Here is a 56,480-nt window from a genome sequence, read left to right on the forward strand (position 1 = left end):
AACGGGCCTGGCGTTGCGCCGGAAATCCTGACGCACATCGGTGAACGCTTTTATCGTCCGCCGGGACAAAGTGTTACCGGTAGTGGTCTGGGCCTGTCGATCGTTCGTCGTATAGCGACCTTACACGGGATGTCTGCCTCGTTTGGTAATGCTCCGCAAGGCGGGTTTGAGGCCAAAATCAGCTGGTAAAGACCGCATTATTGCTAGTAATGCAAAAGACTTTGCACATTTTGCTAATTTCACCGCACCACCCGTGGGGGTAAAATCGTCCTCAAACGTATTTCCTTGAGGACACAAAATGAGCAACATTCTGATTATCAATGGTGCGAAAAAATTCGGCCACTCTAACGGTCAGTTAAACGACACCCTGACCGAGGTCGCGGACGGTATCCTGCGCGACCTCGGGCATGATGTTAAAGTCGTACGCGCGGACAGCGATTATGACGTAAAAACAGAAGTGCAGAATTTTGTCTGGGCCGATGCGGTTATCTGGCAAATGCCGGGCTGGTGGATGGGTGCACCGTGGACCGTGAAAAAATACATCGATGATGTGTTTACCGAAGGTCACGGTACGCTGTATGCCAGCGATGGTCGTACACGTTCAGATGCCTCTAAAAAATACGGCTCAGGCGGGCTGATTCAGGGCAAAAAATACATGCTGTCCCTGACCTGGAACGCGCCAATGGAAGCCTTCACTGAAAAAGACCAGTTCTTCCATGGCGTTGGTGTTGATGGCGTCTATCTCCCGTTCCATAAAGCAAACCAGTTCCTGGGAATGGAAGCGCTGCCGACCTTTATCACCAATGACGTGATTAAAATGCCAGATGTTCCACGTTATATCGCAGAATATCGCAAGCATCTGACCGAAATTTTTGGTTAACTAGTCACCTGGAATTAGAAGGAGTTAACCATGCTTACCGTTATTGCAGAAATCCGTACACGTCCAGGTCAACATCACCGCCAGGCGGTACTGGATCAGTTTGCTAAAATCGTTCCGACTGTACTGAAAGAAGAAGGCTGCCACGGCTATGCGCCAATGGTCGATCATGCAGCAGGTGTGAGTTTTCAGACCACAGCACCAGACTCAATCGTGATGGTTGAACAGTGGGAAAGCATCGCGCACCTTGAAGCGCATTTGCAGACCCCGCATATGAAAGCCTACAGCGAAGCCGTGAAAGGCGACGTGCTGGACATGAATATCCGTATTCTGGAATCGGGTATTTAAGGTTGTCGATTTGCCGGATGAGGCTTTGCTATCCGGCATATAATCGCTTCGTCAGATGAGAGCCGGATAAGGCATTTTACGCCCCTCTCCGGCTTTTCTACATGCAATTAGCCTTCGAGATCCGCAAGGTCACCTTTCTCTTGCAACCAGTTACGACGGTCTTCAGAACGCTTCTTGGCCAGCAGCATATCCATCATTGCGTTGGTACGCTGATCGTCTTCATCATCGATAATGAGCTGCACCAGGCGACGAGTGTTCGGATCCAGCGTGGTTTCGCGCAACTGCATCGGGTTCATTTCACCCAGTCCTTTAAAGCGCTGCACGTTCGGCTTACCTTTCTTGCGCTTTAATTGCTCCAGTACGCCCGCTTTTTCTTCTTCCGTCAGCGCGTAATACACCTCTTTACCGAGGTCGATACGGTATAACGGCGGCAGCGCCACGTACACGTGACCGTGTTTCACCAGCGTGCGGAAGTGTTTCACAAACAGTGCGCATAGCAGCGTGGCGATGTGCAGACCATCGGAGTCCGCATCCGCCAGGATACAGATCTTACCGTAACGCAACTGGCTCAGATCGTCGCTGTCCGGATCGATACCGATCGCCACCGAAATATCGTGCACTTCCTGCGAAGCCAGCACTTCATCGGAAGAGACTTCCCAGGTATTGAGGATCTTACCTTTGAGCGGCATGATCGCCTGATATTCACGATCGCGCGCCTGTTTGGCCGATCCACCCGCCGAGTCACCTTCGACGAGGAACAGTTCGGTGCGATTAAGATCCTGCGCGGTACAGTCCGCCAGTTTCCCCGGCAGAGCCGGACCACTGGTCAGCTTTTTACGCACCACTTTTTTCGCCGCACGCAGACGACGCTGGGCGCTGGAAATCGCCATCTCAGCCAGCAGTTCGGCTGACTGTACGTTCTGGTTCAGCCACAGGCTGAAGGCATCTTTCACCACGCCTGAAACAAACGCCGCGCACTGACGCGAAGAGAGGCGTTCTTTGGTTTGTCCGGCAAACTGCGGATCCTGCATTTTTACCGACAGCACGTAGGCGCAGCGATCCCAGATATCTTCCGCCGACAACTTCACGCCGCGCGGCAAAATATTGCGGTATTCGCAGAACTCGCGCATCGCATCCAGCAGACCCTGACGCAGACCGTTGACGTGCGTCCCGCCCTGCATAGTTGGGATCAGGTTCACATAGCTTTCGGTCAGCAGCTCACCGCCTTCCGGCAGCCAGAGCAGCGCCCAGTCCACGGTTTCTGTTTCACCGCTGAAATTACCGATAAACGGTTTTTCCGGCAGCGTCGGTAGGCCATTTACCGCTTCGCTCAGATAGTCATTCAGACCATCCTGGTAGCACCAGCGCTGTTCGCTGTTGTTGACCTCATCCTTGAAGGTGATCTCAACGCCCGGGCACAGTACCGCTTTGGCTTTCAGTACGTGCGTTAAGCGCGAAACAGAAAAACGCGGGCTGTCAAAGAAGCTTTCATCCGGCCAGAAGTGCACGCTGGTCCCGGTATTGCGTTTGCCGCAGGTACCGACAACCTGTAAATCCTGCACTTTATCGCCATTCTCAAACGCGATGTTGTATACCTGTCCGTCGCGGCGTACGTTCACTTCCACACGTTTGGACAGGGCGTTAACAACGGAGATACCCACACCGTGCAGACCCCCGGAGAATTGGTAGTTCTTGTTGGAGAACTTGCCGCCCGCGTGCAGACGACAGAGGATCAGCTCAACCGCCGGAACACCCTCTTCAGGGTGAATGTCTACTGGCATGCCGCGTCCGTCATCAATGACTTCCAGAGACTGGTCGGCATGTAAGATCACGTCCACGCGTTTCGCGTGGCCCGCCAGTGCTTCATCCACACTGTTATCAATCACTTCCTGTCCAAGATGGTTCGGACGGGTCGTATCGGTGTACATCCCAGGGCGACGGCGTACCGGCTCAAGCCCAGTGAGTACCTCAATGGCATCAGCGTTATAAGTTTGCGTCATGGTTTAAATAAGCAATTCGAATTGATCGTCAGAAACTGTGCAGTCCAAGGAAATCGACAATCGGGTTGAAATAATCTTCGAAGCCCGTGAATGCGTGGTTTCCGCCCTCAATAACTGTCTGACGGCAGGAGGCGTAATACGCCACCGCCTGGCGGTAGTCCAACACTTCATCGCCCGTTTGTTGAAGCAGCCAGATCAAATCCGGCGCTTCCAGCGGGTCAATCTGCATGACTTTAAGATCGTAAATATGGCGTGACTCTAGCACATATTGCTGCCCCGTGTAGGGGTTCTCGTTTTGACCGAGATAGTCGACCAGCAGTTCATAAGGCCGTACAGCAGGGTTCACCACCACTGCCGGCAGCATAAAACATTGCGACAGCCAGGTGGCGTAATAGCCTCCTAATGAGGAGCCGACAATCCCCAGCGACTCTCCGCCATGTTCAAGAATGATCGATTCCAGCATCTCTGCGGCCTGGGCCGGATACGGCGGCAACTGCGGCACGATCATCTCTACATGCGGATGATGCTCCGCCAGCCAGTTTTTCAGCAAGCACGCCTTCGCCGAGCGAGGAGAACTGTTAAATCCGTGAAGATAGAGAAGCGTAGACATCAGTAGCCTTCTGAAGCGGTATCAGGGTGGAACCGATTACCCTGCAGACGACGTACCTGAGTCTGCAACGTCCCGTCAGCAAAAAGCTCCAGCGTCCGCCAGCCGGGGCTGATGGTATCCAATGTGAAGTTGGAACAGTGCGGCTTAAACTGCACGCAGGTCGACGGCGTCGCCAGCAGGCGGCGTCCGTTCCAGTCCAGATCCAGTTCCTGATGAATATGCCCGCACAGCAGATATTTCACGCGCGGATAGTTCACCAGCACGTTATCCAGCTCAGCGGCATTGCGCAGGCTATGCTGATCGAGCCAGCTACAGCCCGCAGGCAGAGGATGATGATGCAGAAGCAACAAGGTATTACGCTCTGGTGCATCAGCAAGTTTACGCTCCAGCCATTCGAGCTGGAATTCACTTAATTCACCGTGGGGAACGCCGAACACCTGGCTGTCGAGCAGCAAAATTTGCCACTGTTCGCCGATGAAAACACGCTTGGCAGGGGAAATTCCCGCATCCTGCAGCGCACTGTACATTGCCGGCTGAAAATCGTGATTGCCCGGTAGCCAAACGCAGGGCGCACGAAAGCTTGCGATGCCCTCAGCAAAATGCTGATAGGCCGCAGCGGATTGATCCTGCGCCAAATCCCCAGTCGCAACGATCAGATCGTACTCAGGCGACTCTGCATGTATGGCATCCAGTACGCACTGGTAGCTATCCCAGGTGTTCACACCCAGTAAGGTTTCATGCTTTTCGGCAAACAGGTGAGTGTCTGTAATTTGTAAGATCCTGACTCTGGCCTCACCAGCCAAAGGAAGGGTTAACAGGCTTTCCAAATGGTGTCCTTAGGTTTCACGACGCTAATAAACCGGAATCGCCATCGCTCCATGTGCTAAACAGTACCGTAACCAGTCGGCCAAAAACTGATTAATTTGATGCTTTTCGTCGCGTTGATGCAACTTTTTATTTGGATAATCATACCGCGCTTTGAAGCGAAAGATCTGCTGACTTGAACACACTTCAGCCACCCTTGCGTCATGATACAGACGCACGGTCAATGACGGCAGGCTCCAGTAAGTGACAGCCGGCACCGTTTGTTCGATCGCGACAAGCGTAGTGTATCGGGTCGATTCAACGATCGTTAACCGATATTGTGCGTTTGCTACCTGATAGCTCACTGTTTCACCGGCTGCATCATTGCGTGGCAACAGGCGGCGCAACTGCGAAAAATTGGTTTCGCACAGGCGCATCATTTCAGGGAAGTCAGGTGTGTAACGCTTCATTTTTTCCACTCAGTTTTTAACTCTTGATAGTGCAGCTGTAACCATTGCAAGGCGATGACAGAAGCCGCGTTGTCGATTATCCCCTCTTCTACCCATTGATAAGCCTGTTCCCGACTCACCACATGAACACGAATATCTTCGTTTTCATCCGCCAGACCGTGGATACCATTTGCGGTCGAAGCGTCCACTTCACCTACCAAAATAGACAGGCGCTCACTGGTGCCGCCAGGGCTTGCCAGATAACTCAGCACGGGTTTCGTACGTTTAACGTCCAGTCCGGCTTCTTCCATTGCTTCACGGCGAGCCACATCTTCAACGGTTTCGCCTTCTTCAATCATTCCGGCTACCATTTCCAGTAGATACGGCGTTTCGCTGGTGTCATAGGCCGCGATGCGGATTTGTTCGACCAACACAACTTCATCCCGCTCAGGGTCAAAGGGTAGCAAGACTGCCGCGTGTCCGCGCTCAAAAATTTCACGCTTCACTTCACCGCTCATACCACCGTTAAACAGGCGATGACGGAAGCGATAAAGATCCAGTGAAAAAAAACCGCGGTATAGTGTTTCTCGTGCAATAATTTCTACATCATTTTTAGTGAATGTCATTGGCAAGTTGTCTGGTTTACGCATTGTGCTGTCCTGGTACCAATAGTGATTAAAATGTGAATTTCAAGGTCGTTTGACTGCTGTTTGAGCGCCCTTGTGTTAAATTGATGCAAATTAACGCCGTATGGCACGTAACGCCAACTTTTTGAAGTGGCGGATTCTGCTAGAATCAGCAATTATTTTTACAATTTGATCAGCGCTAAATACTGCTTCACAACAAGGAATGCAAATGAAGAAATTGCTCCCCATCCTTATCGGCCTGAGCCTGTCGGGGTTCAGTACTCTGAGCCAGGCAGAAAACCTGATGCAGGTTTATCAGCAAGCACGCCTGAGCAACCCGGAATTGCGTAAATCCGCCGCCGATCGCGATGCTGCATTCGAAAAAATTAACGAAGCGCGTAGTCCTTTACTGCCGCAACTGGGCTTAGGTGCCGATTACACCTACAGCAATGGCTACCGTGATTCAAATGGTATCAACTCCAACGCCACCAGCGCGTCATTACAATTGACTCAGACGCTGTTCGATATGTCAAAATGGCGTGCCCTGACGCTGCAAGAAAAATCAGCGGGCATCCAGGACGTGACCTATCAGACCGATCAGCAAACGCTGATCCTGAATACCGCCACGGCCTATTTTAACGTATTGAACGCGATTGACGTGCTCTCTTATACCCAGGCACAAAAAGACGCCGTTTATCGTCAGTTAGATCAGACGACCCAGCGTTTTAACGTTGGCCTGGTTGCTATCACTGACGTACAGAACGCCCGTTCACAGTACGATACCGTGTTGGCGAATGAAGTTACCGCGCGTAACAACCTGGACAACGCCGTTGAACAGCTGCGTCAGGTCACCGGCAACTACTACCCGGAACTGGCTTCGCTGAATGTTGATGGCTTTAAAACCAACAAACCGCAGGCGGTGAATTCACTGCTGAAAGAAGCAGAAAACCGCAACCTGACGTTATTGCAGGCACGTTTAAGCCAGGATCTGGCGCGTGAGCAAATTCGTCTGGCACAGGACGGTCATCTGCCGACGCTGGGTTTAACCGCCTCTACTGGTGTTTCTGATACCTCTTACAGCGGATCTAAAACTCGTGCCAGTGATGCAGGTACACGCTATGACGATAGCAATGAAGGTCAAAATAAAATTGGTCTGAACTTCTCGCTGCCGCTGTACCAGGGCGGGATGGTTAACTCGCAGGTGAAACAAGCGCAGTACAACTTTGTTGGCGCCAGTGAGCAACTGGAAAGCGCGCACCGCAGCGTAGTACAGACCGTTCGTTCATCATTCAACAACATTAATGCGTCTATCAGTAGCATTAATGCGTACAAACAAGCGGTTGTCTCTGCCCAAAGCTCCCTGGATGCGATGGAAGCCGGCTATTCTGTAGGTACACGTACCATTGTGGACGTGTTGGATGCTACTACCACGCTGTACAACGCTAAGCAGCAGTTGGCAAATGCGCGTTATACCTATCTGATCAACCAGTTAAACATCAAGTCTGCGCTCGGTACGCTTAACGAGCAGGATCTGGTGGCGTTGAACAATACGCTGGGTAAACCTATTTCCACCGCGCCTGACGCCGTTGCGCCGGAAAACACCCAGCAAGACGCCGCAGCAGATGGTTATACTGCCAACAGTGCGGCACCAGCGGTCAAACCGGCAACAGCACGTACAACCAGCAGCAGTAACGGCAACAACCCGTTCCGTAATTGATGCTGTAGACGGGGCTTCGGCCCCGTCTGAACGTAAGGCAACGTAAAGATCTGCCCCTTCCTGCGCATTCTCGCCTCTTCCCGCTTCAATTTCGACCAGTCATCCTCTATCCTGAGCATTATTTACTGTGTTTACCACTGGGTCCTGGAAGACAAAAATGAAACGGACAAAATCGATACATCATGCCTCGTTCCGCAAAAGCTGGAGCGCGCGCCACCTGACTCCTGTCGCCCTGGCAGTTACCGCAGTGTTTATGCTCGCGGGCTGTGAAAAGAGTGACGAAACGGTTTCGCTTTATCAGAACGCGGACGACTGCTCTGCGGCGAATCCGGGTAAAAGCGCCGAATGCACCACCGCGTTTAACAACGCGCTGAAAGAAGCTGAACGCACCGCGCCAAAATACGCCACGCGTGAAGACTGTATTGCTGAATTCGGCGAAGGCCAGTGCCAGCAGGCACCTGCGCAGGCGGGCATGGCACCGACCGGCGAAGGCCAGGCTCAGGCGCAGAATCAAAGCAGCGGCAGCTTCTGGATGCCGCTGATGGCAGGCTACATGATGGGCCGACTGATGGGCGGCGGAATGGGCGCTCAGCAACCGCTGTTCAGCTCGAAAAACCCGGCCAGCCCTGCATACGGCAAATATACTGACGCCAGCGGCAAAAACTACGGCGCAGCAACGCCGGGCCGCACCATGACCGTACCAAAAACCGCCATGGCACCGAAACCTGCCACCACCTCTACCGTAACCCGCGGCGGATTTGGTGAGTCAGTCGCCAAACAGAGCACCATGCAGCGTAGCGCAAGCGGCACCACCACACGTTCGATGGGTGGCTGATCGTCATGGAAAGAGTCAGTATTGTTGAGCGCCCGGACTGGCGCGATAAGGCCACCGAATACGGTTTCAACTTTCACACCATGTACGGCGAGCCGTACTGGTGTGAAGACGCGTACTATAAGCTGACGCTTGCTCAGGTCGAAAAGCTGGAAGAGGTCACCGCAGAGCTGCATCAGATGTGCCTCAAAGTGGTGGAAAAGGTCATTGCCAGCGATGAGCTGATGACCAAGTTTCGCATTCCAAAGCATACCTGGGGCTTTGTCCGCCAGTCCTGGCTGACACAGCAACCGTCGCTCTATTCCCGTCTCGATCTGGCGTGGGACGGTACCGGTGAACCTAAGCTTTTAGAAAACAACGCCGATACGCCAACCTCATTGTACGAAGCCGCCTTTTTCCAGTGGATCTGGCTGGAAGATCAGCTTAATGCGGGCAACCTGCCGGAAGGCAGCGATCAGTTCAACAGCCTGCAGGAAAAGCTGATCGAACGTTTCACTGCGCTGCGCGAGCAGTACGGTTTTCAGTTGCTGCATCTGACCTGCTGTCGCGATACGGTCGAAGATCGTGGAACGATCCAGTATTTGCAGGATTGCGCGGCTGAGGCTGAAATTGCCACTGAATTTCTCTATGTCGAGGATATCGGGCTCGGTGAAAAAGGTCAGTTCACGGACATGCAGGACCAGGTGATCGCCAATCTGTTCAAGCTCTATCCGTGGGAGTTTATGCTGCGTGAAATGTTCTCCACCAAGCTGGAAGACGCTGGCGTCCGCTGGCTGGAACCGGCCTGGAAAAGCATTATCTCCAACAAAGCGTTGTTACCGCTGCTGTGGGAAATGTTCCCGAACCATCCGAATCTTCTGCCGGCGTACTTCGCCGAAGACGACTATCCGCAGATGGATAAGTTTGTCGTGAAACCGATCTTCTCGCGTGAAGGCGCTAACGTTTCCATCATTGAGAACGGTAAAACGATCGAAGCCGTGGAAGGGCCATACGGTGAAGAAGGCATGATCGTGCAGCAGTTCCATCAGCTACCGAAGTTTGGCGACAGCTATATGCTGATCGGCAGCTGGCTGATTAACGATCAACCTGCCGGGATCGGCATTCGCGAAGACAGAGCGTTGATCACCCAGGATCTCTCGCGCTTCTATCCGCATATTTTTGTCGAGTAATTCGTTGTGCCCGGTATCGCTAATGCTTACCGGGCCTACGTTTTTATCCCACCTGTACTGACAACATACTCAGGCTACCCATCTCAATCCCATCAACAGGAATCGTCACCGGCTCTTTGCCATCCCACGCGCCGAGGACATACAGCAGCGGCAGATAGTGATCCGCCGTTGGGTTCGACAGCGATCCGCCTTCATGATCCATATAGTTAACCAGCGGGTGCTGTTCAACCGGTCCCTGCCATGTCAGGTTGGCTTTAACATAATCGTTAAATGAGGTCGCCCACGGGTATGGTGTATTCTCACCATGCCAGCGTGCTGTACGCAGGTTATGCACTACGTTGCCACTGGCCACCAGCATAATGCCTTCATCGCGCAACGCTGCCAGCTTACGGCCCATTTCAAAATGCCACGCCGCAGGTTTGGTGCTATCGACACTCAACTGCACCATCGGGATATCTGCGTTCGGGTACATCTTGATTAGCACACCCCATGAACCGTGGTCAAAACCCCACGCTTCTTTGTCTAAGGCGACGGGCACAGGAGCAAGCAAGTCAACCAGATGCTGTGCCAGTTCTGGCGAGCCCGGGGCCGGATAATGCGTGTCATACAGTGCCTGCGGGAAACCACCAAAATCGTGGATAGTTTTAGGTGCTTCCATCGCGGTTACGCCAGTACCGCGTGTAAACCAGTGTGCCGATACCACAACAATCGCTTTCGGGCGCGGCAACGTTTCCCCCAGTTGCTGCCAGGCACGGGTATAAACGTTATCTTCCAGAACATTCATTGGGCTGCCGTGTCCCAAAAACAATGCTGGCATACGAGTTGAAGACATGATGATATCCTTACTGAGGGAGTCATTTTGATATCACCACAATACGCTTTTTCGGTTGATGAAGAACTCAGATAACCATGATGAAGATCATCAGTTATTTTGACGATCCGCCCCGAACAGCAGATTGATAAGGAGTTTTATTTGTCGATGTCAGTACCTTTACTTCTGACCTTACTGGCAGGCGCCGCCACATTTATCGGTGCATTTCTCGGCGTGCTGGGACAAAAACCCTCTAACCGCGTTCTCGCGTTTTCTCTGGGTTTTGCCGCAGGTATCATGTTGCTGATCTCCCTGATGGAAATGTTGCCAGCCGCACTGGCAGCAGAGGGAATGTCGCCGGTGCTGGGTTACGGGATGTTTATCGTTGGTTTGCTGGGCTACTTTGGCCTGGATCGTTTGCTGCCGCACGCTCACCCTCAGGATTTAGTCCAAAAAACCACACAACCGTTACCCGGTTCCATTAAGCGTACTGCGATTTTATTAACTCTGGGTATCAGCCTGCACAACTTCCCGGAAGGGATTGCAACTTTTGTTACCGCCAGCAGCAACCTCGAACTGGGCTTTGGTATCGCGCTTGCCGTCGCATTACACAATATTCCTGAAGGATTAGCCGTTGCAGGTCCGGTCTATGCAGCCACGGGCTCCAAACGTACCGCTATATTCTGGGCCGGGATCTCGGGAATGGCGGAAATATTAGGTGGGGTACTGGCATGGTTAATTCTGGGCAGTTTGATTTCGCCCGTGGTGATGGCAGCAATTATGGCCGCGGTCGCCGGAATTATGGTGGCGCTGTCAGTCGATGAATTGATGCCACTGGCAAAAGAGATCGACCCAAATAATAATCCCAGCTATGGGGTCCTGTGCGGAATGTCGGTGATGGGGTTAAGCCTCGTCATCCTCCAGTCCATGGGAATCGGATAATCCAGAGGGCGGATGCCACCCTGCTCATTTACAGCATCCGCTCATCCATAGCAGAACGTGAAGGACTATTCCTGTTCCTTAATCACGCTGTTATCTTCACCAGAGCGACGAAAGAGTTTGTTTCGCGCCTCGAGCAATGCGTCTCTGTCTTGCCGGAATGCCCGGCAATAACGCTTCATATGGCAATAATAACCCAATGCAACGAATGCAATTAATACGATCCAATACCAGGCAATAAACATTCTTTTACCCTTAACATTTAACATCATTAAACATTTAACGTTAAAATTTTACACAAGCTTATTCTGACATACTCCTATAGTGGCATATTCCAGAAACAAATATATGATTTCGATCATATAAACCAGCGGCTAAGCCAATAGTCAAACTCGCTATAGAAAATAAAACAATGTCGACAAGATCACACTACGCAATAATAAATATTGTTCTCAGAATATCTCACTCATACTATCGGAAATAATAAAAAATAATTTCCACAAATAATACATTTTATCAATATTAATATATTCACCATAATAGTTGAATCAGTAACACCATTTTATATTTTATCGACACTATGAAAACATAATATATTCAGCATAATTATATTTATAGGTAATATAAGGAGATATATCCATGTTTATACAATATCGAAAAACGCTTCTCGCAGGCACTCTGGCACTGACGTTTGGATTAACAGTCGGAAACTCTTTTGCCGCGGGTTTTCAACCCGCCCAACCCGCAGGAAAACTGGGCGCAATAGTCGTTGATCCTTATGGAAACGCCCCGCTTACCGCGTTAGTGGAATTAGACAGTCACGTTATCTCAGATGTTAAAGTCACCGTTCATGGCAAAGGCGAGAAAGGAGTTCCTGTTACTTATACTGTTGGCAAAGAATCGTTAGCAACCTATGACGGCGTGCCTATTTTTGGTCTTTATCAAAAGTTTGCTAATAAGGTCACCGTTGAATATAAAGAAAATGGCAAAGCCATGAAGGATGATTATGTGGTGCAAACGTCCACCATCGTTAATCACTACATGGATAACCGTTCAATTTCCGATTTACAGCAAACGAAAGTGATTAAGGTAGCGCCTGGTTTTGAAGACCGTCTCTATCTGGTGAATACCCATACCTTCACGGCACAAGGGGCGGAATTCCACTGGCATGGCGAAAAAGATAAAAATGCCGGCATCCTGGATGCGGGTCCTGCGGGCGGGGCATTACCCTTTGACATTGCCCCCTTCACCTTTATCGTCGATACGGAAGGTGAATATCGTTGGTGGCTGGATCAAGATACCTTCTACGATGGCCATGACATGGATATCAATAAGCGCGGTTACTTGATGGGTATCCGGGAAACGCCGCGCGGCACCTTCACAGCCGTTCAGGGTCAGCATTGGTACGAATTCGATATGATGGGGCAGATTCTGGCCGATCATAAGCTACCGCGCGGATTCCTTGACGCATCGCATGAATCGATCGAAACAATCAACGACACCGTGCTGCTTCGCGTGGGCAAACGCGATTATCGCAAAGAAGATGGCATCCATGTGCAAACCATCCGTGATCAGATAATTGAAGTAGACAAGTCCGGCCGTGTGGTTGACGTGTGGGATCTGACAAAAATACTCGATCCGATGCGTGATGCGCTTCTGGGTGCACTGGACGCAGGCGCGGTATGCGTCAACGTTGACCTCGCTCATGCCGGTCAACAGGCGAAACTGGAGCCAGATACACCTTACGGTGACGCCCTCGGGGTGGGTGCAGGTCGTAACTGGGCGCACGTTAACTCCATTGCCTATGATGCCAAAGATGACTCCATTATTATCTCTTCCCGCCATCAGGGCGTCGTTAAAATCGGTCGCGATAAACAGGTGAAATGGATCCTCGCTCCGTCGAAAGGCTGGAATAAGGCGCTGGCAAGCAAGCTGTTAAAACCGGTTGATGGTAAAGGCAACGCGCTAAAATGTGACGAAAACGGCAAGTGCGAAAACACCGATTTCGATTTTACTTATACACAGCACACCGCATGGCTCTCGAGCAAAGGGACATTAACCATCTTTGACAACGGCGATGGTCGTGGGCTCGAACAACCAGCATTGCCGACGATGAAATATTCCCGTTTCGTCGAATATAAAATTGACGAGAAAAAAGGTACCGTTCAGCAAATCTGGGAATACGGCAAAGAACGCGGTTACGACTTCTATAGTCCCATCACCTCGGTTATCGAATATCAGAAAGACCGTGACACCATGTTTGGCTTTGGTGGTTCAATTAATTTATTTGACGTTGGGCAACCAACCATTGGCAAAATTAATGAAATTGACTACAAGACCAAAGAAGTCAAAGTTGAGATTGATGTCCTTTCAGATAAGCCAAACCAAACTCACTACCGTGCATTACTGGTCCGCCCACAACACATATTTAAATAATCGCGTTAGATTAAGGATTAATTATGTCATCTAAATGGATTACTTCATTATTTAAAAGCGTGATATTAACTGCAGCGCTTGCCACGTCGTTTGCCGCCTCCGCTTTTACAGAAGGCACTGATTATATGGTTTTAGAGAAACCGATTCCGAATGCTGATAAAACGTTAATCAAAGTATTTAGCTACGCCTGTCCGTTCTGTTACAAATATGATAAAGCCGTGACTGGCCCGGTTTCTGAAAAAGTGGCCGATCTCGTCACCTTCACACCATTTCATCTGGAAACCAAAGGGGAATATGGTAAACAGGCCAGTGAAGTTTTTGCAGTAATGATTGCTAAAGATCAGGCCGCAGGGATTTCATTATTTGATGCCAAATCGCAGTTCAAAAAAGCGAAATTCGCTTATTACGCTGCTTACCACGACAAGAAAGAGCGCTGGTCAGATGGTAAAGATCCGGCCGCATTCATTAAAACAGGTCTGGATGCTGCAGGCATGAGCCAGACAGATTTTGACGCCGCGCTGCAAGATCCCACCGTTCAGCAAACGCTGGAGAAATGGAAAGCGGCATACGACGTCGCCAAAATTCAGGGGGTTCCGGCTTACGTCGTTAATGGTAAATACCTGATCTACACCAAAAGTATCAAATCCATTGACTCCATGGCTGAGCTTGTCAGAGAGCTGGCGACAAAATAAACAGGGACCAGGCTATGGCTTTCATAAAAGGATTTTGGCGGGACTTACGTACCACGCCGGTTGATACGCTGGTGAGATGGCAGGAACGGCGCTTTCTGTGGCTACTGATGGCGTGCGCGATGGGCGGGTTAATAATACTGGCGCACTCATTCTTTCAAATCTATCTCTATATGGCTCCCTGCGAGCAGTGTGTCTACATTCGCTTCGCCATGTTTGTGATGGTTTTCAGTGGATTGATCGCGGCAATAAATCCCAAAAATGTTGCTCTGAAGCTTATTGGCTGCATCGCGGCATTTTATGGCAGCATCATGGGCATTAAGTTCTCCATCAAACTTAACGGCATTCATTATGCTGTACATAACCCGGATCCGGACTCGCTGTTTGGCGTCCAGGGATGTTCCACCGATCCGATATTCCCTTTCAATTTGCCGCTGGCAAACTGGGCTCCGGAGTGGTTTAAGCCCACAGGAGATTGCGGCTATGACGCCCCCGTGGTTCCCGATGGCGTAGCGCTCAGCAGTACGCAAAAGTGGTTTATCGATCTATACCAACAGTCTGAAGGCTGGTATCTGCTCCCGCCGTGGCATTTTATGAACATGGCACAGGCCTGTTTGCTGGCCTTTGGTTTATGTTTACTACTGCTGGTGATAATGAGTGGAGCCTGGGCTTTAAAACTGACCAGAACCAAATAATTGGAGCAAGAAACAAAAAAACCGAAGCCAGGAAGACGGCTTCGGTTTTTTATGCTTACCACAACTAACGTGGTAATAGTCTATTAGCTGGCTTTGCGCTCGTGCGCCTGACGATAAGCCACTAAATCTTCGATAGTGACTACAGCCATATTGTGCTTGCCGGCAAACTCAATGCACTGTGGCGCACGCGCCATGGTGCCATCATCATTAGTCAATTCGCACAGCACACCAGCCGGTTTAAAACCAGCCAGCGTCACCAGATCGATGGTGGCTTCGGTGTGGCCACCGCGAGTTAACACACCGCCAGCCTGAGCACGCAGCGGGAAAACGTGACCCGGGCGATTCAGATCGGAAGGTTTAGCGCCATCTTTAATCGCCGCGCGAACTGTAGTGACACGGTCTGCTGCGGAAACACCGGTAGTCACACCTTCTGCAGCTTCAATGGTCACGGTAAAACCCGTACCATAAGCGCTGGTGTTATTTTCCACCATCATCGGCAGATCGAGCTGTTTGCGTCGGTCTTCAGTGATGCACAGGCAAACAATACCGCTACCGTGACGGATGGTCAGCGCCATCTGTTCAACGGTCATGGTTTCTGCCGGGAAAATCATATCACCTTCGTTTTCACGGTCTTCATCGTCAAGCACCATCACACCGCGTCCTTCACGCAGTGCAGCAAGCGCATGTTCAACACGTTCGAAAGGCGTACCAAAAGAGGAAAGTAGCGTCTGATTCATGGTAAAAAAACCTCACTAAATTTATGGTTACCAGAATCAGGGCAGTCTTAGGAGTGCCGTCAAAGCGGCAAAAAAATAACGTGAGCGGGTCCATGCCCGACTGGATCGTTACTCTCTCCCATCCGGACTCTAACCGTCGGCCCCGGAATTACACCGGATCTGCTGACCTTTTCGCATTCACGAAAAGCGCTCGCGGGCTTTCAACATCAGTTGATTTACCGCCGGTGGGGAATTTCGCCCCGCCCTGAGAATAAGCGAGTTAACTATAACGCTATTGATTACCTTCATCAACGCCTTTGCTCGTCTTAGCTTCACACAATTCTGGTTTATGCCTGTGCCAGTTCGCACTACAATATGCAGCAACACGTACCAGTTCAGGGAAACCACAATGATTGACCCGAAAAAAATTGAGCAGATTGCTCGTCAGGTTCACGAGTCGATGCCGAAAGGGATCCGCGAGTTTGGCGAAGACGTCGAGAAGAAAATTCGTCAAACGCTTCAGTCACAGCTGACCCGTCTGGATCTGGTAAGCCGTGAAGAGTTTGATGTACAGACTCAGGTTTTGCTGCGTACTCGTGAGAAGCTGGCGCTGCTTGAGCAACGCCTGACTGAGCTGGAATCGCGTGAAACAACGGCAGAAGTTAAGCCTGCCCCGGCGATCCCATCAGTCGATCCGCAAGAGTAAAAACGACAACGGGCCGCAAGGCCCGTTTCTCTGTTAGTGTTCCAGTTCCAGCTTCCTGGCCTCCGTCGCCTGCTGGCAGTAAAGTGCATAGCGTTTGCAAAACCAGCTACGGTGTTCTTCATCCATATTCCCAGTTATCGCCTGGATATCAACGGGATGGCCCTCAGCCTGCATCCTGGCAAAACTTCGGGCCAGGAAATCGAAATTATTCATTGAATACATACTGCTGTTCATGAGCATACCCTCCAGTTATTGAATATCTGCTAAGGCCATATGCTTTTTCTGATTTCAGTATTTCCCTGGATGCGAAGATATTCTGCACATATTGTGCGCAAAAAAACCTTCAGCTTCACAGTTTCCTACGAAATCTAAGAGGGGGATGAGCCTCTTTTCGGATTCAAGACCAGGAGGACGCATGTTATTGTAACGTCATGTAAAAGTAAGAGGTGAAACCATTACTTTTGACACTATCAGGGAACGCGGTCGCAGGAGGAAGAAAGTTGGTTTTATTCACGGATTATAACGGACCCTACCTGTTTGCTATTTCATTTGTCCTGCTGATTGGCTTACTGGAAGTCATCTCTCTTGTTTTCGGGCACTTCCTTTCGGGCGCACTGGATGCGCATCTCGATCACTACGATGCCCTGACTTCAGGCAATATTGGACAAGCGCTGCACTATTTGAATATCGGACGTATTCCCGCACTGATCGTGCTGTGCTTACTCGCTGGCTTCTTTGGACTCTTCGGCATCCTTCTTCAACATGGTTCGGTCACACTGTGGCAAGCTCCGCTCAGCAACCTGCTGCTTGCTCCGCTGAGTTTTATTCTTGCCGTCTTCGCCGTGCATTACAGCGGAAAAATCATTGCTCCCTGGCTGCCACGGGATGAAACCACCGCTCTCGCAGAAGATGAGTTTATCGGCAGCATGGCGATTATTACCGGACATTCCGCAAGTGCCGGAACCCCATGCGAAGGGAAATTTACCGATAAGTTCGGGCAGACCCACTATGTGCTACTAGAGCCTGAAGCAGGCAAAGAATTCAAAAAAGGAGACAAGGTGCTGATTATCTGCCGACTCTCCGCAACGCGTTACCTGGCCGAGCTAAACCCCTGGCCAAATGTTTTGTAATTTTTACTTTAAGGGAATAACACAATGGATGATGTTTTTGGCATGTTACCTTCATGGATGTTTACCGCTATTGTGGCGGTGGTCGTCTTATTAATTATCGGGATTATCTTTGCCCGCCTGTATCGCCGCGCGTCAGCTGAACAGGCGTTTGTACGTACCGGACTTGGCGGGCAAAAGGTGGTGATGAGCGGTGGCGCAATTGTCATGCCCATCTTCCACGAAATTATTCCTATCAACATGAACACCCTCAAACTTGAGGTGAGCCGTTCGACTGTCGACAGCCTCATCACTAAAGACCGTATGCGTGTGGATGTCGTCGTCGCCTTTTTCGTGCGTGTAAAACCGTCTATTGAAGGGATTGCTACCGCCGCACAGACCCTGGGGCAGCGGACGCTGTCACCAGAGGATTTACGTGTGCTAATAGAAGATAAGTTTGTCGATGCCCTGCGTGCCACTGCGTCGCAGATGACCATGCATGAACTGCAGGATACGCGTGAAAACTTCGTTCAGGGCGTACAAAATACCGTCGCGGAAGACCTGTCCAAAAACGGCCTGGAACTGGAGAGCGTTTCACTCACCAACTTTAACCAGACCGAAAAAGTCCATTTCAACCCGAATAACGCCTTTGATGCCGAGGGTCTGACCAAGCTGACCCAGGAAACAGAACGCCGTCGCCGCGAACGTAACGAAGTCGAACAGGACGTTGAAGTTGCGGTACGTGAGAAAAACCGTGATGCGCTGTCGCGCAAGCTGGAGATCGAACAGCAGGAAGCCTTCATGACGCTCGAGCAGGAGCAGCAGGTGAAAACCCGCACGGCCGAGCAAAACGCCAAAATCGCCGCCTTCGAAGCCGAACGTCATCGTGAAGCTGAACAGACGCGTATCCTTGCCGAACGCCAGATTCAGGAAACAGAAATCGAGCGCGAGCAGGCGGTGCGATCCAGAAAAGTCGAGGCCGAGCGTGAAGTTCGTATCAAAGAGATCGAACAGCAGCAGGCAACGGAGATAGCCAACCAAACCAAGTCCATCGCCATTGCTGCCAAGTCCGAGCAACAGTCTCAGGCTGAAGCGCGAGCTAACGATGCCCTGGCCGAAGCGGTTCGCGCCCAGCAGAACGTAGAAACCACCCGCCAGACCGCAGAAGCGGATCGTGCCAAACAGGTCGCGCTGATCGCCGCGGCGCAGGATGCAGAAACCCAGGCCGTTGAATTGACCGTGCGGGCAAAAGCCGAAAAAGAAGCCGCAGAATTGCAGGCGGCGGCAATTGTTGAACTGGCCGAAGCGACGCGCAAAAAAGGTCTCGCAGAAGCCGAAGCCCAGCGTGCGCTCAACGATGCCATCAACGTGCTTTCCGACGAACAGACCAGCCTGAAATTTAAGCTGGCTCTGTTGCAGTCTCTGCCAGCGGTTATTGAGAAATCCGTTGAGCCAATGAAGTCTATCGACGGAATCAAGATTATCCAGGTTGATGGCCTGAATCGTGGTGGCGCCGTCGGTGAAGTGAACGCAGGTAACGTAAGCGGTGGAAATTTGGCTGAGCAGGCATTATCAGCCGCCCTTGCCTATCGTACACAAGCGCCGCTGATTGACTCGCTGTTAAATGAAATTGGTTTGTCCGGCGGTTCGCTAAATGCGCTTACCACTCCGTTAAACGCCACGACAACAGTCGACGTTAACCATCAGACAACGATAAAAGAAGAATAACGACTTCTGCCTTATGTCCCCCGTCCCTGGCCCATAAAGCCGGGGATTTTTTATTCTGGCGCGCCGTTTTGCGTGGATGCTCCAGCAATAAAAAACCTGCGGGAGAAAGCCCTTGCGCCTGTCAGGTCGCTCACTAACAATCGCTTGGTCAGCAAGGGGCTGCAACGAGAAAGCCCCTCTCGAAGAAGGGGCTTTAATAAGGAAAGGGTTATGATGAAGCGAGTCATCATACTGGTTGTGCTGTTACTGTTAAGTTTCCACGCTTACTAACAGTCAATCAGAGGGGGGAGAAATCCCCTCTCACCCTTATTCCTGTACTTTAGGTCGAAAAAACAGCAGCGTCAACAGCGGGAAACGCACAGAAACGAAAAGTTTGCCCCGTTTCCAGCATTTGTTATTTATCGCTGTCTTTCTGGATCTTCTTGATGATATTGGTCGTCGAACAACCATCTTCGAAGTTCAGCACCAGCACTTCTCCGCCGTTGGCCCATACCTCTTTGCTGCCCGCAATATCTTCTGGCTTATAGTCGCCGCCTTTGACCAGCAGATCCGGCAGGATGCCAGCGATCAGACGCTGCGGCGTATCCTCTTCAAAAGAGACCACCCAGTCGACGGATTCCAGCGCGCCCAACACGATCATGCGCTGTTCCAGCGGGTTGACCGGACGCGTTTCGCCTTTCAGACGTTTGGTCGACGCATCGCTGTTTACCGCCACGATCAGGCGATCGCCCAGCTTGCGCGCATTTGCCAGATAGGAGACATGGCCCGCATGCAGGATGTCGAACACGCCGTTAGTCATCACCACTTTCTCACCGCGCTTGCGGGCGCTGGCGACGGCCTGTTTCAGCTCAGATTCGCTCATCACGCCAAAACCAGTATCAGCCCGACCACGCACGGCGTTTTCCAGTTCAATCGGAGAAACGGTGGAGGTTCCCAGTTTACCGACCACGACACCGGCTGCAGCGTTAGCAAAATAGCACGCCTCTTCCAGCGAATTACCCGCCGCCAGCGTCGCCGCCAGCACACCGATTACCGTATCGCCCGCACCGGTCACGTCATACACTTCCTGCGCCTGCGTCGGCATATGCAGTGGCGATTTGCCCGGTTGCAGCAACGTCATCCCCTGTTCTGAACGGGTAATCAGCAGTGCGGAAAGGTCGAAATCAGCAATCACTTTCATGCCGCGCTCAACCAGTTCATCTTCGCTTTTGCATTTACCGGCGACCGCTTCAAACTCAGACAGGTTCGGCGTTAGCAGCGTTGCGCCGCGGTAACGTTCAAAATCGGTCCCTTTCGGATCGATAAGCACCGGCACGCCAGCCTTACGCGCCAGAGCAATCATTTGCTGCACGCTTGCCAACGCGCCTTTGGCGTAGTCAGAGAGCACCAGAGCGCCGATAGAACCCAGCGCCTGATTAATACGCTCGTGCAGCGGTTGCGGATCTACGCCTTCAAAACCTTCTTCGAAATCCAGGCGAATCAACTGCTGGTTACGGGAAAGTACGCGTAGTTTGGTGATTGTCGGATGCGTCGGCACGGAAACGAAGTCGCATTTTACGTTCACATCCGCCAGCGTTTTGCTCAGCGCACGCGCCGCGTCGTCGATACCAGTCAAACCCACCAGACGAGAATTTGCGCCCAGAGAGGCAATGTTCATCGCCACGTTTGCTGCGCCACCGGGACGTTCTTCGATGGTATCGACCTTCACCACCGGAACCGGCGCTTCAGGTGAAATACGGCTGGTAGGGCCGTACCAGTAGCGATCCAGCATCACATCACCGACAACCATGACTCCTGCACGTTCAAACTCTGGCAGCGTTACTTTCATTCCTGTCTCCTGAGAGATTCTCTGAGGGTCTTAAAATTTGCGCGCGATAATAGCACACTTCACTCGGCAACCAGCCACTTCTGCCAGCTGTCACGCACCAGCGTACGTTCAGCGCTGAAGTGTTCCGCCGCTACATGGCCCGGAAGTTCCTGCAGGGCAAGATGGTGAAGTTCGTCGCGCAGCGTTGTATAAGCGCGGGTAAGCGCCAGCGCTTCCTGCTCATCCATAATGTCGTTTTGCGCCAGCAATTCCAGAATGCGCACGTTATCCGACCAGCGCGTCAGCTTCGGTTTTTCATGCGCATAGCGCAGCACCAGATATTGCGTAATAAATTCAATATCTGTAATGCCACCCTCATCCGCTTTAATATCAAAACGATCCCGATGCTTATTGCCCAAATGGGCGCGCATTTTCTCACGCATTTCACGCACGTCAGTCTGCAAGGTTTTCCCATCACGGACGAGGGTCATGATATCGCGACGAATCGCATCAAACTGAGAGGTCAACTGCGGGTCGCCATATACCACACGAGCACGCACCAGCGCCTGATGCTCCCATGTCCAGGCTTCGTTGCGCTGGTAATCGTCGAAAGCGTCGGTTGATGTCACCAGCATTCCCGCCGCGCCGGATGGACGCAGCCGCGCATCCACTTCGTACAAAATACCGGACGAGGTGCGGGTGCTGAAAAGGTGCATAATGCGCTGCGACAGACGCAGATAGAACTGTCGCCCATCAATCTCACGCTCACCGTCCGTCATCACGTCCATCGGACAATCATGCAGGAAGATCAAATCAAGATCCGAACTGTAGCCCAGTTCCCAGCCGCCCAGTTTGCCATAGCCGACGACGGCAAAACCGCGCCCCTCACGTTCGCCAAGATGAGTCGGTTGCCCGTAGCGAGCAACCATCTGCGTCCACGCCTGCTGGACTACCGCATCAATAATCGCTTCCGCCAGCCAGGTTAAATGGTCGCTCACCTTCATCACCGGCAGCGTACCGGCGATATCAGCCGCGGCAATACGCAGTAGCTGCGTTTGCTTAAACTGGCGCAGTGCCTCCAGTTGCTGCTCTTCGTCATCTTCCGGCACACGCAGCAAATACTGGCGCAGCTCATCACGGTAGGCGTCCGTCGCGGTAGGTTGATACAGGGTATTCGGATCCAACAGTTCATCGAGCAACAACGGATACCGCGCCAGCTGGCTGGCGACCATCGGCGAGGCCGCACAGAGCGAAATCAAATGCTTCAGCGCCCCGGGGAATTCGCTCAGCAGTTCCAGATAGGTCGTGCGAGTCACAATACCCACCAGCAGCGGTGTGATGCGTGACAGCGGGACTGAGGCGTCGTCACGCGTACAGACATCGCTCAGCAGATGCGGCATTAAATGATCCAGCACCTGTCGTCCGCGTGGGCCAATGGTGCGTTTATCCAGCTCTTTGCGGAAATCAGCAATCAGAGACAGCACGCGCCGCCGATCTTCATCCGCCAGATGCGTCAGCACTGGCGTGGTGTCATCTTCCTGTAAGGCGTCCTGCCACAATTCACGCCACTGTTCTGAGAGCGACTCTTCCTGGGTTTCGGCCTCGTCATCGCCAATCAGCTCGTTAAATACCCGGCGTACGTTGTCCATATGATTGGCCAGCACATCGGTTAATTGCTGCCAGTCATCAACGTTCATCCCCCACGCCAGTCGCGCGCGATTCAGTTCATCGCCTGGCAGCGTTTGGGTCTGTTCATCATTGATGCTTTGCAGCAGGTTTTCCAGGCGGCGTAAATAGAGATAGGCTGCGCGCAGTTGTTCCGCGTCGGTATCAGACAGCAAGTGCAGCGCATTGATGGCGCTAAGCGTCGGTAACAGCGAGCGGGATTGCAGCGATGGCTCGCGCCCACCGCGAATCAGCTGGAATACCTGCACGATAAATTCGATTTCACGAATGCCGCCCGCCCCCAGCTTAATGTTGTCTTTCAGGCCACGACGGCGCACTTCACGCGCAATCATCCCTTTCATGTTACGCAGCGACTGGATCACGCTGAAATCAATATAGCGACGGAAGACAAAAGGCCGCAGCATGGCACGAAGCTCGCTGACGTATGTGCCGTCGGCATCGCCCATAATGCGGGCTTTAACCATCGCATAGCGTTCCCAGTCGCGCCCTTGTTCCTGGTAATAATCCTCCAGCGCGGAGAAGCTCAGCACCAGCGGGCCGCTGTCGCCAAACGGGCGTAAACGCATATCCACCCGATAGACAAACCCATCCATTGTGGGCTGATCCAGCACTTTGATAAGCCGCTGGCCCATACGGGTAAAGAACTGGGCGTTATCCAGCTCGCGGCGCCCACCCTGTGTGCTGCCGTGTTCCGGCCAGGCAAAAATCAGGTCGATATCGGAGGAAAAATTCAGCTCGCCACCGCCCAGTTTCCCCATGCCTAAAATCAGCAGCGGCTGCGCAACACCTTCAGAACTACAGGGCGTTCCCCACTCACGACAGCAGGCGTCATACAACCAGTCTCGAGCGGCAATAATCAGCGTTTCAGCCAGATGGCTTAACTGCTGCAAAATACTCTCTTCGGTCACCAGCGACAGCGTCTGTGCCCAGGCGATACGCACCATAATGCGACGGCGAAACAGGCGTAACTCACGCATCAGTGTGTTTTCGTCACTAACGTCAGCCAATGCTTGCTGTAACCAGTTGGCATAGTGTTGCCATTCATCCGCCAGGGGTGGAGCGCTTTCCAGCTCAGCCAGCCATTCGGGATGGGCAATAATGCTGTCACGGACAAAATCACTGAATGTGAGTACTGACTTAGCCTGAACGCTAAGCGAGGACTCAGATATTGCTGCTGGCAGCCGCTCAACAACGGTCGGCCAGTACTGCTGTAACGGTGAAGAGAGCTGCTTCATTTACGGGTTATCCTTTGAATGGTGCCGGATGCGTCTTTTCGCCTTATCCGACCTACATGACAGTTACACACATCGCGTAGGCCTGATAAGCGCAGCGCCATCAGGCATCCCGGCCTCGGCCCTGATTATCGTTTTCCGCTGTGCAGCCAGAACGGTTCCAGTGCAATCGCCTCGTTACGGAAGTGTTCAATTTCAATATATTGGTTGGCCGCAATGGCACGACGTAAGCCCTGCCAAGTAGCGATCCATTCCGATGCGACATTTTCGTCGTAGTATCCCGCCAGCATCAGCATGCTATCAATGTTGCGCGTCAAACGTGGAAGCTGATCGGCGTACTGATCGCCCAACGGCTGCGCAAAAGCGGTTTTCAGCTCAGCGGCATGGCGTGAAAGATGGGTATCAGAGAAGCGCTTAAAGGAGTCGGCAATTTTGCCCTGCGCCTTCGCCTCCAGGAACGGCTGCCATCCTTTGGTCACCAGCCATTCGGTCAGCGCCAGCTTGGCCATTGCCGTTTGCGTACTGTAAACCGCCGAAATAGCAGAAACGTCCGACGCAATGATCGCTTCCGATTGGGTCAGCAAATCACGTAAGTGAGCGCTCGCTTTTCGTGGCACATTACCGCCAAACAGCATCAGTATGTGACGCACCAGACCCATTGCCGCCAGCACCTCGGCTTTCGCCCCTTTCACGCCGCGTACCCACAGCTCTTCGTGATACTGCCACTGTGATAATGCCAGCTCCAGCGCCGCTTCCAGCCCCTGCTCAATGCTCGCCTTCGCCGGAACCTTCAAAATCCGCGTCGGTTTGAGTTCGCGCAGCGCATTCCCCTGGGCCAAATGATAACCGCGCGCTGCTTTGCTCAAACTGCCCTGGCGTAAACCGGTTTGCGAAACCAGCTGGTTTGCCAGCTTCAGTACCGCACGGGTATCGCCGCTTAGCAGTTCAAGTTCAAGCTCACAGATAGGTTCTGCAAACTCGCCCGCTTTCACTTCCCCCAGATCGAGGGCCATTTCAATCCGGCTGCCATCAACATCAACCAACCATTTCTCACGGTAAAAATCGGTGCTGAACAACGGCTGCACTTGAGAAGCAAGTTCAGCGGGCAGCTCGCCATCAGGCCAGACTTCCGTTGGGAACAAGGTGAGATCCAGCTCAGGCGCGTTTAGTGCAACGTTATATTCCGGCCGCTGGTGCAGTCCGCCCGTCACGCGTCCGGCAATTTTCATGGTCATTTCGTAATGACCGTTTTCACCGCGAATACGCAGCCCCATATCGTGACCACGCAACCACGCATCCGGCGTTTCGTAGTAAATATTCAGCAACTGGCTGGGCGCATGATGCTCTCCCCCCAGCGTATTCAAACGTTCACGCAGCGCATCTACAGCGTCACTATTAACGATAAATTTTAATTCGATTTCCTGGGCCATGGTCTTGTACTTATGGGTTATGTCACAGTTGAGAAAACTGACTGCGAACTAAGTTCGTTCTTTATGGTCAGTAGATAGTATTTTGCGCCAAATTGCCATGCAACGAGCAATTTGACGGGCGTAAAAGTTTCGGGTGGTGGCAAAAAGGACACAGATGATTCCGATTGATGTCGAATGCTTTGCGTAGAGACACTGATGCCACTACTATCGTTCCACTTTCTATGACAATAACGACAGCCTGATGCCAAAATTACGCCTGATTGGATTAACTTTACTCGCACTTAGCGCCACTGCAGTCTCTCATGCCGAAGAGAAGCGCTATGTCTCTGACGAACTGAACACCTGGGTCCGCAGCGGTCCGGGAGATAATTATCGCCTCGTGGGTACGGTTAACGCCGGCGAGGAAGTCACGCTATTACAGACCGATGCCAACACCAACTACGCCCAGGTGAAAGACAGCACCGGACGTACCGCCTGGATCCCACTGAAAGAGCTGAACAGTACGCCAAGCCTGCGTACCCGTGTACCCGATCTGGAAAACCAGGTTAAAACACTGACCGATAAGCTCAATAATATCGATACCACATGGAATCAGCGTACCGCCGATATGCAGCAAAAAGTATCGCAAAGCGACAGCGTGATCGACGGGTTGAAGGAAGAAAACCAGAAGCTGAAGAACGAGCTTATCGTGGCGCAAAAGAAGGTAAGCGCAGCCAACCTTCAGCTTGATGACAAACAGCGTACTATCATCATGCAATGGTTTATGTATGGCGGCGGCGTGCTGGGTCTTGGTCTGCTGCTCGGTCTGGTTCTGCCGCACATGATCCCAAGCCGTAAACGCAAAGATCGCTGGATGAACTGAATCGCCTTCTCCGCCACACTGACATATGATTAAGGGATGTTTTTTTCAAAAGGAAAGTGGCGTGAAGATTTATCTGGTCGGTGGTGCTGTTCGGGATGCGTTATTAGGGCTACCGATTAAAGATAAAGATTGGGTCGTTGTCGGTGCCACGCCGCAGGAGATGCTTGACGCGGGCTATCAGCAGGTAGGCCGCGATTTCCCCGTGTTTCTCCACCCACACTCCCGGGAAGAGTATGCGCTGGCGCGCACCGAACGAAAATCGGGCTCAGGTTACACCGGATTCACCTGTTATGCCGCGCCAGATGTGACGCTGGAAGCCGATCTTCAGCGGCGCGACCTGACCATCAACGCAATGGCCCGCGATGACAACGGGGAGATTATCGACCCGTATAACGGACGCGACGATCTGGAAAACCGCCTGCTGCGTCATGTTTCCCCGGCTTTTAGCGAGGATCCACTGCGCGTTCTGCGCGTGGCGCGCTTTGCTGCTCGCTATGCGCACCTTGGCTTTCGTGTTGCTGATGAAACCATGACGCTGATGCGCAACATGGCCGCCGCTGGAGAGCTGGAACACCTGACGCCAGAACGCGTGTGGAAAGAGACAGAAAGCGCCTTAACCACCCGCAACCCACAGGTATTTTTTCAGGTCCTGCGCGATTGCGATGCCCTGCGCGTGCTGTTCCCGGAAGTAGATGCTCTGTTCGGCGTTCCCGCGCCCGCGCAGTGGCATCCGGAAATTGATACCGGTATTCACACGCTGATGACGCTGTCGATGGCAGCCATGTTAAGTCCGGAGGTCGACGTACGTTTCGCCACGCTGTGTCACGATCTCGGTAAAGCATTAACGCCTAAAGCGCTATGGCCGCGCCACCACGGCCACGGTCCGGCGGGCGTTAAGCTGGTCGAGCAACTGTGTCAGCGCCTGCGCGTGCCGAATGACATCCGCGACTTAGCCAAACTGGTAGCCGAGTTCCACGACCTGATTCATACCTTCCCGATCCTGCAACCGAAAACCATCGTTAAGCTGTTTGATTCCATCGATGCGTGGCGCAAACCGCAGCGCGTGGAGCAAATCGCCCTGACCAGTGAGGCCGACGTGCGTGGGCGAACCGGTTTTGAAGCGGCGGATTACCCGCAAGGCAGGCTGTTGCGCGAAGCCTGGCAGGTTGCGCAGGCGGTACCCACGAAAGATGTCGTGGAAGCGGGATTCAAAGGTCAGGCAATTCGTGAAGAACTGACCCGACGTCGCATCGCGGCGGTGGCCAACTGGAAGGAGAAGCGGTGTCCTAAACCCACCGCCTGAACGGATATCACCCGTAGGCCGGATAAGGCGAAACGCCGCCATCCGGCACCACGGTAAGTCATCAGAAGAACACGACGTAAACGGCAGCCGCCACAACAAAGCGGTAAATCGCAAACGGAATGAACGAGATACGCTTAATCAGCTGCAGAAAGGTTTTGATCGCCACCAGCGCCACAATAAACGCGGTCACAAAGCCGACGGCAAACATTGGGATATCTGATGCGCTAAGGAACGACCAGCTCTTGTAGAGATCCAGCGCCGTCGCGCCCATCATCATCGGCACCGCCAGCAGGAAAGAGAATTCAGAGGCCGCGTAACGGCTCACCCCCATCAGCATACCGCCAGAAATCGTCGCACCGGAACGAGAAAAACCCGGCCACAGCGCGAGACACTGAAAACAGCCAATCATAAACGCCTGGCGATATGTCATATCATCCAGACCCGGCGCGCGCGGCTCTTTCGGTTTCAGGCACTCTGCGACAATCAGCAGCACGCCCCCCACCACCAGCGCATACATCACGTTGATCGGATTAAACAGTGACTTGATGGTGTCGTGGAAGACCAGCCCAAGGACAACGGCTGGAATCATCCCCAACAGGATATGCCCCAGCGTCAGCCGACCTTTACCAGTACCTTCATGCGGGGCCTTGCCAAAGTGAATGCCAATTAAACCAAACAGACGTCGCCAGAACATCACCACTACCGCCAGAATGGAACCCAGTTGGATCACGACTTCAAACGTTTTTGCGGTATCGCCCTCAAAACCTAACAAGTGGCCAACAATTATCATATGGCCGGTACTGGAAACGGGTAGGAACTCCGTCAGCCCTTCGACCACACCCAAAATTGCCGCCACCAGCAGCGAGTGCATATCACTCATCAATAAACCCCTAACGAAAGAGAAAAAGCACGGCAAAAAAGAGCCGACGTCAGGACTCTTTTATACCCGTTTGATTTAGAAATTATTAAATTAATTATTTTCTTTCAGATTATTGCCACGCTCAATGACGACCCCGACGTTTGCCGCACGGGCCACCGCACCAAGTTTGCTCAGCTTGATGCGCACCCACGGAGAATTAAAGCGGTTAAGTAGCAAATCCGCCACCTCTTCCGCCACACGTTCTACCAGCGCAAAACGCCCACCTTCCACATGATTAACAACCGTTTGAGCAATATCAGCATAGCTCAGGCAATCAGCCACATCATCGCTTTTAGCTGATTTGCGGTTATCCCATGCCATTTCGATATCGAACACCAACCGTTGTTCGATCGTTTGTTCCCAGTCGTAAACACCAATAGTGGTGATTACAGAAAGTTGCTCTATAAATACAATATCCATCACGACCTGCCTGCTTTTTGGCTAACCCGGATACCACTTCCGGCGAAATATGCGTATTATCCACAGAAGTAGCGTTTTACACGACATTTTCAAAACGGAACAGCTTATGAGTGCAATCGCGCCTGGAATGATTATCTTCGCGTACCTCTGTGGCTCAATTTCCAGTGCTATTCTGGTATGCCGCCTTGCTGGATTGCCGGACCCGCGCGACAGCGGCTCTGGGAATCCGGGCGCGACAAACGTGCTGCGCATCGGTGGCAAGGGAGCCGCCGTCGCGGTACTGATTTTCGACGTCCTGAAAGGTATGTTACCCGTCTGGGGTGCCTATGCGCTAGGCGTCAGCCCCTTCTGGCTGGGATTGATCGCAATCGCCGCCTGTCTGGGACACATTTGGCCGGTATTTTTCGGCTTTAAAGGTGGAAAAGGCGTTGCCACCGCCTTTGGCGCAATTGCGCCGATTGGCTGGGACTTAACCGGCGTGATGGCCGGAACCTGGCTACTAACCGTCCTGTTAAGCGGCTATTCGTCGTTAGGCGCTATCGTCAGTGCGCTGATCGCCCCTTTTTACGTCTGGTGGTTCAATCCCCAGTTCACTTTCCCGGTGTCCATGTTGTCGTGCTTAATTCTGCTTCGTCACCATGACAACATTCAGCGTCTGTGGCGTCGTCAGGAGCCGAAGATCTGGACCAAGCTAAAGAAAAAACGCGAAAAAGACCCCGAGTGATTTTATTGTCGGATAGCGACGCGTCGGCGTCTTATCCGGCCTCGGGGATGTGATACCCCTCCACCGGTTTGCCTAATCGGTTCTGACACCACGTCGCCAGAAACTCCACGCACACGCGAAGCTTCACGCTGCGATACAACGGCTCCTGATAAACCGCCCAGATATTGGCGCTTTGCGCATAGTCCGGTAGCACCCGCACCAGTTCACCGCTAGCCAGAAACGGTTGTACGTCCCATTCAGAACGCAGCATGATCCCTTTTCCCTGCAGCGCCCACTGCAGCACAATCTCACCGCTGTTAGAGGAAAGATGTCCCGCCACCTTAACCGACTTTTTCTCCTGGCCGTTATCCAGTTCCCACACCCCGTGAGTCATATCCCGTTCTTTGGTGACCAGACAATCATGCCGAATTAATTCCTGTAACGTCGTCGGCTCACAGTATTTTTGTAAATACTCCGGCGCTGCGCATAATATCCTTTTATTTTTCGTTAACAAATGAGCAATATAATAATCAGGAATTTCATCATTGATACGAATATCCAAATCGATATTATCCTGCGCCAAATCAATTTGCCGATCGTAAAGTTCAAAATGTACCTGTAATTCAGGATAGCTGTGCATCAATTCGGTAATTGCTGGTGCAATATAACTGCGCCCAAAACCAAAGCTACAGCCGATACGAATCATCCCTGCCGGACGCGTTTTGAGTTGCGTAACGTCATCGACCAGATGCTGATAACCTGCGAGGATCGCCTGCGCATGTTCATAGCAACGTTGACCACTCTCCGTGAGCGCTACGCCACGCGCAGAGCGGCTTAGCAGCGTCGTCCCCAACGTAGACTCAAGGATCTGAATGCGTTTCGTCACAAACGCTGGCGTCTGCCCCAGCGTCGCAGCGGCGGCGCTGAAACTGCCGCTATGCACAATTTCAACCAGCACCTGCAGGTCTTTCGCCAGGGGATACGTGTTCAGCATGATCGGTAATCCGTAATGTGATTAACCGCAGTGTAATTCTCCCATACGTATTAAACCCTGCCCTGGCGCAATTTTTATTGCCTTATCTGGACATCATTCACGAACTGTTAATTAGATATTCACAGTGCCAAATAATATAAAACCACATTTTTAGTGGTAGTTTGTGACGGAGAATTTATTTCCAGACAAATAAAAGAACTGGAGTTAATAAGATGAGCAATCAAAATAACCAACATGCGATAACTACGCTGACGAACATTGTCGCCGACTTTACCGCCATGATTTCTACCCGCATGCCTGACGATGTTGTGGATAAATTAAAACAGCTGCGTGAAGGCGAAACATCAAAGATGGGTAAAATCATCTACCACACCATGTTTGACAACATGCAGAAAGCTATCGACCTGAATCGTCCGGCCTGTCAGGACACCGGTGAAATCATGTTTTTTGTGAAGGTCGGTTCCCGTTTTCCACACCTCGGCGAACTGCAAAGCATTCTGAAACAGGCCGTTGAAGACGCCACGGTAAAAGCGCCGCTGCGCCATAACGCGGTTGAGATTTTTGACGAAGTGAATACCGGAAAAAATACCGGCACCGGTGTGCCGTGGGTCACCTGGGACATCATCCCTGATAACGATGACGCGGAAATCGAAGTCTACATGGCAGGCGGCGGCTGTACGCTGCCGGGGCGCTCGAAAGTGTTAATGCCTTCTGAAGGCTATGAAGGCGTGGTGAAATTTGTCTTCGAAAATATCTCCACGCTGGCAGTCAACGCCTGTCCGCCGGTACTGGTGGGCGTGGGTATTGCCACCTCTGTAGAAACCGCTGCCGTGCTTTCTCGTAAAGCGGTGCTGCGCCCAATCGGATCACGCCATCCAAACCCAAAAGCGGCCGAACTGGAACTGCGCCTGGAAGAAGGGCTTAACCGTCTGGGCATTGGGCCGCAAGGGTTGACCGGGAATAGCTCAGTGATGGGCGTACATATCGAATCCGCCGCGCGCCACCCGTCAACTATCGGCGTTGCCGTCTCTACCGGCTGCTGGGCGCATCGTCGCGGCACGCTGTTGGTTCATGCCGACCTCTCCTTCGAAAACCTGTCTCACACCCGGAGCGCGTTATGAAAAAGATCCTCACAACCCCGATCAAAGCCGAAGATCTGGCTGACATTCGCGTTGGCGATGTCATTTACCTGAGCGGCACGCTGGTGACCTGCCGTGACGTTTGCCACCGCCGCCTGATCGAACTGAAGCGCCCGATTCCTTATGACCTGAACGGCAAAGCCATTTTCCATGCGGGCCCGATCGTCCGTAAGAACGGTGAAAAATGGGAGATGGTCTCCGTCGGCCCAACTACCAGCATGCGTATGGAAGCGTTTGAGAAAGACTTTATCGAGCAGACGGGCGTCAAGCTGGTGGTCGGCAAAGGCGGCATGGGACCGCTGACGGAAGAAGGCTGTAAACAGTTCAAAGCGCTGCACGTCATCTTCCCGGCTGGCTGTGCGGTCGTGGCGGCAACTCAGGTTGAAGAAATTGAAGAGGTACACTGGACCGAACTCGGCATGCCGGAATCTCTGTGGGTATGCCGGGTAAAAGAGTTCGGCCCGCTGATCGTTTCCATCGATACCCACGGTAATAACCTGATTGCCGAAAACAAAAAGCTGTTCGCTGAACGTCGCGATCCTATCGTCGAAGAAATCTGCGAGCACGTGCACTACATCAAATAACCCTCCCGGAGGGGCGTAACGCCTCTCCCTCTTCGCAGGGATACAACAATGGCACCTTTAGCTGGTTGGTGGCGATACCTGGCTCCGCTGGTGGTCATCGCCATTATTGCTGTTCTGCCCGTCCCCACCGGTCTTGAGAGTCACACCTGGCTCTATTTTGCCGTCTTTACCGGTGTGATTGTCGGGCTTATTCTGGAACCTGTACCGGGCGCGGTGGTGGCGATGATTGGCATTTCGATCATCGCCGTCCTTTCGCCGTGGCTGCTGTTCAGCCCGGAGCAACTCGCGCAGGACGGTTTTAAATTTACCGCCAAATCGCTGTCCTGGGCGGTATCGGGCTTTTCAAACTCGGTTATCTGGCTGATCTTCGCGGCCTTTATGTTTGGTACCGGCTATGAGAAAACCGGCCTTGGTCGGCGAATCGCGCTGATGCTGGTGAAAAAGATGGGGCACCGGACGTTATTTCTCGGCTATGCGGTGATGTTCTCCGAACTTATCCTCGCTCCCGTCACGCCTTCCAACTCCGCGCGCGGAGCCGGAATAATCTACCCGATTATCCGCAACCTGCCGCCGCTGTATAACTCGCAGCCCAATAGCGCCAGTTCACGCTCCATTGGCTCGTACATCATGTGGATGGGCATTGTCGCTGACTGCGTTACCAGCGCTATTTTCTTAACGGCGATGGCACCGAACCTGCTGTTGATCGGCCTGATGAAAGGCGCGTCCCACACGGCGCTGAGCTGGGGCGACTGGTTCTTAGGCATGCTGCCGCTGAGCATTTTACTGGTGCTGATCGTGCCGTGGCTGGCGTACGTGCTGTATCCACCGGTGCTGAAATCCGGCGATCAGGTTCCACGTTGGGCGGATACAGAGCTAAAAGCGATGGGACCGCTCTGCGCTCGCGAGAAAAAGATGCTGGTGCTGATGGTCGGCGCGTTAGTGCTGTGGATCTTCGGTGGCGACTACATTGACGCCGCAATGGTCGGATACAGCGTGGTGGCGTTGATGCTGGTACTACGCATCATTAGCTGGGATGACATCGTCAGCAATAAAGCCGCATGGAACGTCTTTTTCTGGCTGGCCTCGCTGATCACGCTGGCCACCGGGCTCAATAACACCGGTTTTATTACCTGGTTCGGCAAGCTGCTGGCAAACGGGCTGAGTGGCTATTCGCCGGTGATGGTGATGGTAGCGCTGATCGTGGTGTTCTATCTGCTGCGTTACTTCTTTGCCAGCGCCACGGCCTATACCTCTGCCCTCGCGCCAATGATGATTGCCGCCGCGCTGGCAATGCCGGAAATCCCATTACCGGTCTTCTGCCTGATGGTCGGCGCCGCCATTGGTCTGGGCAGCATTCTGACCCCATACGCCACCGGTCCCAGCCCTATCTACTACGGCAGCGGCTATTTGCCGACGGTGGATTACTGGCGGCTCGGCGCTATTTTTGGCCTGATTTTCCTCGTGCTGCTGGTGATCACCGGTCTGCTCTGGATGCCCCTCGTTTTACTGTAAACCCCATTGGGGCGGCGTATTGTCGCCCCTTTTTCCATAAGCTTCTCATATGACCCTTTTCCCGATGCGCTGAGGCATACTTTTTTGTATGCAAACACCCTCATGCTGATAAGGGAAACGCTCTGGACACGGTTGCGCACGAGACACTCACACGGGGCTGGCAGGCCGAACTGGATCTGCATTTTACCCGCACCGGGCACAAAACGGTGCTCGCCTCGGCGCGTCATCATGGTCCATTGACGGTTCAGCGTCCGTTTTACCCGGAAGAGGAGGTCTGTCACCTCTATTTGCTGCATCCACCTGCGGGGATCGTTGGCGGGGACGAGCTTCATATTGCCGTCACGCTCGACGAAAACAGCCATGCGTTAATCACCCAGCCCGGCGCGGGCAAGTTTTATCGCAGCCGAGGGCCACAAGCGTTGCTGCGCCAGCACTTTACCCTCGCCTCGCACGCCACGCTGGAGTGGCTGCCGCAGGATACAATCCTCTTTCCCGGTGCCAATGCTGTTATTCAGTCTGTATTTCACATCGCATCAGAGAGCCGCTTGCTGGCCTGGGATCTGCTGTGTCTTGGCCGACCGGTTATGCAGGAAACTTTCAGCCACGGCATGCTGCAAAATCGCCTGGAAGTGTGGCGAGATGGGCAGCCGCTGCTGATAGAACGCTTGATATTGCAGGAGGGGAATCTGAGCGGCGTCGCGCATCATCCCTGGGTCGGCACGTTGCTGTGTTATCCGGCCAACGAACACATGCTGGAGGGCACGCGGGAGCGGCTTATGGCGCTTGGCGATTACGCCGGGGCAACACTTAACGACTCGCTGCTGACAATCCGTTTTCTTGCTAACGACAACCTGGTTGTTCAACGCGTTATGCGTGACATCTGGCAGTTTTTGCGCCCGCTACTGACACACAAAGTGCCCGTACTCCCGCGAATCTGGCAAACCTAAGAGAACCCTTATGGAACTGACCCCCAGAGAAAAAGATAAGTTGTTGCTGTTTACCGCCGCACTGGTGGCGGAACGTCGTCTGGCCCGCGGGCTGAAGCTGAACTACCCGGAATCGGTGGCGCTGATTAGCGCTTTCATCATGGAAGGGGCGCGCGACGGGCAAACTGTGGCCGCGCTGATGGAGGACGGGCGTCACGTGCTGCGCCGCGATCAGGTGATGGAAGGCGTACCGGAAATGATCCCGGATATTCAGGTTGAAGCCACCTTTCCGGACGGATCGAAGCTGGTCACTGTCCACAATCCGATCGTCTAAGGAGCGGCAATGATCCCAGGTGAATATCAGATCGCAAAAGGCAATATCGCGCTTAATCAGGGGCGGGAGATCTGCACGATCGTGGTGGAAAATCATGGCGACAGGCCCATCCAGGTGGGATCGCACTATCACTTTTTCGAAGTGAACCCGGCGCTGCACTTTGACAGGCTGGCCGCACGCGGCTTTCGTCTGAACATTGCTGCGGGCACAGCGGTGCGTTTTGAGCCCGGACAAAAACGCGAAGTCGAACTGGTGCGCGTTGCTGGCGCACAAAGGATCGTGGGTTTTCGCAGCGAAGTGATGGGCGCGCTGGAGGCAGATAATGAGTGACATTTCCCGGCAGGCGTACGCCGACATGTTTGGCCCAACCACCGGCGATAAAGTGCGCCTGGCGGATACCGACCTGTGGATCGAAGTGGAAAAAGACTTCACCACCTACGGCGAAGAGGTCAAATTCGGCGGCGGCAAAGTGATCCGCGACGGCATGGGCCAGGGGCAAATGCGCACCGATGCATGTGTGGATCTGGTAATAACCAACGCGCTGATCGTCGATCACTGGGGGATCGTGAAAGCGGATATCGGTATCAAAGCCGGCAGGATCTTCGCCATCGGCAAGGCAGGTAATCCCGATATTCAGCCCAACGTTACGATCCCGATAGGCGTGGGAACTGAAGTCATCGCCGGGGAAGGCAAGATCGTCACCGCAGGCGGCGTGGATACGCATATTCACTGGATCTGCCCACAGCAGGCGCAAGAGGCGCTGGTTTCCGGTGTGACAACGATGATCGGCGGCGGCACCGGTCCGGCCGCGGGCACTCACGCCACCACCTGTACGCCGGGTCCGTGGTACATCGCTCGCATGCTGCAGGCGGCAGACACGTTACCGGTTAACATCGGTTTACTGGGCAAAGGTAACGGCTCAAATCCTGACGCCCTGCGCGAGCAAATCACCGCGGGCGCCATTGGCCTGAAAATCCATGAAGACTGGGGCGCCACGCCTGCCGCCATCGACTGCGCACTGACCGTGGCCGACGAGATGGACATCCAGGTCGCGCTGCACAGCGACACGCTCAATGAGTCCGGTTTCGTGGAAGATACGCTGGCGGCGATTGGCGATCGCACCATTCATACTTTTCACACCGAAGGCGCGGGCGGCGGTCATGCACCGGATATCATCACCGCCTGCGCGCATCCGAATATCCTGCCCTCCTCTACGAACCCGACGCTGCCCTATACCATCAACACCATCGACGAGCATCTCGACATGCTGATGGTTTGCCACCATCTCGATCCGGATATCGCCGAAGACGTGGCTTTTGCCGAATCACGCATTCGCCGGGAAACGATCGCTGCCGAAGATGTGCTGCATGACATTGGCGCCTTTTCCCTGACCTCGTCCGATTCACAGGCAATGGGGCGCGTGGGCGAAGTGATCCTGCGCACCTGGCAGGTGGCGCACCGCATGAAGGTTCAGCGTGGCCCGTTGGCAGAAGAAACCGGTGACAACGACAACCTGCGCATTAAACGCTACGTCGCCAAATACACCATCAATCCGGCGCTAACCCACGGTATCGCCCATGAAGTCGGCTCCGTTGAGCCTGGCAAACTGGCCGATCTGGTGCTGTGGTCACCGGCATTCTTTGGCGTAAAACCGGCGACGATCGTTAAAGGCGGGATGATCGTCTGTGCGCCGATGGGCGACATCAATGCCTCGATTCCCACCCCACAGCCGGTGCATTACCGCATGATGTTCGGCGCACTTGGCGCAGCGCGGCATCACACCCGGCTGACCTTTATTTCGCAGGCCGCTGATGCGCAAAACATCGCGCAGCAGCTCAACCTGCAAAGCGCCATCGCCGTCGTTAAAGGCTGCAGAACAGTGAAAAAGGCCAACATGATCCACAACGACCTGCAACCCAATATCACCGTCGATGCTCAGACCTACGAGGTGCGTATTGATGGCGAACTGATTACCAGCGAACCGGCAAACGTTTTGCCGATGGCACAACGCTATTTTCTGTTTTAGGAGTGACGATGATCTACCTGACCCAACGCCTTGACCACGCTCACCGCGTCACCGCAAGCGTCACGCTACCCATTGATATGCGGGTAAAAAGTCGTGCCAGAGTGGCGCTGAACGACGGTCGCGAAGCCGGGCTGATGCTACCGCGCGGTTTGCTGTTACGCGGTGGCGACCTGCTGACCACCGACGATGGCAGCGAGGTGATCGAAGTGATCGCCGCGCCGGAGTCGGTTTCCGTGGTGCGCTGCGCCGATCCTTTCCTGCTCGCCAAAGCCTGTTATCACCTCGGCAATCGCCACGTTCCGTTGCAAATTCTGCCGGATGAACTGCGTTACCACCACGATCATGTGCTGGACGCCATGCTGCGTCAGTTCAACCTCGAGGTGACGTTCGCTCAACTACCGTTTGAACCGGAAGCAGGCGCTTATGCCAGTGAATCACACGGGCATCATCACGGCCATGCGCACTGATGCATAACACCCAACAGCTGCGTCTGATGCAGCTTGCCAGCAGCGCACTCCCGGTGGGGTCGTTTACCTGGTCCCAGGGTCTGGAGTGGGCGGTGGAGATTGGCTGGGTGAAAAGCGTCGATGACTTCTCTTACTGGCAAATTCAACAGATGGAGCAAAACTTTTTTACCGTCGACCTACCGCTGCTGGCGAGACTGTATCGCGCCTGCGAGCAGGACGATCTCGATGCCGCACGCCGCTGGAGCGCTTACCTGTTGGCCTGCCGGGAAACCCGCGAACTGCGGGATGAAGAACGCAGTCGGGGCGCGGCGTTTACGCGGCTGGTCACCGACTGGGAGGCGGATTGCTCGCGAGAGTGGCGCACTCTCTTCGCCGACAGCCAGCTTTGCGGCATGGCCTGGCTGGCCGTGCGGTGGAGAATTCCCCTGACCGAGCTGGCGTTAAGCCTCGGCTACAGCTGGATTGAGAGCGCTGTGATGGCTGGCGTCAAGCTGGTTCCTTTTGGACAACAGGCGGCCCAGCGTTTGATTATTGCGCTCTGCGATCGCTATGCGCAGGGTCTGGCACAGGCGCTGGCGACGCCTGACGCCAGTCTCGGCTCCGCTACGCCGTTGGCCGCTATCGCGTCTGCCCGGCATGAAACCCAATATTCCCGATTATTCCGCTCCTGAGGAGAAAAAATGAGTAACAGCAAGCATCCCCTGCGCGTAGGCGTTGGCGGCCCGGTCGGTTCCGGCAAAACGGCGCTGCTGGAAGCGTTATGCAAATCTATGCGCAGCAGCTATCAACTGGCGGTAGTCACCAACGATATCTACACCAAAGAAGATCAGCGCATTCTCACCGAGGCGGGCGCACTGGAGCCAGACAGGATCGTCGGTGTGGAAACCGGCGGCTGCCCGCATACCGCCATCCGCGAAGATGCGTCGATGAATCTGGCTGCCGTAGAGGCGCTGAGCGAGAAATTCGGCAATCTGGATCTGATTTTTGTGGAAAGCGGCGGCGATAACCTGAGCGCCACCTTCAGTCCGGAATTAGCGGATCTGACAATCTATGTGATCGACGTTGCCGAAGGCGAGAAGATCCCGCGTAAGGGAGGCCCGGGGATCACTAAATCCGATTTTCTGGTTATCAATAAAACCGATCTGGCCCCTTACGTCGGCGCCTCGCTGGAGGTGATGGAACGCGATACCCTACGTATGCGCGGCGAGCGTCCGTGGACGTTCAGTAATTTAAAATCCGGAGAGGGTCTGGAAAAAATTATCGCGTTTCTGGAAGAGAAGGGAATGCTGCGGATGTAGCGTCTTGCCCGGTAACATTGCGCCACCGGGCAAAAAATCACGCCGCCGGTAATTCCGCCAGCGGCCAGCGTGGGCGCACGGTTACGCCAAGATCCGCCGTTGCGCCTGCTTTAAAACGCACCATGCCCGCGTAGGCGATCATCGCCCCGTTGTCGGTACAAAATTCCGGACGCGCGTAAAATACTTCGCCACGACGTTTTTGCATCATCTCGGCCAATTTTGCGCGCAGCGTACGGTTCGCGCTCACGCCCCCCGCCATCACCAGACGTTTAAAACCGGTTTGATCCAGCGCGCGTTTGCACTTGATCATCAGCGTATCAACTACCGCATCTTCAAAGGCTCGGGCGATATCTGCGCGCGTCTGATCGTCATTTTCGTTATTACGAATGGTATTCGCGGCAAAGGTTTTCAGCCCGGAGAAGCTGAAATCCAGCCCCGGACGGTCGGTCATCGGGCGCGGGAAGACAAAGCGTTTTTCAACGCCTTGCGAGGCAAGCTTTGACAGCATTGGACCTCCAGGGTAATCCAGCCCCAGCAGCTTGGCGGTTTTGTCGAACGCTTCGCCAGCAGCATCATCAATCGATTCGCCGAGTAATTCATACTGACCGATACCGGTGACGCTGATAAGCTGCGTGTGACCACCAGAAACCAGCAGCGCGACGAACGGGAACGCAGGGGGATTATCTTCCAGCATCGGCGCCAGCAGATGCCCTTCCATATGGTGCACAGGAATTGCTGGTACGCCCCAGGCGAACGCCAGCGAACGTCCTACGGTTGCGCCAACCAGCAGCGCGCCAACCAAACCAGGACCTGCGGTATACGCTACCGCATCAATCTCTTTTGCCGTCAGTCCCGCCTCTTTCAGCGCGGCCTGGATCAGCGGTACGGTTTTACGTACGTGATCGCGCGAGGCCAGTTCTGGCACTACGCCGCCGTAGTCAGCGTGTAATTTCACCTGACTATACAATTGGTTGGCTAAAAGACCTTTTTCATCGTCGTAAATGGCGATGCCGGTTTCATCGCAGGATGTTTCAATACCCAGTACACGCATGACTTGTTTTACCTCGCTCTATTACCGCGCAGTGTAGGACCAATGCGGGTTGATGTAAAACTTTGTTCGCCCCAGGAGTTCCGCTCGTGTATACTCCTTGTCCTTATAAAAGTCCCTTTCAAAATCGCGTCGGTGCTTTACAAAGCAGCAGCAATTGCAGTAAAATTCCGCACCATTTTGAAATAAGCTGGCGTTGATGCCAGCGGCAAACCGAATTTATTAAAGGTGAGAGTTACATGCCGGTAATTAAAGTACGTGAAAACGAGCCGTTCGACGTAGCACTGCGTCGCTTCAAGCGTTCATGCGAAAAAGCAGGTGTTCTGGCGGAAGTTCGTCGTCGTGAGTTCTATGAAAAACCGACTACCGAACGTAAGCGCGCTAAAGCTTCTGCTGTGAAACGTCACGCGAAGAAACTGGCTCGCGAAAACGCACGCCGCACTCGTCTGTACTAATCTATTGAGAGCCAAAGCTCTCAATTCAGACTGAGTTGTAGTTGTAAGGCCGTGCTTCCGGAAGGAATGCGCGGCTTATTTTCGTTTATGCATTGGCATATACACAAAATCATTCAGTATGCATCAAGGCGGCAAGTGAGTGAAGCCCCGGAGCTTACATAAGTAAGTGACAGGGGTGAGCGAGCGCAGCCAACACAGAGGCAGGCTGAAGGATGAAGTGTATAAAAGGGGCATATGGCTGGACGAATTCCACGCGTATTTATCAATGACCTGCTGGCAAGAACCGACATCGTCGATCTCATCGACGCGCGGGTAAAGCTGAAAAAGCAGGGCAAAAATTATCACGCGTGCTGTCCGTTCCATAACGAAAAAACCCCCTCTTTCACCGTAAACGGTGAAAAACAGTTTTATCACTGCTTTGGGTGTGGCGCGCACGGCAACGCCGTCGACTTTCTCATGAACTACGACAAGCTCGAGTTTGTGGAAACCGTCGAAGAACTGGCCGCAATGCACAACCTTGAAGTGCCCTATGAAGCAGGCAGTGGCCCCAGTCAGATAGAGCGCCATCAACGGCAAAGCCTTTATCAATTGATGGACGGCCTGAACACTTTTTATCAACAGTCTTTGATGCAGCCCGCCGCTACCCCTGCGCGCCAGTACCTGGAAAAGCGAGGATTAAGTAGCGACGTTATCACCCGTTTTGCTATTGGTTTTGCGCCCCCCGGCTGGGACAACGTCCTGAAACGGTTTGGCGGTAATGCTGAGAATCGCAAATCGCTGGTCGATGCGGGGATGTTGGTTACCAACGATCAGGGACGCAGTTACGATCGCTTTCGCGAACGGGTGATGTTCCCCATCCGCGACAAACGTGGTCGGGTCATTGGTTTTGGTGGACGCGTGCTGGGCGATGCCCTGCCGAAGTATCTGAACTCCCCGGAAACCGATATTTTCCATAAAGGTCGCCAGCTGTATGGCCTTTATGAAGCCCAGCAGGATAACGCCGATCCGCAGCGCCTGTTAGTGGTAGAAGGCTATATGGATGTGGTGGCGCTGGCGCAATACGGCATTAACTACGCCGTGGCATCCCTTGGGACATCCACCACCGCCGATCACATTCAGCTGTTGTTCCGCGCGACGAACAACGTAATTTGCTGTTACGACGGCGACCGCGCCGGGCGCGACGCAGCATGGCGCGCGCTGGAAACCGCACTGCCCTATATGACAGACGGACGCCAGCTACGCTTTATGTTTTTACCTGACGGCGAAGATCCCGATACGCTGGTGCGTAAAGAAGGGAAAGAGGCCTTTGAAGCCCGGATGGAGCAGGCGCTGCCGCTCTCTGCGTTTTTATTTAACAGCCTGTTGCCGCAGGTGGATTTGAGTACCCCAGACGGACGCGCACAGCTCAGCACGCTGGCATTACCGCTGATTACTCAGGTACCAGGCGAAACGTTGCGCATTTACCTGCGACAGGAGTTGGGAAACAAGCTCGGCATTCTGGATGACAGCCAGCTTGAACGTTTAATGCCAAAACTGGCAGAAAATGGGGCTTCCCGCCCGGTTCCACAGCTAAAACGTACGACCATGCGTATACTTATAGGGTTACTGGTGCAAAACCCGGAGCTCGCCCCGCTGGTTCCACCGTTAGGCGCACTGGATAGCAATAAGCTGCCTGGACTTGGCTTATTCAGAGAACTGGTCAACACTTGTCTGGCTCAGCCAGGTCTGACCACCGGACAACTTTTAGAGCACTATCGTGGCACAAATGATGCTGCGACCCTTGAAAAACTGTCGATGTGGGACGATATAGCAGATAAAGATATCGCAGAAAAAACCTTCACCGACTCACTCAACCATATGTTTGATTCGATGCTTGAACTGCGCCAGGAAGAGTTGATAGCTCGTGAGCGCACACACGGTTTAAGCAGCGAAGAACGCCGGGAACTCTGGACGCTGAACCAGGAACTGGCCAGGAAATAAGAGAAAGACAAAATCATTCGCGTTGTATCAAGGCAGCAAGTAAACGAACGCAGCTAACGCAGAGACAACGTGAAAGATGAAGTATTTAACGGCTTAACTGCCGAATATCGATCGGGAAGCCCCCGACAGCCGCACGGAGAGGCAGCGGCAAAATATAAGTATGCCCTCGTTTTGCCGTTGGCGGTTTTACCGCCCAACACCAATCAAACGAATTAAGTGTGGATACCGTCTTATGGAGCAAAACCCGCAGTCACAGCTGAAGCTTCTTGTCCAACGTGGTAAGGAGCAAGGCTATCTGACCTATGCCGAGGTCAATGACCATCTGCCGGAAGATATCGTCGATTCAGATCAAATCAAAGACATCATCCAAATGATCAATGACATGGGTATTCAGGTGATGGAAGAAGCACCTGATGCCGATGATCTGCTGCTTGCTGAAACCTCCAACAGCACCGATGAAGACGCGGAAGAAGCGGCTGCCCAGGTTCTGTCCAGCGTTGAGTCCGAAATCGGTCGTACAACTGACCCGGTCCGCATGTACATGCGTGAAATGGGTACCGTTGAACTGTTAACCCGTGAAGGCGAAATCGACATCGCTAAACGCATCGAAGACGGGATTAACCAGGTTCAATGCTCCGTTGCCGAATACCCGGAAGCTATCACCTACCTGCTTGAGCAGTACGATCGCGTTGAAGCTGAAGAAGCACGTCTTTCCGATCTGATCACCGGCTTTGTCGATCCGAACGCGGAAGAAGACATGGCGCCAACGGCGACGCACGTCGGTTCTGAACTCTCTCAGGAAGAGATGGACGACGATGAAGACGAAGATGAAGAAGAAGACGACGACAGCAGCGATGACGACAACAGCATCGACCCTGAATTAGCGCGTGAAAAATTCGGTGAACTGCGTACTCAGTACGAAATCACCCGCGACACTATCAAAGCGAAAGGCCGCAGCCATGCAGCCGCGCAGGAAGAAATTCAGAAGCTGTCCGAAGTGTTCAAACAGTTCCGCCTGGTACCGAAGCAGTTCGACTACCTGGTAAACAGCATGCGCGTCATGATGGACCGCGTGCGTACTCAGGAACGTCTGATCATGAAGCTCTGCGTTGAGCAGTGCAAAATGCCGAAGAAAAACTTCATCACCCTGTTTACTGGCAACGAAACCAGCGAAACCTGGTTCAACGCGGCAATCGCGATGAACAAGCCGTGGTCTGAAAAACTGCACGATGTGGCAGATGACGTTCACCGCGGCCTGCAGAAACTGCAGCAGATTGAAGAAGAAACCGGCCTGACCATCGAGCAGGTTAAAGATATCAACCGTCGCATGTCCATCGGTGAAGCGAAAGCCCGCCGTGCGAAAAAAGAGATGGTTGAAGCGAACTTACGTCTGGTTATCTCTATCGCTAAAAAATACACCAACCGTGGCCTGCAGTTCCTGGATCTGATTCAGGAAGGTAACATCGGTCTGATGAAAGCGGTTGATAAGTTTGAATACCGTCGTGGTTACAAGTTCTCCACCTACGCAACCTGGTGGATCCGTCAGGCGATCACCCGTTCGATCGCGGATCAGGCGCGTACCATCCGTATCCCGGTGCATATGATTGAGACCATTAACAAGCTCAACCGTATCTCCCGTCAGATGCTGCAAGAGATGGGCCGCGAGCCGACGCCGGAAGAACTGGCTGAACGCATGCTGATGCCGGAAGATAAGATCCGTAAAGTGTTGAAGATCGCGAAAGAGCCTATCTCCATGGAAACGCCGATCGGCGACGATGAAGATTCGCATCTGGGTGATTTCATCGAGGATACCACCCTCGAGCTACCGCTGGACTCCGCGACCACCGAGAGCCTGCGTGCCGCAACGCATGACGTTCTGGCTGGCCTGACCGCTCGTGAAGCGAAAGTTCTGCGTATGCGTTTCGGTATCGATATGAACACTGACCACACGCTGGAAGAAGTGGGTAAACAGTTCGACGTTACCCGTGAACGTATCCGTCAGATCGAAGCGAAGGCGCTGCGTAAACTGCGTCACCCGAGCCGCTCTGAAGTACTGCGTAGCTTCCTCGACGATTAATCTCGCCACATAAGCATAAACGCCACCGCAAGGTGGCGTTTTTCTTTATAGTCCCCGCCTGAGCAGGGCGTCGTTCACTTCCCGATACGCTTCCACCAGTTTATCCAGCGTGATCCGGCTTAACCCGCTGGGATTCGGCAATACCCATAATTGCGTCGCGCCAATGGTCAACGTCTGCTTCCCCCACTGCGCCCCACGCTGGCTAAGGCCCTGCTCAAAGGCCTGCTTACCGAGGATTGCGAGCGCGGCTGGCTGATACTCTTCTATTTTCTCAATAAGCAGACGACCGCCGCTACGCATTTCCTGTAGCTTCACTTCATTGGCTTGTACCGTTGGTCTGTCGACAAACTTAGTCACGCCGCAGCGGAAATCCAGCAGATGCTGTGCCTCTTCAGGTTTAAGCTGGCGATCGGTAAATCCCGCCTGATGGATAACCTTCCAGAAGCGATTCGCGGGATGCGCAAAGGGAAATCCTGTACCCGCAGAAGAGAGCCCCGGATTGATGCCGCAAAATACTACCCGCAGCCCCGGTGCCAGTATGTCCTTAACCATAATTACTCCGAACAATACATCAAGGGACAAGTATAACGGACTGAAAATACATTGTTTATAAAAACAGCATCCGTACGCTTATGTCTGGATTGCAACGCGGAGTTACTTTATAATCCACCGCCACGGCCCCTTAGCTCAGTGGTTAGAGCAGGCGACTCATAATCGCTTGGTCGCTGGTTCAAGTCCAGCAGGGGCCACCAAATAAAACAAGGACTTGCGAGAAATCGCAGGTCCTTTTTGTTATGGGAAATATATTCAATTGTTGGCAAACCAATAATTGAGTAGTTCGGGATGTGTAATGGTCTCTGGGAACACGCCACGCGGGGAATAAGGTATATCATGCGATACGCCAGCCCATATTGCTGGCATGCCATTAGGACGCTACCATCAGAGATGGAAACGTCCGTTAGCGTTTTATTCGATAGTCAGCTCACACGAGTTCTTTGAGCTGCTCCTGCATATAGGTCGAAAAATACTCTGGATTCTTGATAAGGATACGGTTACCGGAGGCGACTTTTTCTGCCCATCCGGCTACTTTTTTCGTGAACTCAGGATTCCATCCCTCCTGCTCACCCCGTGCCATTACAACTTCCGGACTCGCTGGCACACCTAAGTCATGCAAATACTTTAGGATTCCCTTAGCGGTACTTTCATCCATTGAATGGGGTACTGACGCCGAAGTGTTCATACCACCAATAAAATCCAATGCTTTCTCAATTGCTGTTGGCATGCTCTTATCCTTAAAATTAACCACGTGAGAGACACATTTATACTATGTACCCAACTCCGCCGGGATATCAAAGAGAACGTTGCCTTTATTTGATTTACCCCGCAGCTAAACGCTTGCGGCGGCTGTTTTCTGCACGATTAATTCGCCATTCCGGCCAAAACCAGCCCGGTCGCCACCGCATTACGCGGCCCTTCGGTACCACGAATGTTGCCCTGTCCGGCGACAACCCCGTAATGTGCCAGCGCGTCGGTAATCATCTGTGGGATTTCGAAATCCAACGAGGAACCGCCCACCAGCACCACGAAAGAGATATCGCGAATGGATCCGCCGGGAGACACCTGGCGCAATGCACGCAGGCAGTTGGTCACAAAAACCTTCTCTTTGGCCTGACGTCGCACCAGACGAATTTTTTCCAGCGAAGTCTGGTTATCTACCGGGATCAGCTCGCCACCTTTCAGATACACCACTTTGGCGAATACTGATGGGCTGAGCGGTTCGCGGAAAAACTCCACCGCACCGTTCTCATGACGAATACTGAACAGGCTCTCTACTTTCGCCAACGGGTATTTTTTTATTTCCTCGGCCAGAAACGGATCGCTCAGACCCAGCTCCGTCTGAATCAACAGGCTGACCATATTACCCGCACCGGCCAGATGTACCGCCTTTACTGTCCCTTCGCTATTGATGATGGCTGCATCAGTGGAACCTGCGCCTAAATCGAGGATCGCCAGCGGTGCAGCACATCCAGGCGTCGTTAACGCACCTGTCACGGCCATATTGGCCTCTACCCCTCCTACTTCAACGGAGGTGTTTAATCGCGCGCTCAACTCGCTGGCAATAGCCTGCATTTGTAAACGATCGGATTTCACCATCGCCGCAATGCCGACAGCATTTTCCATCGAACACTCCCCGGCGATGCCGCCCTGCACCTTGCGCGGAATAAACGTATCAACCGCCAACAGATCCTGAATATGCACCGCGTTCATATCATGCCCAGTCAGCGAGGCCATCACCTTTCGCACTCGCTCCAGCATGCCGCCTGCGTGCGTACCAGCTTCCCCACCAATATCGCGCACGGGCGCGCAGGCGTTCATCGCCTGCATAATGGCCTGCGCACCTTGCGCTACGTCGGCTTCACCGCCGCGCTTTTCACCACGGATAAAGATCTTACCCGCCGGGATCACTCTTGATTGCACATCGCCCTGCGGGGTTTTTAGCACCACGGCGGAGCGGTTACCAATCAGCGCTCTGGCAATAGGGACGATGGTTTGTGTTTCCTCCGGCGTCAGGGCAAAGAAGGTAGCGATACCGTAAGGATTCGACAGCACCCGCACCACCTGTCCCGGGGCCGCCACTTCCACCGCCGCCAGCACGCCTTCCGGCACCTTCTCCAGCAGGGTGACTTCATCAACCACCGGCATTGGCCGACGCAGGCGATTATTCACCAACACGCCATCATCTTTTTTCAGGATGGCCGCCACCACGTTGATTCCGCGATCCAGTGCCTCATTAATGAGCCAAACTGCCTCGAGAAAATCCATTGCCTCACCCACCAATGGGATCCAGCCCTGAGCAAATCGATCCTCACTCAATGCCGCCAGCTTCTGCACAGCAATGGTGGTTCCCATTCCCACGCCAACGCCGCCGGGCGTTTGTGGGTTATGCCCTATCATCGTTGATTCGGTAATGATGGTTTCCGTGATGGTTTCCATCGCCACATCGCCAATCACCGGTGCGGCTTCATTGATACAGATTTTTGCCACATCTTTAAGCGACCATGGCGTTTTTTCCAGCGCCTGCTGCAGGGAAGCGACCACCCCGGCAATATTGTCCCGCGTTCCTTTCATGCCCGTGGTCGCGACAATCCCGCTGGCGATAAACCGGTCATGCTGCGCCAACGCCACTTCCGTGGTGGCGTTGCCGATATCAATCCCTGCGATTAACGGCATATTCCCTCCGTCACTGGCTGCCTTTACGCAGCTTGTTTCTCTGCTGATACACCTCTGCCGACTCACGCACAAATCCGGCGTTCACCGTCGCGTGCCAGGTATGTTCCAGCTCATCAGCGATCGCCTGTAGCTCCGCGAATGAAGAGCGAAACGGACGTAGCGCGTTGTAGATTTCCAGAATGCGGGTATCCGGGATGACAATCAGTTCGGCCGCGCGGCGGAAGTTGCGCGCCACGGCGTGACGTTGCATCTGTTCGGCAATCTGCGCCTGATACTCCAGCGTTTGCTGAGAAATACGCACATCCTGCGGCCCTACATGTCCCGCCAGCACATTCTCAAGGGTGATATCGGTTAGCGGTTTCCCGGTGGGGGTCAGGATTTTCTCCGGGCAGCGGGTAGCTAAAGGATAATCCTGCGCGGTCATGATGTTGTCGTTCATTGTCATTCCCTTACTAATGCAATATGCAGCGTGACAGGCGCAGCATCCTGCACCACATGCTTGGTTTCTTTAATGTGAAACAGCGCGGCTTTGGCCATAAATTTGGGGCGCACCATCTGGTCATTGACCACCGGAACCGGCGAGGGCGACTCTTTGCGTGCATAGCGCGCAGCGTTCTTTCCAATCTGGCGATAGGTTTCCAGCGTCAGCAACGGGGCCTGAGAGAAGAGTTCAAGGTTACTCAGGGGCAGTAAATCACGCTGATGAATCACCGTGGTCCCTTTCGACTGGATGCCAATCCCGATGCCGGAGCCACTGAGGTTCGCCGCATCCCACGCCATAAAAGAGACATCAGAGGTGCGCAGAATTCTCACCACTCGCGCATGCAGCCCCTCTTCTTCAATCCCTGCCACCAGCTCTTTCAGAATCGCGTTGTGCGGCATATCAATCAGGGTTTTATGCTGGTGCTTGCCAAAGGCCGGCCCGACGCCAATCACCACTTCATCAGCGCGATCGTCTGCTTTTGCCGCCTCGCCTTCACTGACCTGCAAGGTAAAAACGGGCTTACGTTCAGTTGTGCATTCCACGGTGTACCGCCTTATTCAATCGAGCTGGGCTGAACCACGCCCGCAATATTTTTAATTTCTGCCCAGCGTTCGGCACTGATGCGATAGCCGGTGCCGGGTCCCTGATAATCATTGATGTCGTTGACGGCGCTGACGACGTCGAACTGACGATCCAGAATGGCCGATGTTTGCAGGTAATCACCGGTCACGCGCTGTCTCAACATATTGAGAATATTGCTGGCGATATCTTCAAATCCGCTACCGCTTAGCGCCCCGACGATATCCAGCCCGGTAATGTTGCGCTTCATCATCTCTTCCACTGCCGCCAGATCTTCCACCACATTGCGCGCAGGCATGTCTTTGCTGCCGTGAGCGTAGGTGGCAGCCTCCACTTCCTCATCACTGATAGTCGGCAGGCCCAGTCCGCGGAATACCGCCTGGATAGCCCGCGCCGCCTTGTTACGGATAGCGATGGTTTCTTCTTCGGTTACCGGGCGCAGGCCGCCGTCAACCATCAGGTCACGTTGCAGTATGTTGTAATCATCGAAGTCTTCAGCATCGAAGTTAGAACCGGCAAACATGTTGTCGTAATTGGGGACGGCGCTATAGCCAGAGAAGATAAAGTCGGTGCCGGGCAGCATCTGCATCAGGGTGCGGGCGGTACGGCGAATATCGGAGTGTGAGAAGGTCTGGTCATTAGCCGAGGCCACTTCAAGGTCGAGCATCGACGCAATCAGGTTTTCCGCCAGTACCGCGCGGATCCCCGACGGCACTGCGCCCGTCATGCCGATACAGCTAACCGCGCCGTTTTGCAGCCCCTGTACACCCGCGCCTTTGGTGATAAAAATGCAGCGCGACTCCAGGTACAGCATCGATTTACTTTCGGAATAGCCCATCAAGGCTTCCGAACCGGTACCGGAGGTATAGCGCATCTTCAGGCCGCGGGACGCATAGGCCGAGGCGAGAAACGCTTTTGACCATGGCGTATCGTCGCCGTCAGTGAATACCGATTCCGTTCCGTAGACCGACACCGTTTCGGCGTAGCTGGTTAACCCACGCATTCCCAGCTCCAGCTCAGTAGCCTCTTCAACAGAACATTGTGTCAGTACGCCAGGGCGACCACACTGAGAACCGACCAACAGCGCAAGGGCGTTAAACGGCGCATAGCGGGCAATCCCGACCGTCGTTTCCTGCTCGGAAAAACCACGAATCCCCGCTTCAGCGGCATCGGCGGCAATCTGCACCGGATTATCTTTCAGGTTGGTCACGTGGCACTGGTTAGAGGGGGTGCGTCGGGCGCGCATTTTTTGCAGCGCCATCATCATCTCTACCACGTTCATTTTCGCCATCACCTCCACCGCTTTCGCCGGGGTAATAGCGGTGGTAATGGCAATGATCTCTTCGCGACTGACGTGGATATCCACCAGCATTCTGGCGATCTCCAGTGCGTCGAGCTGCATGGCACGCTCGGTTTCAGCCACGTTTATCGCGTAGTCGGCAATAAAGCGGTCAATCATGTCGAACTCGGCGCGGCGCTTGCCGTCCAGTTCAACGATACGACCCTTTTCCACCTTCACAGAAGAGGCTGGATCGTAGGGACTTTCCATGGCGATCAGACCTTCTTCCGGCCATTCGCCAATAAGCCCATCCTGATTTACAGGGCGCTTCGCAAGAACTTCGAATCGTTTTGATCTTCTCATAGTTTATAGACTCAAAAGATAAAGAATAGGGACGCCAGGCTGTATCGCTGGTGCTCTATCCCCCCAGCAATCGCCTTTATCAGCAATAGCCGAACTTTAAATGAGCAGGCCGATAAAAAAATAAAATTAATTACGTTCCAATTTGATACATATTTAAATGTCAGCGTTTCATATTGAAACGGTCAACAGGAATATCCATGAAGAATTGTGACGCGCTTAAATGATCATTATCAACAAATGCCGAACGCAGGGAATTAAATTAATATTTTAGAAAAATCCACACTATTGACTTAATAACGCGTCGCGAGAAAATACAGAAAACCCAATGAGAAAAAATAGCTGTAGCGCGATATTTTTTGCGACCTCAGCCCTACAACCTTGTCAGGAGATACTGTGAATAAGAGCCAACAAATCGCCACCATTACGCTGGCGGCCGCAAAGAAAATGGCGACTGCCGTCGAGGCAAAAGCGATTGAAATCAACGTTCCGGTGGTCTTTTCCGTGGTCGACCACGGCGGAAACACGCTACTGATGCAGCGCATGGACGAGGCGTTTGTCACCAGTTGTGATATTTCTCTCAATAAAGCCTGGACCGCCTGCTGTCTGCGGCAGGGCACCCATGAAATTACCGATGCAGTACAACCAGGTGCTTCTCTATATGGTTTACAGCTAACCAACCAACAGCGAATCGTTATTTTTGGTGGCGGTTTACCTGTTGTATTTGACGGTCAATTAATTGGTGCCGTCGGCGTTAGCGGCGGTACTGTGGAACAAGATAGATTATTGGCTGAGACCGCATTGAATTGTTTCTCTGAACTATAATTTAAATCTAAGAAGGTATATTATGAGCTATCGTATGTTTGATTACCTTGTGCCGAATGTTAACTTTTTTGGCCCAAATGCTATTTCCGTTGTCGGCGAACGTTGCAAACTATTAGGCGGTAAAAAAGCGCTGCTGGTCACCGATAAAGGTCTGCGGGCGATAAAAGACGGTGCGGTAGATAAAACGCTGGCACATCTGCGTGAAGCCGGGATTGAGGTGGTCGTATTTGACGGCGTAGAGCCGAACCCTAAAGATACCAACGTGCGCGACGGTCTGGAGGTCTTTCGTAAAGAGCAGTGCGATATCATCGTTACTGTCGGCGGCGGTAGCCCGCATGACTGCGGTAAAGGTATCGGTATCGCAGCCACGCACGAAGGCGATCTCTACAGCTATGCCGGGATTGAAACCCTGACCAACCCGCTGCCGCCGATTGTCGCGGTGAATACCACTGCCGGTACGGCCAGCGAAGTCACCCGCCACTGCGTGCTGACCAATACCAAAACCAAAGTGAAATTCGTGATCGTCAGCTGGCGTAACCTGCCGTCGGTTTCCATTAATGACCCGCTGCTGATGCTCGGTAAACCCGCCCCGCTGACCGCCGCCACCGGGATGGACGCCCTGACCCACGCCGTGGAAGCCTATATTTCCAAAGATGCCAACCCGGTCACCGATGCCGCCGCTATCCAGGCGATCCGCCTGATCGCGCGTAATTTACGTCAGGCCGTAGCGCTGGGCAGCAACCTGAAAGCCCGTGAAAATATGGCCTATGCTTCGCTGCTGGCAGGTATGGCCTTCAACAACGCCAATCTCGGCTACGTTCACGCGATGGCGCATCAGCTTGGCGGTCTGTACGACATGCCGCACGGCGTGGCGAATGCCGTACTGCTGCCGCACGTGGCGCGCTATAACCTGATCGCTAACCCGGAAAAATTTGCCGATATCGCTGAGTTTATGGGCGAAAACACTGACGGACTTTCCACCATGGATGCCGCCGAACTGGCCATTCACGCCATTGCTCGTCTCTCTGCTGACATCGGCATTCCGCAGCATCTGCGCGATCTGGGTGTCAAAGAAGCCGATTTCCCGTACATGGCGGAAATGGCGCTGAAGGACGGCAACGCCTTCTCTAACCCGCGCAAAGGGAACGAGAAAGAAATTGCCGAGATCTTCCGTCAGGCATTCTGATAGTACAGGGGGCGCAATGTCACTTTCATCACCGGGCGTACATCTGTTTTATCACCCACGCTGGCAGGATACCCGCGCGCTTGATGAACTGTGCTGGGGACTGGAAGAGCAAGGCGTCCCATGCCGGACGGTCTGTTGCGACGAGAATGACTGTGCGCTGGCGTTGAGCAAACTTGCGGCCAAAAGCTCCGCGCTGCGTGTCGGTCTTGGTCTTAACGCCACGGGTGATATTGCTTTAACCCACGCCCAGTTGCCCGAGGATCGGGCGCTGATCCGTGGTCATATCGCCACCGGAATGGCGCAGATCCGCACGCTTGGCGCCAATGCCGGTCAACTGGTCAAAGTGCTTCCTTTCAGCGAGATAACATAAATGTACCGTATCTATACCCGCACTGGTGATAAGGGCACAACCGCGCTGTTTGGCGGCAGCCGTATCGACAAAGACGATATCCGCGTGAATGCCTATGGCACCGTGGACGAACTGATTTCCCAGCTTGGCGTCTGCTACGCCAGCACGCGACTGGCAGAGCTTCGCCAGGATTTACATACCATCCAGAAGACGCTGTTTGTGCTCGGCGCGGAACTTGCCAGCGATGAGAAGGGTCTTGCTCGCTTAACGCAGACGATTAGTCCCGAGGATATTCAGGCGTTGGAGCAGCTTATTGATCGCAATATGACGCAAAGCGGTCCGCTAAAAGAGTTTGTTATTCCGGGGAAAAACCTCGCATCGGCACAGCTACACGTTGCGCGCACGCTGGCGCGTCGGCTGGAGCGACTCCTCATCGCCATGGACAGAACGTTGACGCTGCGTGATGAGCTTAAGCGTTACATCAATCGTCTGTCAGATGCGCTGTTTTCGATGGCGAGAATTGAAGAAACTACTCCAGATGTTTGCGCTTAAACTGGCTGGCATCGATGTCGTACTGCTTCATCTTGCGCCACAAGGTTGTGCGGCCAATATTCAACAGTTGCGACATTTCCTGCACACGTCCGCTGGTGACGCGGGCGGCATGAATAATCGCCTCTTTTTCGATGGCGGTAAACGTCAGACTGGCCGGCAGCAGTGAAGATGCTGCTTCCAGACCCGGACGTTCGGCAAACAGATAATCCGGCAGATTACTCAGGCGAATATGGCCATTGTCGCTACTAATGGCGATATTTTCGATAATGCTGTTGAGTTCAAAATCATTGCCCGGCCACGAGTAGGCCACCAGTTGCGCCAGCGCGTCATCGTCCAGCTTCAGGCTGGATGAAAAGCGTTTTTTCAGGCTATTTAAGCGTGTATGAATCAGCGCCGGAATGCTGTTACGCCGTGCCCGCAGCGGTGGAATAACAATTTCAAAGGAGTGTAACGCGTAATACAGTTGGCGGCTAAAGCGGTTTTGCTCCACCAGGTTGGCGAGATCAACCGTGGTAGTAGCAATCACTTTGACATCTACCGGGATCAGGCGGCGGGCATCAAGGCGGGTCAATACGCCCTGCTTGATAACCTGCAACAACGCGGATTGCAACTCTGGTGCCAGATACTCAATTTTTTCCAGAAACAGCGTACCGCCGTTCGCCAGTTCAAGGCGGCTCAGCCGACCGTTTTCATCATCGGTTGGCGCACTGCCCATAAAATCCTGCCCCAGCACGCTGTTGGCATACAGTTGGCAGTTCACGGCGATATACGGCCCGCTGGCACGTTCACTTTCATTGTGAATAGCCTGGCTCAATAGCTCTTTACCCACTCCCTCTTCACCACACAACAGAATAGGGAAACTCCCTCTCGCCGCCTGGCGACCAAAATGGATCAGCCGACGGGTTTCCGGGTCATCCGTCGACATCTGTTCAAAGGTGTGGCTGACTTTTCCGAGCTGGCTGGTCATCAGTTGGCGCATTTGTTCGACCGGGTGCAGCAGCAGAATAAAGCTGTTGCCCTGCTCTTCAACAATCGGCTTCAGGGTAATGACGGCATCAACAAACTGATGCTGACTTTCAAAGGTGACTTCGACGTGATTCAGGCCGCGGGCATGTTTTATCGCCCGGCGCAGCAGCATGGGCAGATTGAGCAAGTCATTAATGTTTTTACCCTGGCTGGCCTGTGCATCCAGATGTAAAAGCAAAGCGGCACGGGCATTAAGAAATTGCAGAACGCCCTGCTCGTTCCACGCCATCACGCCATCATCCATGCTTTCCAGCAGTCCGTACATCTGATTCAGATGGCGGTTAGATTCGGCCAGCAGGCTATCAGTCAGCAAAGAGTTGCCGACTTCTCTGGCAATCGCCAGCGTCAGGGACAAATCAGAAACGCACTCATGCTCTACCAGACAGCACAAGGAAATAGAGCCAAACAGTCGACCATGGTTATCGAATACCGGCGTCGAGCAGAACGACCACGGATGCAGCGCCTGCTTAAAATGCTGATCGCCAGAGGTTTTTGTCGGCTGCCCTGGCATCGTTGCCAGCGATAGCGCACAACTGCCGATAATGCTTTCCGCACAGTAGCTACCGTCACGAAAGCCAAGTTCCGCCAGCTGTTCCACCGTCTGCGGATCGCCGCACCGGCTGAGAATACAAGCCGATTCATCCAGAATCAGCAGTGCGCACGGACGTCCATCCATAAACTCCCAGGCATCTTCCAGCGCAGCCTGTCCAATCGTCAGTAGCGCAGTCTTACGGCGACAAATCGACGCAAAAGTCAGTCCCTGTGCCTGATGCGGTGCCTGCCAGGTTTCCCGCTGCATAAACTTGCTGCAACGATGCCATGACTGAGCAATGACCGAAGAGACTTCCTTCCCGATGCCATGAGTGTGCGCCGTCATATCCATTTCCGCTGTTTTACCATAGACAACCCCTCCGGCAGAGACTGCCAGAGGGGGAGAAGATGCCAAATAAAAGGCTTACCGACGTCTGATTAACGTGCCAGCCACTGCTGTCCCAGCAGGTCTGCCGTCAGAATAGCGGCATGGACGCTTTCAGGCGTCACCGGGAACGGCATATTGTGAATGGTTTCACCTTCCGCGCAGGTGGCTTTCGCAACGGCCATAATCTTAGCGTCGATGCCGTCTTTCACGCCCATTTGCGCCAGCGTTACCGGCAGATCTACTTTCTGGCAGAAATTCAGCACCGTTTCGATCTCTTCCATCGGGCTGTTCTGCAGCACCAGTTGCGCCAGCGTACCAAAGGCGACTTTTTCACCGTGGTACAAATGGTGGCACTCTTCCAGAATCGTAAAGCCGTTGTGGATCGCATGCGCCCCTGCAAGACCGCTGCTTTCAAAGCCGATGCCGCTGAGGTAAGTGTTCGCTTCCACGATACGTTCCAGAGCATCGGTCACCACGCCAGCTTGCGCCGCCAGGCGAGCCTTTTCACCTTCTGCCAGCAACGTATCATAGCACAAGCGCGCCAGGCTCAGGGCCGCCGCCGTGGACTGTCCTCCCGCCATGCTGGTCGCTCTGGCATCAAAACACGCTTTTGCTTCAAACCAGGTCGAGAGCGCATCGCCCATCCCGGCTACCAGCAGACGTACCGGCGCTTTGGCGATAATTGCCGTATCCATGACAACCATATCCGGGTTTTTCGGGTAGATCAGATATTCTTCGAACTCACCGGCTTCGGTATAGATAACAGACAGCGCACTGGTTGGCGCATCAGTTGAGGCGATAGTTGGGATCACCACCACCGGCAGTTTCTGGTAGTAACCGATCGCTTTGGCTGTATCCAGCGTTTTCCCACCGCCAATCCCAACCACACCACGGCAACCGTGCTGCTTCAGAATGGCAATCAGGCGATTAATTTCAACATGGCTGCATTCGCCATTGAAGCGTTCCGCGTGGCAACTAATACCGTGGCTGTGCAGGCCATTGAGTACTTTGTCTCCCGCCAGTTTCATGACGAAGTCATCTGCAATCACGAAAAAGCTGTCTGCCAGATTTTTAGCGTATTGACCAAATAAGGTAGAAGCGTCAGGACCCTGGAGATATTTGGCTGGAGATTGAATAACTTTTAGCATTCCTTTCATCCTCAAATAAGTACATGTTTTTACATGGTGAGCCCTGGCGTTAACCTGTTTAGCCTATTGCGAACGGCGAAAA

General features: G+C 53.3%; 57 protein-coding genes, 1 tRNA gene and 1 riboswitch (1 of these 59 only partly in view). Of the genes, 35 read left to right on the top strand and 23 right to left on the bottom strand.

Annotated features, from left to right (window positions below; genetic code table 11):
- The 3 genes from qseC to EHN13_RS11655 form a co-directional block, all read left to right on the top strand.
- A protein-coding gene (gene qseC / locus EHN13_RS11645; protein WP_101742474.1) for a quorum sensing histidine kinase QseC crosses the window boundary here: on the top strand, positions 1–189 show its 3' portion. It extends 1,161 nt beyond the left edge of the window; the window shows 189 of its 1,350 coding nt (coding positions 1,162–1,350); its start codon lies beyond the left edge, outside the window; its stop codon occupies positions 187–189.
- Positions 190–298: 109 nt separating this feature from the next.
- A complete protein-coding gene (locus EHN13_RS11650) occupies positions 299–880 on the top strand; it encodes an NAD(P)H-dependent oxidoreductase (RefSeq protein ID WP_003838153.1) in 582 nt (193 codons plus the stop codon).
- Between the two features lie 30 nt (positions 881–910).
- On the top strand, positions 911–1,225 hold the full coding sequence (locus tag EHN13_RS11655) for a putative quinol monooxygenase (protein WP_003024557.1): 315 nt from the start codon (positions 911–913) through the stop codon (positions 1,223–1,225).
- A gap of 107 nt (positions 1,226–1,332) precedes the next feature.
- Here the strand turns inward: EHN13_RS11655 and parE are convergent, their stop codons facing one another.
- Genes parE through nudF form a run of 5 tightly spaced genes read right to left on the bottom strand, consistent with a single transcriptional unit; the run spans position 1,333 to position 5,738 of the window.
- Positions 1,333–3,225: a DNA topoisomerase IV subunit B gene (gene parE, locus EHN13_RS11660; RefSeq protein ID WP_003024571.1), complete on the bottom strand. Its 1,893-nt coding sequence runs from the start codon at positions 3,223–3,225 to the stop codon at positions 1,333–1,335.
- Positions 3,226–3,253: 28 nt separating this feature from the next.
- Positions 3,254–3,835, bottom strand: a complete 582-nt coding sequence (yqiA, locus tag EHN13_RS11665) for an esterase YqiA (RefSeq protein WP_003024575.1) — start codon at positions 3,833–3,835, stop codon at positions 3,254–3,256.
- On the bottom strand, positions 3,835–4,662 hold the full coding sequence (cpdA, locus tag EHN13_RS11670; protein WP_124021420.1) for a 3',5'-cyclic-AMP phosphodiesterase: 828 nt from the start codon (positions 4,660–4,662) through the stop codon (positions 3,835–3,837). Before cpdA ends, yqiA begins: the two co-directional genes overlap by 1 nt.
- Positions 4,663–4,686: 24 nt before the next feature.
- Complete coding sequence (locus EHN13_RS11675; protein ID WP_124021421.1) at positions 4,687–5,109, bottom strand: DUF1249 family protein; 423 nt, start codon at positions 5,107–5,109, stop codon at positions 4,687–4,689.
- Positions 5,106–5,738 carry an ADP-ribose diphosphatase gene (gene nudF, locus EHN13_RS11680; protein WP_040233966.1) on the bottom strand — a complete coding sequence of 211 codons (633 nt, stop codon included), beginning with the start codon at positions 5,736–5,738 and terminating at the stop codon, positions 5,106–5,108. The genes EHN13_RS11675 and nudF overlap by 4 nt, the downstream gene beginning before the upstream one ends.
- Positions 5,739–5,937: 199 nt before the next feature.
- Between nudF and tolC the strand changes: the two genes are divergently transcribed.
- The 3 genes from tolC to EHN13_RS11695 all read left to right on the top strand — a co-directional run bounded on the left by tolC (position 5,938) and on the right by EHN13_RS11695 (position 9,432).
- Complete coding sequence (gene tolC / locus EHN13_RS11685) at positions 5,938–7,431, top strand: outer membrane channel protein TolC (protein ID WP_124021422.1); 1,494 nt, start codon at positions 5,938–5,940, stop codon at positions 7,429–7,431.
- A 157-nt stretch (positions 7,432–7,588) separates the two neighbouring features.
- Positions 7,589–8,266: a DUF1190 family protein gene (locus EHN13_RS11690; RefSeq protein WP_003024591.1), complete on the top strand. Its 678-nt coding sequence runs from the start codon at positions 7,589–7,591 to the stop codon at positions 8,264–8,266.
- A 5-nt stretch (positions 8,267–8,271) separates the two neighbouring features.
- A complete protein-coding gene (locus EHN13_RS11695; RefSeq protein WP_048213241.1) occupies positions 8,272–9,432 on the top strand; it encodes a glutathionylspermidine synthase family protein in 1,161 nt (386 codons plus the stop codon).
- A gap of 43 nt (positions 9,433–9,475) precedes the next feature.
- Here EHN13_RS11695 and ygiD read toward each other — a convergent pair whose 3' ends face one another.
- Positions 9,476–10,264 carry a 4,5-DOPA-extradiol-dioxygenase gene (gene ygiD, locus EHN13_RS11700; RefSeq protein WP_105242194.1) on the bottom strand — a complete coding sequence of 263 codons (789 nt, stop codon included), beginning with the start codon at positions 10,262–10,264 and terminating at the stop codon, positions 9,476–9,478.
- 147 nt (positions 10,265–10,411) lie between these two features.
- On the opposite strand from ygiD, the gene zupT reads away from it, so the two are divergent.
- The 4 genes from zupT (at position 10,412) to dsbI (ending at position 15,002) form a co-directional block, all read left to right on the top strand.
- Positions 10,412–11,185 (top strand): zinc transporter ZupT, encoded by a 774-nt coding sequence (gene zupT / locus EHN13_RS11705; protein WP_003024600.1) that lies wholly within the window; start codon positions 10,412–10,414, stop codon positions 11,183–11,185.
- Between the two features lie 636 nt (positions 11,186–11,821).
- Positions 11,822–13,618, top strand: a complete 1,797-nt coding sequence (locus EHN13_RS11710; protein WP_124021423.1) for an aryl-sulfate sulfotransferase — start codon at positions 11,822–11,824, stop codon at positions 13,616–13,618.
- A gap of 23 nt (positions 13,619–13,641) precedes the next feature.
- Positions 13,642–14,310, top strand: coding sequence for a thiol:disulfide interchange protein DsbA/DsbL (locus EHN13_RS11715; RefSeq protein WP_061068601.1), 669 nt, complete (start codon positions 13,642–13,644; stop codon positions 14,308–14,310).
- 14 nt (positions 14,311–14,324) lie between these two features.
- Positions 14,325–15,002: a protein-disulfide oxidoreductase DsbI gene (gene dsbI / locus EHN13_RS11720; RefSeq protein WP_121585056.1), complete on the top strand. Its 678-nt coding sequence runs from the start codon at positions 14,325–14,327 to the stop codon at positions 15,000–15,002.
- Positions 15,003–15,085: 83 nt separating this feature from the next.
- Here the strand turns inward: dsbI and ribB are convergent, their stop codons facing one another.
- Entirely contained in the window at positions 15,086–15,739 is a 654-nt protein-coding gene (ribB, locus tag EHN13_RS11725; RefSeq protein ID WP_048213246.1) for a 3,4-dihydroxy-2-butanone-4-phosphate synthase, read from the bottom strand.
- A 106-nt stretch (positions 15,740–15,845) separates the two neighbouring features.
- A riboswitch (FMN riboswitch) is annotated at positions 15,846–15,995 on the bottom strand.
- Between the two features lie 132 nt (positions 15,996–16,127).
- Between ribB and ubiK the strand changes: the two genes are divergently transcribed.
- Positions 16,128–16,424, top strand: a complete 297-nt coding sequence (gene ubiK / locus EHN13_RS11730) for a ubiquinone biosynthesis accessory factor UbiK (RefSeq protein WP_048213247.1) — start codon at positions 16,128–16,130, stop codon at positions 16,422–16,424.
- 33 nt (positions 16,425–16,457) lie between these two features.
- Here ubiK and glgS read toward each other — a convergent pair whose 3' ends face one another.
- Complete coding sequence (gene glgS / locus EHN13_RS11735) at positions 16,458–16,664, bottom strand: cell surface composition regulator GlgS (RefSeq protein ID WP_086523459.1); 207 nt, start codon at positions 16,662–16,664, stop codon at positions 16,458–16,460.
- Between the two features lie 260 nt (positions 16,665–16,924).
- Here glgS and EHN13_RS11740 point away from each other — a divergent pair, with 260 nt between their 5' ends.
- The 3 genes from EHN13_RS11740 to EHN13_RS24140 all read left to right on the top strand — a co-directional run bounded on the left by EHN13_RS11740 (position 16,925) and on the right by EHN13_RS24140 (position 19,528).
- Positions 16,925–17,554, top strand: coding sequence for an OB-fold-containig protein (locus tag EHN13_RS11740; RefSeq protein ID WP_115601456.1), 630 nt, complete (start codon positions 16,925–16,927; stop codon positions 17,552–17,554).
- Between the two features lie 24 nt (positions 17,555–17,578).
- Positions 17,579–19,258 (top strand): flotillin family protein, encoded by a 1,680-nt coding sequence (locus tag EHN13_RS11745; protein WP_124021424.1) that lies wholly within the window; start codon positions 17,579–17,581, stop codon positions 19,256–19,258.
- 210 nt (positions 19,259–19,468) lie between these two features.
- On the top strand, positions 19,469–19,528 hold the full coding sequence (locus tag EHN13_RS24140; RefSeq protein WP_137346154.1) for a type I toxin-antitoxin system Ibs family toxin: 60 nt from the start codon (positions 19,469–19,471) through the stop codon (positions 19,526–19,528).
- 124 nt (positions 19,529–19,652) lie between these two features.
- Here EHN13_RS24140 and hldE read toward each other — a convergent pair whose 3' ends face one another.
- The 3 genes from hldE to EHN13_RS11765 all read right to left on the bottom strand — a co-directional run bounded on the left by hldE (position 19,653) and on the right by EHN13_RS11765 (position 25,413).
- Positions 19,653–21,086, bottom strand: a complete 1,434-nt coding sequence (gene hldE / locus EHN13_RS11755) for a bifunctional D-glycero-beta-D-manno-heptose-7-phosphate kinase/D-glycero-beta-D-manno-heptose 1-phosphate adenylyltransferase HldE (protein ID WP_048213251.1) — start codon at positions 21,084–21,086, stop codon at positions 19,653–19,655.
- 59 nt (positions 21,087–21,145) lie between these two features.
- Complete coding sequence (gene glnE / locus EHN13_RS11760; RefSeq protein WP_124021425.1) at positions 21,146–23,986, bottom strand: bifunctional [glutamate--ammonia ligase]-adenylyl-L-tyrosine phosphorylase/[glutamate--ammonia-ligase] adenylyltransferase; 2,841 nt, start codon at positions 23,984–23,986, stop codon at positions 21,146–21,148.
- A 125-nt stretch (positions 23,987–24,111) separates the two neighbouring features.
- Positions 24,112–25,413 (bottom strand): CYTH domain-containing protein, encoded by a 1,302-nt coding sequence (locus EHN13_RS11765; RefSeq protein WP_124021426.1) that lies wholly within the window; start codon positions 25,411–25,413, stop codon positions 24,112–24,114.
- 241 nt (positions 25,414–25,654) lie between these two features.
- On the opposite strand from EHN13_RS11765, the gene EHN13_RS11770 reads away from it, so the two are divergent.
- Both EHN13_RS11770 and EHN13_RS11775 read left to right on the top strand, forming a co-directional pair.
- A complete protein-coding gene (locus EHN13_RS11770) occupies positions 25,655–26,275 on the top strand; it encodes a TIGR04211 family SH3 domain-containing protein (RefSeq protein ID WP_048213254.1) in 621 nt (206 codons plus the stop codon).
- A gap of 61 nt (positions 26,276–26,336) precedes the next feature.
- Complete coding sequence (locus EHN13_RS11775) at positions 26,337–27,578, top strand: multifunctional CCA addition/repair protein (protein WP_124021427.1); 1,242 nt, start codon at positions 26,337–26,339, stop codon at positions 27,576–27,578.
- A 61-nt stretch (positions 27,579–27,639) separates the two neighbouring features.
- Here the strand turns inward: EHN13_RS11775 and bacA are convergent, their stop codons facing one another.
- On the bottom strand, positions 27,640–28,458 hold the full coding sequence (gene bacA / locus EHN13_RS11780) for an undecaprenyl-diphosphate phosphatase (protein WP_048213256.1): 819 nt from the start codon (positions 28,456–28,458) through the stop codon (positions 27,640–27,642).
- A gap of 90 nt (positions 28,459–28,548) precedes the next feature.
- On the bottom strand, positions 28,549–28,917 hold the full coding sequence (gene folB / locus EHN13_RS11785) for a bifunctional dihydroneopterin aldolase/7,8-dihydroneopterin epimerase (protein ID WP_124021428.1): 369 nt from the start codon (positions 28,915–28,917) through the stop codon (positions 28,549–28,551).
- A gap of 106 nt (positions 28,918–29,023) precedes the next feature.
- Here folB and plsY point away from each other — a divergent pair, with 106 nt between their 5' ends.
- Complete coding sequence (gene plsY, locus EHN13_RS11790; RefSeq protein WP_003024662.1) at positions 29,024–29,641, top strand: glycerol-3-phosphate 1-O-acyltransferase PlsY; 618 nt, start codon at positions 29,024–29,026, stop codon at positions 29,639–29,641.
- A gap of 31 nt (positions 29,642–29,672) precedes the next feature.
- Here the strand turns inward: plsY and ttdR are convergent, their stop codons facing one another.
- Positions 29,673–30,614 carry an L-tartrate utilization transcriptional activator TtdR gene (gene ttdR, locus EHN13_RS11795; RefSeq protein ID WP_124021429.1) on the bottom strand — a complete coding sequence of 314 codons (942 nt, stop codon included), beginning with the start codon at positions 30,612–30,614 and terminating at the stop codon, positions 29,673–29,675.
- A 212-nt stretch (positions 30,615–30,826) separates the two neighbouring features.
- Between ttdR and ttdA the strand changes: the two genes are divergently transcribed.
- The 10 genes from ttdA (at position 30,827) to ureG (ending at position 38,900) form a co-directional block, all read left to right on the top strand.
- The gene (gene ttdA, locus EHN13_RS11800) at positions 30,827–31,735 is read left to right on the top strand and encodes a L(+)-tartrate dehydratase subunit alpha (protein WP_116360749.1); all 909 of its coding nucleotides are present in this window, start codon (positions 30,827–30,829) and stop codon (positions 31,733–31,735) included.
- On the top strand, positions 31,732–32,337 hold the full coding sequence (ttdB, locus tag EHN13_RS11805) for a L(+)-tartrate dehydratase subunit beta (protein WP_101742461.1): 606 nt from the start codon (positions 31,732–31,734) through the stop codon (positions 32,335–32,337). The genes ttdA and ttdB overlap by 4 nt, the downstream gene beginning before the upstream one ends.
- Before the next feature lie 48 nt (positions 32,338–32,385).
- A complete protein-coding gene (locus EHN13_RS11810) occupies positions 32,386–33,849 on the top strand; it encodes an anion permease (protein WP_124021430.1) in 1,464 nt (487 codons plus the stop codon).
- A gap of 122 nt (positions 33,850–33,971) precedes the next feature.
- On the top strand, positions 33,972–34,796 hold the full coding sequence (locus tag EHN13_RS11815) for an urease accessory protein UreD (protein ID WP_197724099.1): 825 nt from the start codon (positions 33,972–33,974) through the stop codon (positions 34,794–34,796).
- Between the two features lie 10 nt (positions 34,797–34,806).
- Entirely contained in the window at positions 34,807–35,109 is a 303-nt protein-coding gene (locus EHN13_RS11820; protein ID WP_003024678.1) for an urease subunit gamma, read from the top strand.
- A gap of 9 nt (positions 35,110–35,118) precedes the next feature.
- Complete coding sequence (locus EHN13_RS11825; RefSeq protein ID WP_124021432.1) at positions 35,119–35,439, top strand: urease subunit beta; 321 nt, start codon at positions 35,119–35,121, stop codon at positions 35,437–35,439.
- A complete protein-coding gene (gene ureC, locus EHN13_RS11830) occupies positions 35,432–37,135 on the top strand; it encodes an urease subunit alpha (RefSeq protein WP_124021433.1) in 1,704 nt (567 codons plus the stop codon). Before EHN13_RS11825 ends, ureC begins: the two co-directional genes overlap by 8 nt.
- A gap of 8 nt (positions 37,136–37,143) precedes the next feature.
- Positions 37,144–37,602 carry an urease accessory protein UreE gene (gene ureE, locus EHN13_RS11835; RefSeq protein WP_003024684.1) on the top strand — a complete coding sequence of 153 codons (459 nt, stop codon included), beginning with the start codon at positions 37,144–37,146 and terminating at the stop codon, positions 37,600–37,602.
- Positions 37,602–38,273, top strand: coding sequence for an urease accessory protein UreF (locus tag EHN13_RS11840; RefSeq protein WP_124021434.1), 672 nt, complete (start codon positions 37,602–37,604; stop codon positions 38,271–38,273). Before ureE ends, EHN13_RS11840 begins: the two co-directional genes overlap by 1 nt.
- A gap of 9 nt (positions 38,274–38,282) precedes the next feature.
- Entirely contained in the window at positions 38,283–38,900 is a 618-nt protein-coding gene (ureG, locus tag EHN13_RS11845; protein ID WP_124021435.1) for an urease accessory protein UreG, read from the top strand.
- Positions 38,901–38,937: 37 nt separating this feature from the next.
- Here the strand turns inward: ureG and tsaD are convergent, their stop codons facing one another.
- Positions 38,938–39,951, bottom strand: coding sequence for a tRNA (adenosine(37)-N6)-threonylcarbamoyltransferase complex transferase subunit TsaD (tsaD, locus tag EHN13_RS11850; protein WP_003024694.1), 1,014 nt, complete (start codon positions 39,949–39,951; stop codon positions 38,938–38,940).
- 236 nt (positions 39,952–40,187) lie between these two features.
- On the opposite strand from tsaD, the gene rpsU reads away from it, so the two are divergent.
- The 3 genes from rpsU (at position 40,188) to rpoD (ending at position 44,460) form a co-directional block, all read left to right on the top strand.
- Positions 40,188–40,403: a 30S ribosomal protein S21 gene (rpsU, locus tag EHN13_RS11855; RefSeq protein WP_001144069.1), complete on the top strand. Its 216-nt coding sequence runs from the start codon at positions 40,188–40,190 to the stop codon at positions 40,401–40,403.
- 234 nt (positions 40,404–40,637) lie between these two features.
- On the top strand, positions 40,638–42,383 hold the full coding sequence (dnaG, locus tag EHN13_RS11860; protein ID WP_048213264.1) for a DNA primase: 1,746 nt from the start codon (positions 40,638–40,640) through the stop codon (positions 42,381–42,383).
- 232 nt (positions 42,384–42,615) lie between these two features.
- Positions 42,616–44,460 (top strand): RNA polymerase sigma factor RpoD, encoded by a 1,845-nt coding sequence (gene rpoD, locus EHN13_RS11865; RefSeq protein WP_124021436.1) that lies wholly within the window; start codon positions 42,616–42,618, stop codon positions 44,458–44,460.
- A 45-nt stretch (positions 44,461–44,505) separates the two neighbouring features.
- Here the strand turns inward: rpoD and mug are convergent, their stop codons facing one another.
- Positions 44,506–45,012, bottom strand: coding sequence for a G/U mismatch-specific DNA glycosylase (gene mug / locus EHN13_RS11870; protein WP_048213266.1), 507 nt, complete (start codon positions 45,010–45,012; stop codon positions 44,506–44,508).
- A 124-nt stretch (positions 45,013–45,136) separates the two neighbouring features.
- Between mug and EHN13_RS11875 the strand changes: the two genes are divergently transcribed.
- A tRNA-Ile gene (locus EHN13_RS11875) sits at positions 45,137–45,212 on the top strand.
- A 230-nt stretch (positions 45,213–45,442) separates the two neighbouring features.
- On the opposite strand, the gene EHN13_RS11880 is transcribed toward EHN13_RS11875, so the two are convergent.
- The 5 genes from EHN13_RS11880 to EHN13_RS11900 form a co-directional block, all read right to left on the bottom strand.
- The gene (locus EHN13_RS11880; protein ID WP_001573898.1) at positions 45,443–45,766 is read right to left on the bottom strand and encodes a DUF1889 family protein; all 324 of its coding nucleotides are present in this window, start codon (positions 45,764–45,766) and stop codon (positions 45,443–45,445) included.
- A gap of 113 nt (positions 45,767–45,879) precedes the next feature.
- Positions 45,880–47,691: a diol dehydratase reactivase subunit alpha gene (locus EHN13_RS11885; protein WP_124021437.1), complete on the bottom strand. Its 1,812-nt coding sequence runs from the start codon at positions 47,689–47,691 to the stop codon at positions 45,880–45,882.
- A 10-nt stretch (positions 47,692–47,701) separates the two neighbouring features.
- Positions 47,702–48,130, bottom strand: coding sequence for a diol dehydratase small subunit (locus tag EHN13_RS11890; RefSeq protein ID WP_124021438.1), 429 nt, complete (start codon positions 48,128–48,130; stop codon positions 47,702–47,704).
- A gap of 2 nt (positions 48,131–48,132) precedes the next feature.
- A complete protein-coding gene (locus EHN13_RS11895) occupies positions 48,133–48,717 on the bottom strand; it encodes a propanediol/glycerol family dehydratase medium subunit (RefSeq protein ID WP_040230555.1) in 585 nt (194 codons plus the stop codon).
- Between the two features lie 11 nt (positions 48,718–48,728).
- Positions 48,729–50,396 (bottom strand): propanediol/glycerol family dehydratase large subunit, encoded by a 1,668-nt coding sequence (locus EHN13_RS11900; RefSeq protein ID WP_101742441.1) that lies wholly within the window; start codon positions 50,394–50,396, stop codon positions 48,729–48,731.
- Between the two features lie 393 nt (positions 50,397–50,789).
- Here EHN13_RS11900 and EHN13_RS11905 point away from each other — a divergent pair, with 393 nt between their 5' ends.
- From EHN13_RS11905 to EHN13_RS11920, 4 genes are read left to right on the top strand one after another with little or no spacing between them, the layout of a single operon-like run.
- Positions 50,790–51,218, top strand: a complete 429-nt coding sequence (locus EHN13_RS11905) for a GlcG/HbpS family heme-binding protein (protein ID WP_061068649.1) — start codon at positions 50,790–50,792, stop codon at positions 51,216–51,218.
- A gap of 22 nt (positions 51,219–51,240) precedes the next feature.
- On the top strand, positions 51,241–52,404 hold the full coding sequence (gene dhaT, locus EHN13_RS11910) for a 1,3-propanediol dehydrogenase (RefSeq protein ID WP_048213323.1): 1,164 nt from the start codon (positions 51,241–51,243) through the stop codon (positions 52,402–52,404).
- 16 nt (positions 52,405–52,420) lie between these two features.
- Positions 52,421–52,774 carry a glycerol dehydratase reactivase beta/small subunit family protein gene (locus EHN13_RS11915; protein ID WP_124021439.1) on the top strand — a complete coding sequence of 118 codons (354 nt, stop codon included), beginning with the start codon at positions 52,421–52,423 and terminating at the stop codon, positions 52,772–52,774.
- The gene (locus EHN13_RS11920) at positions 52,775–53,305 is read left to right on the top strand and encodes a cob(I)yrinic acid a,c-diamide adenosyltransferase (protein ID WP_124021440.1); all 531 of its coding nucleotides are present in this window, start codon (positions 52,775–52,777) and stop codon (positions 53,303–53,305) included.
- Here EHN13_RS11920 and dhaR read toward each other — a convergent pair.
- Entirely contained in the window at positions 53,283–55,208 is a 1,926-nt protein-coding gene (gene dhaR, locus EHN13_RS11925; RefSeq protein ID WP_048213505.1) for a dihydroxyacetone kinase operon transcriptional regulator DhaR, read from the bottom strand. The two genes, EHN13_RS11920 and dhaR, sit on opposite strands and share 23 nt — an antisense overlap.
- A gap of 92 nt (positions 55,209–55,300) precedes the next feature.
- Positions 55,301–56,398, bottom strand: coding sequence for a glycerol dehydrogenase (locus EHN13_RS11930; protein WP_005131422.1), 1,098 nt, complete (start codon positions 56,396–56,398; stop codon positions 55,301–55,303).
- Positions 56,399–56,480: the final 82 nt, after the last annotated feature.

This window comes from Citrobacter youngae, from assembly GCF_003818115.1.
Taxonomy (GTDB): Bacteria; Pseudomonadota; Gammaproteobacteria; order Enterobacterales; family Enterobacteriaceae; genus Citrobacter; species Citrobacter youngae.

Excerpts from the sequence above, each read along its gene's own strand:
- glnE (WP_124021425.1), bottom strand. The coding sequence starts at position 23,986 with ATGAAGCAGCTCTCTTCACCGTTACAGCAGTACTGGCCGACCGTTGTT.
- parE (WP_003024571.1), bottom strand. The coding sequence starts at position 3,225 with ATGACGCAAACTTATAACGCTGATGCCATTGAGGTACTCACTGGGCTT.
- EHN13_RS11920 (WP_124021440.1), top strand. The coding sequence starts at position 52,775 with ATGTACCGTATCTATACCCGCACTGGTGATAAGGGCACAACCGCGCTG.
- ureC (WP_124021433.1), top strand. The coding sequence starts at position 35,432 with ATGAGTGACATTTCCCGGCAGGCGTACGCCGACATGTTTGGCCCAACC.
- rpoD (WP_124021436.1), top strand. The coding sequence starts at position 42,616 with ATGGAGCAAAACCCGCAGTCACAGCTGAAGCTTCTTGTCCAACGTGGT.
- tolC (WP_124021422.1), top strand. The coding sequence starts at position 5,938 with ATGCAAATGAAGAAATTGCTCCCCATCCTTATCGGCCTGAGCCTGTCG.
- EHN13_RS11930 (WP_005131422.1), bottom strand. The coding sequence starts at position 56,398 with ATGCTAAAAGTTATTCAATCTCCAGCCAAATATCTCCAGGGTCCTGAC.
- ubiK (WP_048213247.1), top strand. The coding sequence starts at position 16,128 with ATGATTGACCCGAAAAAAATTGAGCAGATTGCTCGTCAGGTTCACGAG.
- glgS (WP_086523459.1), bottom strand. The coding sequence starts at position 16,664 with ATGCTCATGAACAGCAGTATGTATTCAATGAATAATTTCGATTTCCTG.
- EHN13_RS11885 (WP_124021437.1), bottom strand. The coding sequence starts at position 47,691 with ATGCCGTTAATCGCAGGGATTGATATCGGCAACGCCACCACGGAAGTG.
- folB (WP_124021428.1), bottom strand. The coding sequence starts at position 28,917 with ATGGATATTGTATTTATAGAGCAACTTTCTGTAATCACCACTATTGGT.
- EHN13_RS11770 (WP_048213254.1), top strand. The coding sequence starts at position 25,655 with ATGCCAAAATTACGCCTGATTGGATTAACTTTACTCGCACTTAGCGCC.
- dhaT (WP_048213323.1), top strand. The coding sequence starts at position 51,241 with ATGAGCTATCGTATGTTTGATTACCTTGTGCCGAATGTTAACTTTTTT.
- zupT (WP_003024600.1), top strand. The coding sequence starts at position 10,412 with ATGTCAGTACCTTTACTTCTGACCTTACTGGCAGGCGCCGCCACATTT.
- ttdA (WP_116360749.1), top strand. The coding sequence starts at position 30,827 with ATGAGCAATCAAAATAACCAACATGCGATAACTACGCTGACGAACATT.
- EHN13_RS11900 (WP_101742441.1), bottom strand. The coding sequence starts at position 50,396 with ATGAGAAGATCAAAACGATTCGAAGTTCTTGCGAAGCGCCCTGTAAAT.
- ureE (WP_003024684.1), top strand. The coding sequence starts at position 37,144 with ATGATCTACCTGACCCAACGCCTTGACCACGCTCACCGCGTCACCGCA.
- EHN13_RS11820 (WP_003024678.1), top strand. The coding sequence starts at position 34,807 with ATGGAACTGACCCCCAGAGAAAAAGATAAGTTGTTGCTGTTTACCGCC.
- bacA (WP_048213256.1), bottom strand. The coding sequence starts at position 28,458 with ATGAGTGATATGCACTCGCTGCTGGTGGCGGCAATTTTGGGTGTGGTC.
- rpsU (WP_001144069.1), top strand. The coding sequence starts at position 40,188 with ATGCCGGTAATTAAAGTACGTGAAAACGAGCCGTTCGACGTAGCACTG.
- yqiA (WP_003024575.1), bottom strand. The coding sequence starts at position 3,835 with ATGTCTACGCTTCTCTATCTTCACGGATTTAACAGTTCTCCTCGCTCG.
- EHN13_RS11715 (WP_061068601.1), top strand. The coding sequence starts at position 13,642 with ATGTCATCTAAATGGATTACTTCATTATTTAAAAGCGTGATATTAACT.
- EHN13_RS11890 (WP_124021438.1), bottom strand. The coding sequence starts at position 48,130 with ATGAACGACAACATCATGACCGCGCAGGATTATCCTTTAGCTACCCGC.
- ttdB (WP_101742461.1), top strand. The coding sequence starts at position 31,732 with ATGAAAAAGATCCTCACAACCCCGATCAAAGCCGAAGATCTGGCTGAC.
- EHN13_RS11650 (WP_003838153.1), top strand. The coding sequence starts at position 299 with ATGAGCAACATTCTGATTATCAATGGTGCGAAAAAATTCGGCCACTCT.
- ureG (WP_124021435.1), top strand. The coding sequence starts at position 38,283 with ATGAGTAACAGCAAGCATCCCCTGCGCGTAGGCGTTGGCGGCCCGGTC.
- tsaD (WP_003024694.1), bottom strand. The coding sequence starts at position 39,951 with ATGCGTGTACTGGGTATTGAAACATCCTGCGATGAAACCGGCATCGCC.
- EHN13_RS11825 (WP_124021432.1), top strand. The coding sequence starts at position 35,119 with ATGATCCCAGGTGAATATCAGATCGCAAAAGGCAATATCGCGCTTAAT.
- hldE (WP_048213251.1), bottom strand. The coding sequence starts at position 21,086 with ATGAAAGTAACGCTGCCAGAGTTTGAACGTGCAGGAGTCATGGTTGTC.
- EHN13_RS11840 (WP_124021434.1), top strand. The coding sequence starts at position 37,602 with ATGCATAACACCCAACAGCTGCGTCTGATGCAGCTTGCCAGCAGCGCA.
- ttdR (WP_124021429.1), bottom strand. The coding sequence starts at position 30,614 with ATGCTGAACACGTATCCCCTGGCGAAAGACCTGCAGGTGCTGGTTGAA.
- ygiD (WP_105242194.1), bottom strand. The coding sequence starts at position 10,264 with ATGTCTTCAACTCGTATGCCAGCATTGTTTTTGGGACACGGCAGCCCA.
- dhaR (WP_048213505.1), bottom strand. The coding sequence starts at position 55,208 with ATGACGGCGCACACTCATGGCATCGGGAAGGAAGTCTCTTCGGTCATT.
- ribB (WP_048213246.1), bottom strand. The coding sequence starts at position 15,739 with ATGAATCAGACGCTACTTTCCTCTTTTGGTACGCCTTTCGAACGTGTT.
- dsbI (WP_121585056.1), top strand. The coding sequence starts at position 14,325 with ATGGCTTTCATAAAAGGATTTTGGCGGGACTTACGTACCACGCCGGTT.
- EHN13_RS11710 (WP_124021423.1), top strand. The coding sequence starts at position 11,822 with ATGTTTATACAATATCGAAAAACGCTTCTCGCAGGCACTCTGGCACTG.
- EHN13_RS11675 (WP_124021421.1), bottom strand. The coding sequence starts at position 5,109 with ATGAAGCGTTACACACCTGACTTCCCTGAAATGATGCGCCTGTGCGAA.
- plsY (WP_003024662.1), top strand. The coding sequence starts at position 29,024 with ATGAGTGCAATCGCGCCTGGAATGATTATCTTCGCGTACCTCTGTGGC.
- EHN13_RS11810 (WP_124021430.1), top strand. The coding sequence starts at position 32,386 with ATGGCACCTTTAGCTGGTTGGTGGCGATACCTGGCTCCGCTGGTGGTC.
- EHN13_RS11765 (WP_124021426.1), bottom strand. The coding sequence starts at position 25,413 with ATGGCCCAGGAAATCGAATTAAAATTTATCGTTAATAGTGACGCTGTA.
- EHN13_RS11745 (WP_124021424.1), top strand. The coding sequence starts at position 17,579 with ATGGATGATGTTTTTGGCATGTTACCTTCATGGATGTTTACCGCTATT.
- mug (WP_048213266.1), bottom strand. The coding sequence starts at position 45,012 with ATGGTTAAGGACATACTGGCACCGGGGCTGCGGGTAGTATTTTGCGGC.
- EHN13_RS11655 (WP_003024557.1), top strand. The coding sequence starts at position 911 with ATGCTTACCGTTATTGCAGAAATCCGTACACGTCCAGGTCAACATCAC.
- EHN13_RS11915 (WP_124021439.1), top strand. The coding sequence starts at position 52,421 with ATGTCACTTTCATCACCGGGCGTACATCTGTTTTATCACCCACGCTGG.
- nudF (WP_040233966.1), bottom strand. The coding sequence starts at position 5,738 with ATGCGTAAACCAGACAACTTGCCAATGACATTCACTAAAAATGATGTA.
- EHN13_RS11695 (WP_048213241.1), top strand. The coding sequence starts at position 8,272 with ATGGAAAGAGTCAGTATTGTTGAGCGCCCGGACTGGCGCGATAAGGCC.
- dnaG (WP_048213264.1), top strand. The coding sequence starts at position 40,638 with ATGGCTGGACGAATTCCACGCGTATTTATCAATGACCTGCTGGCAAGA.
- EHN13_RS11690 (WP_003024591.1), top strand. The coding sequence starts at position 7,589 with ATGAAACGGACAAAATCGATACATCATGCCTCGTTCCGCAAAAGCTGG.